This is a genomic window from Pseudomonas sp. PS01299 (assembly GCF_029960145.1).
In the GTDB taxonomy this organism is placed as follows: Bacteria; Pseudomonadota; Gammaproteobacteria; order Pseudomonadales; family Pseudomonadaceae; genus Aquipseudomonas; species Aquipseudomonas putida_A.
Map to the genome: position 1 here is coordinate 1 of NZ_JASCPO010000013.1, position 54,846 is coordinate 54,846.

Genomic DNA, 54,846 nt, shown 5'->3' on the forward strand with positions numbered 1-54,846 from the left:
ACCGAGGTGGCCCCTTCGCGGGCAAGCCCGCTCCCACAGGATTTTGGTTGTACAAAGAATCTGTGAATGACCGAGATCACTGTGGGAGCGGGCTTGCCCGCGAAAGCGTCCGATCAAGCACCGCATGACCCGCAGGCACGCCTATGCACACCGCAATCATCATCTTCTTCGGCCTGGTCCTGCTCGCCCTGATGCTCTACATCGGCGAGCGCATTGGCTTCAGCCGGCAGACCCTGGCCTACAGCTTCGCCGCGCTGTGGCTGGCGTTGACGGTGATCAATGGTGCGGTGGGGGTGGTGCATGCCGGGCAGCCGCTGGGTTCGGAGATCGCGGTGGGCAGTGCGGTGTTCGGGGTGCCGATGGCGGCGATGGTGTTGTTCATGGTGCTGAGCGCCGAGTCGTGAAACGTCCCGGCGCTCAGTTGCCGATCAACGCACCAGATGCAGGAACTGCATGTGGCGTTCGTACTGGTCGAGGATGTCGTTGATGATCTGCTCTTTGGTGTAGCCGACCAGATCGTAGTCCTGACTGCCCTCGCTCAAGTGCACTTCAGCGCGGTAATAGCGACGGTTGTTGAGTTGCTTGGACCCCATGCCACCCCGAGCAAACGACGGCGTGAAATAGCCGCGCATCTGCACCTGATAGATGAACGGATGCTGCTCACCGTGGCCGATTTCCAGGCTGATGTTGTCGTGCGCCGGATCCGGCTGAGTGACCACGTTCAAGCCCTTCTCGACGAATACCGCCGTCACTTCTTCAATCGCCGGGCGCACCGTGGTGTCCATGAAGCGGTACACCTCGTCACGCGACGGGAAGTGCACCGCCTGACTCAGACGCTGGCGCCAGCCGCCCGTGCCACGCCGCGAACCGGAGACCGGTGCCAGCGAATGCAGTTGCGCGATCTGCTTCTGCGATTCCAGATAGAACGCCTTGTGCAGGCCCCACATCATCAGCAGCAAAATCATCGAGAACGGCAACGAGGTCAGCACCACCGCCGATTTCAGCGCATCGATACTGCCGGAGAACAGCAGCGCACTGGTCACCAGCGCGGTCATCGCGCCCCAGAACACTCGCAGCCATTTCGGCCCGTCTTCGTCCGGGTTGCCGCCCTTGGCCGACAGGGTCGAAAGCACCACTGTGCCGGAGTCGGCGGAAGTGACGAAAAACACGAAGCTGATGAACACCGTCACCGCGATGACAGTCTTGCTCCACGGGTAGGTTTCCAGCAGCAGGTAAAGGCTCATCGACGGATTGTCGAGGGCCGACATGCCCAGCGCCGACATGCCGTGGTTGAGCACCTGATCGATGGCGCTGTTGCCGAAAATCGACATCCACGCCAGGGTGAAACCGAGCGGAATCAGCAGCACGCCGAAGACGAATTCGCGGATGGTCCGGCCACGGGAAATCCGCGCGATGAACAGTCCCACGAACGGCGACCATGCAATCCACCAGGCCCAGTAGAACACCGTCCAGCCGCCGAGCCAGTCGCTCGGTTTGTCGTAGGCATAGAGGTCGAAACTCTTCATCGGCAACGCGCCGAGGTAATCGCCGAGGTTCTGGATCAGCGTGTTGAGCAGGTGCTGGGTAGGCCCTGCGAACAACACGAACAGCAGCAGCGCACAGGCCAGCAGCATGTTGATGTCGGACATCACCCGCACACCCTTGTCCACACCCGACACGGCGACGATGATCGCCGCACCCATCATCAGCGTGATCAGGCCGACCTGAATCCACTGGGTGTGTGCGATGCCGAACAGGTAGTCGAGACCGGAGTTGAGGTGCAATACGCCGAAGCCCATGTCGGCGCCCAGACCGAACACCGTGGCGATGATGCCGAAGCCGTCCACCGCGTAGCCGATGGGGCCGTTGATGCGCTTGCCGATCAGCGGGTACAGCGCCGAACGCAAGGCCAGCGGCAGGTTATGCCGGTAGGCGAAATAGGCCAGCGCCATGCCGACGAAGGCGAACACGCCCCAGCCGTGCAGGCCCCAGTGCAGAAACAGAATCTGCATCGCCTGGCGCGCTGCATCGGCGGTGCCGGCCTCGCCTTGCGGCGGTTGGGCCAGGTGCGTCAGCGGCTCCGACACGCAAAAGAAAAACAGCGTGATACTGATCCCGGCGGCGAACAGCATGCCGGCCCAGGACAGGTAACTGAACTCGGGTTCGTCGTGGTCGGCACCGAGTTTTATCTTGCCGTAGCCCGATAACGCGGTGACCACCACGAAGACCAGATACAGGGTCATCGCGAGCATGTAGTACCAACCGACCGTGTTGGCCGCCCAGTTTTGCGCAGTCAGCAACCAGGCGCCGGCCTGCTCCGGCATGGCGATGACAACCAGACCAAACAGCAGAATCACCGTCGCGGCGAAGTAGAACACCGGCGGATTCATGCGCACCAGACCGCTGGCGGGGGTAGACGATGCACTCATGAAACGTGCACCTCGAGGGGTTGAAACGTGGCTGAAATGATCGGACTCAGCAAAGGCAAGCCTCCTGTTGTGAGCGGGCAGCGAACCACCGGTTTAACTTGAATGAACGTTCAAGTTAAACATGGATAGGGTGGTAAGGACTAATCGCAGGGCCAGGCGGTAGTTTTCCTACAATAGCCCAAGGAGGGGTATGACGCGGGTTTGAGGGGATTCGTTCAGTGGAAAAATCAAAGTCAAAAGCGCCCTCACCCTAACCCTCTCCCGGGGGGAGAGGGGACTGATTGGGGGATGCTTGAGAATTTCGCTGACCTGATCTTGCTGTACCGAATCCATAATCGACTGTTTTTTTCAGGTCGATGTATAGCGCCAGACACCTCCGTCGGCTCCCTCTCCCCCGGGGAGAGGGCTGGGGTGAGGGTGGCTTTTGATGTTTTACTTCTGCGTCCCGTCATCATGCTGCAGATTGGCCTGAGTCAGGTTACTCCCTGCCGGCACGCTGCGCGTCAGCCACACATTACCGCCGATGGTCGAACCCTGGCCGATGGTGATCCGTCCCAGAATTGTCGCGCCGGCATAAATCACCACGTCGTCCTCGACAATCGGATGGCGTGGATGGCCCTTCTGCAACTGCCCGTCTTCATCCGCCGGGAAGCGCTTGGCGCCCAAAGTCACGGCCTGATAGATCCGCACCCGCTCGCCAATGATCGCGGTCTCGCCGATCACCACACCGGTACCGTGATCAATGAAAAAGCTGCGGCCGATCTGCGCGCCTGGATGGATATCGATGCCGGTGGCCGAATGCGCAATCTCCGCGCTGATTCGCGCGAGTAACGGCAACCCGGCGCGGTACAAATGGTGCGCCAGACGATGGTGAATCACCGCCAGAATTCCCGGATAGCACAGCAACACTTCATCGACGCTGCGCGCCGCCGGATCGCCGTGATAGGCGGCCAGCACGTCGGTATCGAGCAGGCTGCGCAGGCCCGGCAAGGCCAGGGCGAAATCCTGAATGATACGGATCGCCTGAGCTTCGACATCAGCATCGCCTTGAGCGCTGTGCCGCGCGACATAACGCAACTCCAGCCGCGCCTGCGCCAGCAACGCATTCAGGGCTGCATCGAGGGTATGCCCGACATAGAAGTCCTCACTCTCCTCACGCAGATCCACCGGCCCCAGCCGCATTGGGAACAACGCACCACACAGCGCCTCGAGAATCTCGGCCATCGCCGCGCGGGACGGTAACTCGCGACCACCCTGCTCGCCGCTGGCCCGGCCATTCTGGGTACGCCACTGATCCCGCGCGGTACGCAGTTGGCTGACGATGGTCTGCAATTGCCAATGGCTGGAACGCTCGCTCACGGTAAAGACTCCTCACGGGCGGCCGGACGGTCTGGCCGCGTCAACGGCGACTACTTTACGGCATGCCCGTGAGGGCGAATTAAGAACCGATAGTGCTGGACTAAGCACATTTGGCTATAAGCAATTCACGGTTGCCCCGCTAAAACGGCGTGCCTATAGTCCTGTCATCTTTCTCCGCCAGTACGGACTCATGATCAAACAACAGCTGGATCGCTTTAACCGTCTCGACCTGCTCGGCCAACCCACGCCGCTGGAAAAACTTGAACGTCTATCCGCCTGGCTGGGTCGCGATGTGTACATCAAACGCGATGACCTGACGCCGCTGGCCATGGGCGGCAACAAGCTGCGCAAACTCGAATACCTCGCCGCCGATGCCCTCGCTCAGGGCGCCGACACGCTGATCACCGCCGGTGCCCTGCAATCGAACCACGTGCGCCAGACCGCCGCGCTGGCGGCCAAACTCGGCCTGGGGTGCGTGGCGCTGCTGGAGAATCCGCTGGGCACCGACGACAGCAACTACACCGGCAACGGCAACCGCCTGCTGCTGGATCTGTTCGACACCAAGGTCGAGCTGGTGGACAACCTCGACAACGCCGACGAACAACTCGCCGCACTCGCTGTGCGCCTGCGCAGCAATGGCAAAAAACCGTATCTGGTGCCGATCGGTGGCTCGAATGCCCTGGGTGCATTGGGCTACGTACGTGCCGGTCTGGAACTGGCGGAACAGATCAAGGACACCGGCCTGAATTTCGCCGCCGTGGTGCTGGCCTCGGGCAGCGCCGGGACCCACAGCGGTCTGGCGCTGGCCTTGAGCGAAGCGCTGCCGCAGTTGCCGGTGATCGGCGTGACCGTCTCGCGCAGCGAAGAAGATCAGCGCCCGAAAGTGCAGGGTCTGGCCGAACGCACGGCGGAGCTGCTGGGTGTGAAATTACCAGTGAACTTCAAGGTCGAGTTGTGGGACGAATACTTCGGCCCGCGTTACGGCGAACCGAATGCCGGGACACTGGCGGCGGTGAAACTGTTGGCCAGTCAGGACGCGGTGCTGCTCGACCCGGTATACACCGGCAAGGCCATGGCCGGGTTGCTCGACGGGATCGGCCGCCAGCGTTTCGACGAGGGCCCGATCATCTTCCTGCATACCGGTGGGGCGCCGGCGTTGTTTGCCTATAAGGATTCGCTGACAAGCTGATCCTCCCTGCTGCAAGAATTTCTGTGGTAAGGGGATTTATCCCCGTTGGACTGCGCAGCAGTCCCCTGCTCTTCAAGTCAGAAGAGAGGGCCGCTTCGCGCCCCATCGGGGATAAATCCCCTCGCCACAATTGATCATCTATATTCGAAATTGGAATAACAGAAAGATCATTAAGTATTTTCAAGTCTAAAGCAGACATCTTATAGTCTCGCCGCAGGCGAATTTCGGGCAAGACGCATAAGCTGCTTTAGGGCACGATAACGCAGTCGTTCAATTCCCGGATTCGCCAACCTTCCTTAAGCGTCTTCCATAAGAAAACACAGGGGCTTGTCATGAATTTTTCCGCACTACGTCGCAATCTGCTGGTAGGTTCGCTGGGCCTTGCACTGAGCGCCGGCCTGATCGGCCAGGCTACCGCCGGTGAGCAACTGAAACAGATCAAGGACAAAGGCGTTATCAACGTCGGCCTGGAAGGCACTTATCCACCGTTCAGCTTCGTTGACGAGAACGGCAAACTGTCCGGTTTCGAAGTCGAACTCTCCGAAGCACTGGCGCAGAAACTCGGCGTCAAAGCCAAGATTCAGCCAACCAAGTGGGACGGTATCCTCGCTGCGCTGGAATCCAAACGTCTCGACGTCGTGGTCAACCAGGTGACCATCTCCGACGAACGCAAGAAGAAGTATGACTTCTCCGAGCCGTACACCGTTTCCGGGATTCAGGCGCTGGTGCTGAAGGACAAGGAAGCCAAGTTGAACATCAAGACTGCCGCCGATCTGTCCGGCAAGAAAGTCGGTGTCGGCCTGGGCACCAACTACGAACAATGGGTCCGCGCCAACGTGCCGGGCGCTGACGTGCGTACCTACGACGATGATCCGACCAAGTTCGCCGACCTGAACAACGGCCGCACCGACGCCATCCTGATCGACCGTCTGGCTGCACTTGAATACGCCAAGAAAGCCCCGAAAACCGTGGCTGCCGGTGAAGCGTTCTCCCGTCAGGAATCCGGTATCGCCCTGCGCAAAGGCGAGCCTGAGCTGCTGGCTGCGGTGAACAAGGCTCTCGACGAACTGCGTGCCGACGGTACCCTTGAGAAGCTGTCGAAGAAATACTTCAACGCTGACGTCACCAAATAATGGAAGAAGCTTTCCAACTCGCACTGGACTCCGCGCCCTTTCTGCTCAAGGGCGCGTATTACACGGTCATCCTCAGTCTGGGCGGCATGTTCTTCGGCTTGCTGCTGGGCTTCGGCCTGGCGTTGATGCGCCTGTCGCGCTTCAAACTGGTGATCTGGATTGCCCGCATCTACGTGTCGTTCTTTCGCGGCACGCCGTTGCTGGTGCAACTGTTCGTGATCTATTACGGCTTGCCGCAATTGGGTCTGGAACTGGATCCACTGCCAGCGGCGCTGATCGGCTTCTCGCTGAACATGGCTGCCTACGCCTGTGAAATCCTACGTGCGGCAATCGGTTCGATCGAGCGCGGCCAGTGGGAAGCCGCCGCAAGCATCGGCATGACCCGCGCGCAAACCTTGCGCCGGGCCATTCTGCCGCAGGCCATGCGCACGGCACTGCCGCCGCTGGGTAACAGCTTCATTTCGCTGGTCAAGGACACGGCACTGGCCGCCACCATTCAGGTGCCGGAACTGTTCCGCCAGGCGCAACTGATTACCGCCCGGACTTTCGAAGTCTTCACCATGTATCTTGCCGCCGCGCTGATCTACTGGATTCTGGCCACGGTGCTGTCGCACCTGCAGAACAAGTTGGAAGAGCGGGCCAATCGGCACGACCAGGAGTCCTGACCCCATGATTGTCGTGGAAAAACTGACAAAGCAGTTCAAGGGTCAAGAGGTGCTCAAGGGCATCGATCTTGAGGTGAAGGAAGGCGAGGTCGTGGCCATCATCGGCCCCAGCGGTTCGGGCAAGACCACGTTCCTGCGCTGCCTGAATTTCCTTGAGGAGCCCACCAGCGGCCGGATCAAGGTCGGCGATATCGAGATCGATACCAGCCGCCCGCTGAGCCAGCAGCAGAGTCTGGTGCGCAACCTGCGCCAGCACGTGGGTTTCGTGTTCCAGAACTTCAACCTGTTCCCCCACCGCACCGCACTGGAAAACGTCATCGAAGGGCCGATCGTGGTCAAGAAGATGCCGCGCGAGCAAGCCGTTGCCCTGGGCATGAAGCTGCTGGCCAAGGTCGGTCTGGCCGGCAAGGAAGATGCGTATCCGCGTCGTCTGTCCGGCGGTCAGCAACAGCGCGTGGCGATTGCCCGGGCGCTGGCGATGGAGCCGGAAGTGATCCTGTTCGACGAGCCGACCTCGGCCCTCGACCCGGAACTGGTGGGCGAAGTACTGGCGACCATTCGCGGTCTCGCTGAAGAAAAACGCACCATGGTCATCGTCACCCACGAAATGGGTTTCGCCCGCGACGTGGCCAACCGTGTGGTGTTTTTCGACAAGGGCGTGATCGTCGAGCAAGGCGAAGCCAAGGCGTTGTTTGCCAACCCGAAAGAAGAACGCACCAGACAGTTCCTCAGCAAGTTCCTGAATCACGCCTGAGATACTTATTGTCTTGAGTCATTAACTTCCATGGACGGAAGTTTTACTTACCGCGCCTGAAAACTTCCAAATCCCTCCAGCTTAAACCTGTCAAAACAATACATATATGTTCTGCAACAGATACAAGTAATCTGCGGCGCGCTTTCGTGCCTGTGAAATGATCTAAATCGACCGGCACAAAAATCGCAAAACTCGCGAAAAACCGTAGTTCCATTCGCCATCACCGCTAGGCAGGATGCCTCGTCAGCGTAGGACGCTTCTGATTAATCGGTAATTCACAGATTAACTAAGGCACTCTATTGACACTCTTTCCGGCACGCTCTTATCTAGTCGCCAACCGGCACCCATTAGTTGAATCAACGCTTACTCAGCCCGAACAAAGTTCACGGTTGTATTACCGATTCATCACGCCTTTTGTTGTTTCAAGAAATGGAATTCGCTGCAAGACTTCAAGGAGAGAACCCGATGACCCGCACTTCGCACGCCCCCGAACTGGCAGCGCCGAATCTGGCGTCCGCATCCAAAAACGCCATCAATCTGGCCGCTGCCGCGCATTTGCTGATCGATGTCCTGCCCTACTCCGGCATGGACGCCGGTGATCTGATCGAACTGTTCTGGAACAACTGTTACGTCGCCTCGCGAGTCTTGACCAGCGAAGACGTCGGCGCCTCGATCAGCCTGCGGGTGCCGGAAAGCTTTATCGCCAGTGGCACCGCACGGATTCACTATCGAGTGATGCAAGTCGGTCAGGGGCCGGCGCTGTCGGCGGCAACGCGGGTTCAGGTCAAGCTCGACTGCCCTGGCGGCCAGCCTTCGCCGCTCTGCGGTGACGAGAATCAGCAACTGGCGCCCGTCACGCTGCCCGACACCATCCGCCGCCAGGGCGTGAACCCCAATCAGATCAAACGCGGCGTGCCGCTGACCATCGAACCCTACCTGAACATGGCCGAGGACGACGCCATCACCTTGCGCTGGGGCGACGTGCGTATGGACCTGGCCCGGATCACCGCTGCCGATGTTGGCCTGCCGATTCAGGTCTGGGTGCCACCGGCAGTGATCGTCGAGGGCGGTGAGGATCTGCGCCTGGACGTGACCTACTGCGTCATCGACTGGGTGGGCAACAACTCACGCTGGGCGCCGCCCCGGACGCTGAAGATCGGTTGCGTGAATCCTTATCTGAAGGTGCCGCTGCGCCAAGCGCTGAAGGCTGCTGAATCGACCAAGGATTGATGCCGCATTCCTGTGCTCATGGGGCTTTGTAGTGAGGTGATTTAGCGAAACGTCGCACCGCCCCGATGGACTGCGAAGCAATCCCGTTTTTTATGACTCAGAAAAGGCCGCTGCGCGGCCTGTCGGGGATGAATCCCCTCACCACAGGTTGTATTGCCACGGCTGAGAGCCTGTTAACCAACCCGACCACCGCCCCTTCTATACATATTCCTAAAAGTTAGTTTATTTAATATTTATACACGCTTAGGGTATATGGACCGGACCACCGGACATTCTTTCGTTCGCCGCACTTTTGCGGCGTTTTTCATGAGATGTGAGGTAGGTAGTATGGTCCGGAACACAATCACCCCAGTGCAAATCGCCAGGGCATTGCGTGCAGCCAAGGAGCGGCACTGATGTCCAGTCTGGCCGATGCAAACGTCCAGTCGGATCTGGACATCGCCCCGTTGTTGTTGCCCGCGCAGGTTTTGCGCAACGACGCCCAAGCCATCAAGGCTGCCCACGAACTGGCGCAAGTCGCCCGCGCGCAGGCCGCCAAGCGCGACCGCCAGCGCAAGCTGCCATGGTCGGAAATCGAACAGTTCACCCGCAGCGGCCTCGGCAGCATTGCCATCCCGCGTGAGTACGGCGGCCCACAGGTTTCATTCGTCACATTGGCCGAAGTGTTCGCGATCATTTCCGCGGCCGATCCGGCGCTGGGACAGATCCCGCAGAACCAGTTCGGCATTATCAATCTGGTACTCGGCAGCGCCACCGAAGCGCAGAAAAAACAGCTGTTCCAGAGTGTTCTGGAAGGTTGGCGCATCGGCAATGCGGGTCCTGAGCGCGGCACCAAAAACACCCTGGAATTGAAAGCGCGCATCACCGCCGACGGCGACGATTACGTGATCAACGGCCAGAAGTTCTACTCCACCGGCGCGCTGTTCGCGCACTGGGTGGCGGTCAAGGCGCTCAATGACGACGGCAAACAAGTGCTGGCCTTCGTCCGCCGTGGCACCCCGGGCCTGCGCATCGTTGATGACTGGTCGGGCTTCGGTCAGCGCACCACTGCCAGCGGCACGATTCTGCTGAACAACGTGCGCGTCGAGTCGAGCCTGGTCGTCGATAACTGGAAGATCAACGAGAAGCCCAACACTCAAGGCGCGGTGTCGCAGCTGATTCAGGCAGCCATCGACGCCGGCATCGCCCGTGGCGCCATCGACGATGCCATCGAGTTCGTCAAAACTCGCGCGCGGCCCTGGATCGACGCCAAGGTTGAGCGCGCCAGCGATGACCTCTACGTGATCGCCGACATCGGCAAACTGAAAATCGAACTGCACGCGGCTGAAGCACTGTTGCGCAAGGCCGGCAAAGTGCTCGACCAAGTCCATGCCGCGCCGCTGACCGCCGAGTCCGCCGCCCGCGCTTCGATTGCGGTGGCCGAGGCCAAAGTGCTGACCACCGAGATCTCGCTGCAGGCCAGCGAAAAACTCTTCGAACTGGCCGGCAGCCGCGCGACCCTCGCCGAATTCAACCTTGATCGCCACTGGCGCAACGCCCGGGTGCACACCCTGCACGACCCGGTGCGCTGGAAGTATCACGCGGTCGGCGCCTATCGCCTCAACGGCACTTTGCCGGCTCGCCATTCCTGGATTTAACGACCAGACATCTGGAGAAGCATATGACTTATTCTCACCCCGTCGCGGTCATCACCAGCGATGAGCAAGCCCTGATTGTCGCCAGCGACCTGGCCGAAGATTTCAAACGCGACAGTGCCGTGCGCGACCGTGAACGCCGCCTGCCACTGCCGGAGCTCGACGTATTTTCCCGCTCTGGCCTGTGGGGCATCAGCGTCCCCAAGGAGTATGGCGGCGCCGGTGTGTCCAACGTGACCCTGGCCAAAGTCATTGCCCTGATCGCTCAGGCTGACGGCTCCCTCGGGCAGATTCCACAAAACCACTTTTACGCCCTTGAAGTGCTGCGCGTTAACGGCAGCCACGAGCAGAAACAGCGGCAGTACGCCGAGGTGCTGGCCGGCCAGCGCTTCGGCAACGCCTTGGCGGAACTCGGTACCAAAACCGCCCACGACCGCGTCACCAGCCTCAAGCGTGACGGCGACGGCTATCGCATCAACGGACGCAAGTTTTACGCGACCGGCGCGATCTACGCGCAGCGTATCCCGACTTCCGTCGTCGATGAAAACGGCGTGCAGCAACTGGCCTTCGTCCCGCGTGACAGCCAAGGCCTGACAGTGATCGACGACTGGAGCGGCTTCGGCCAGCGCACCACCGGCAGCGGTTCGGTGGTGTTCGAAGACGTCTATGTCGCTGCCGAGGACGTGATCCCGTTCCAGAGCGCTTTCGAGCGTCCGACCACGGTCGGCCCGCTGGCGCAGATCCTTCACGCCGCCATCGACACTGGCATCGCTCGCGCCGCTTACGAAGATGCCCTGCACTTCGTGCGCAGCAAGACCCGTCCGTGGATCGACTCCGGTAACGACAAGGCCACCGAAGACCCGCTGACCCTGAAGAGCTTCGGCCACTTGAGTATTCGCCTGCACGCCACCGAAGCGCTGCTTGAGCGCTCTGGCGAATTCCTCGACAAGGCCCAGGCCGAGACCAATGCCGAAACCGTCGCTGCCGCGTCGATTGCCGTCGCCGAAGCACGGGCGATCAGCACTGAAATCTCGCTCGCCGCCGGCAGCACCCTGTTCGAACTGGCCGGCAGTCAGGCGACCCTGATCGAACACGGCCTCGACCGCCACTGGCGCAACGCCCGGGTGCACACCCTGCACGACCCGGTGCGCTGGAAGTATCACGCGGTGGGCAATTACTACCTCAACGATGAAAAGCCTCCGCTGCGAGGGACCATCTGATGAGCGCCGCGAAAAAGAAGATCCTGCTCAACGCGTTCAACATGAACTGCATCGGCCACATCAACCATGGCCTGTGGACGCATCCACGCGACACGTCGACGCGCTACAACACCATTGAATACTGGACCGAGCTGGCGCAGTTGCTGGAGCGCGGGCTGTTTGACGGGCTGTTCATCGCCGACATCGTCGGCGTGTACGACGTCTACCAGAACTCGGTGGACGTCACGCTCAAAGAGTCGATCCAGTTGCCGGTCAACGACCCGCTGCTGCTGGTGTCAGCGATGGCCGCCGTGACGAAAAACCTCGGCTTCGGCCTCACCGCCAACCTCACTTACGAGCCGCCCTATCTGTTCGCCCGGCGCATGTCGTCGCTCGATCATCTGAGCAGGGGTCGGGTCGGCTGGAACATCGTCACCGGTTACCTCGACAGCGCCGCCAAGGCCATGGGCCTGCGCGAACAGGTCGAGCATGACCGGCGCTACGATCAGGCCGACGAGTACCTCGAAGTGCTCTACAAACTCTGGGAAGGCAGTTGGGAAAACGGCGCGGTGCTCAATGACCGTGAGCAGCGCATCTATGCGCAGCCGGAGAAGGTGCACAAGGTCGAGCACCACGGCGAGTTCTATCAGGTCGAGGGTTATCACCTCTGCGAGCCGTCGCCGCAGCGCACGCCGGTGCTGTTCCAGGCTGGCAGTTCGGACCGCGGTTTGCTGTTCGCCGGGCGTCACGCCGAGTGCGTGTTCATCAGCGGCCAGAACAAACCGTCGACCAAAGTGCAGGTGGACAAGGTCCGCGCCAGCGCCGTCGAAGCCGGACGCAATCCCGAGGACATCAAGGTGTTCATGGGCCTCAACGTGATCGTCGGCGCGACCGAAGAAGCCGCGTGGGCCAAGCACGCCGAGTACCTGAGTTATGCCAGCGCCGAGGCCGGCGTCGCGCATTTCTCAGCCTCCACCGGCATCGACTTTTCCCAGTACGAAATCGACGAACCGATCCAGTACGTCAAGAGCAATGCCATCCAGTCCGCGACCAAGAACCTGCAGAACAACGACTGGACCCGACGCAAATTGCTCGATCAGCACGCCCTCGGTGGCCGCTACATCACCGTGGTCGGCTCGCCTGAGCAGGTGGCGGATGAACTGGAAGCGTGGATCGCCGAAACCGGGCTGGACGGCTTCAACCTGACGCGCATCGTTACCCCGGAAAGCTATGTCGATTTCATTGAGCTGGTGATTCCGGAGCTGCAACGGCGTGGGTCGTACAAAACTGCGTATGAGAGTGGCAGTTTGCGCGAGAAGCTGTTTCACGGGGCGGCGCAACTCCCAGAGCAACACATCGGGTCTTCATTTCGCCACTAAAAGCTTCGCGAGCAAGCCCGCTCCCACAGGGGGAACGCATTCCAAAATGTGGGAGCGGGCTTGCTCGCGAAGAGGCCCGATCAGACACCACAATTTTTTGCACTGACTGGAAACCACACCATGACCAAGAAACTTCTGTCCCACCCAGTCAAAGCACTGGCCCTGGCCTTCGGCCTTTTCAGCTCGGCGGTGTTCGCCGCCGATGCACCCCTTAAAATCGGCACCACCGCCGCCTTCGCGATTCCCCTGGAAGCCGCCGTCGAAGAGGCCTCCAAACAAGGCCTGAAAGTCGAGCTGGTGGAGTTCACCGACTGGATCGCACCGAACGTCAGCCTCGCCGCCGGCGACATCGATGTGAATTACTTCCAGCACATCCCGTTCCTCGAAAACGCCAAGGCCGCCTCCGGTTTTGACCTGGTGCCGTTCGCCCCGGGGATCATCAACAACGTCGGCCTCTATTCGAAAAAATACAAAAGCTTCGACGAGTTGCCTGAAGGCGCCAGCGTCGCCATCGCCAACGACCCGATCAACAGCGGTCGCGGTCTGCAACTGCTGGCCAAGGCTGGTCTGATCACCCTGAAACCGGGGGTCGGCTACAAGGCCACCGAAGACGACATCGTCGCCAACCCGAAGAAGATCAAGATCCTGCAAGTCGAAGCCGTGCAACTGGTGCGCGCCTACGATGACGCCGATCTGGTCCAGGGCTACCCGGCCTACATCCGTCTGGCGAAAACCTTCGATGCCGGCTCGGCGCTGCTGTTCGACGGTCTCGACCACAAGGAATACGTGATCCAGTTCGTCATCCAGCCCAAGAGCAAAGACGACCCGCGCCTGATCAAATTCGTCGACATCTACCAGCACTCGCCGGCCGTTCGCGCCGCGCTGGATAAGGCTCACGGCAAGCTGTATCAGGCCGGTTGGGAAAGCTGAACATGACGGCCGCGATCCAACGGCGACTGGAGATTCCAGAGCCAAAAAATGCTGAAAAAACCGAACTGCATCCCGAGCTGAATCGCGCCCATGTGCGCTTCATCGGCCTGGGTAAAACTTACGAGGGGCGGCAAGGCCCGGTCGCGGCCCTGCAAGGCATCGATCTGGCGATCCAGCGCGGCGAGGTGTTCGGCATCATCGGTCGCAGCGGCGCCGGCAAGTCGTCGCTGATCCGCACGATCAATCGTCTGGAGCAACCGACTTCGGGGCGGGTGCTGATCGATCAGGTCGACATCGGCGAGTTCGACGAAGACCGTCTGGTCGCCCTGCGCCGGCGCATCGGCATGATCTTCCAGCACTTCAACCTGATGTCGGCCAAGACCGTGTGGCAGAACGTCGAACTGCCGCTGAAAGTCGCGGGCGTGCCGAAGGAACAGCGGGAAAAAAAGGTCCGTGAACTGCTCGAACTGGTCGGCCTGCAAGCCAAGCACAAGGCTTATCCGGCGCAGCTTTCCGGTGGACAGAAACAGCGAGTCGGCATCGCCCGCGCATTGGTGCATGATCCGGACATTCTGCTCTGCGACGAGGCCACTTCGGCGCTCGATCCCGAGACCACGCAGTCGATCCTCGGCCTGCTGCGCGAGATCAACCGACGCCTGGGCCTGACCATCGTGTTGATCACCCATGAAATGGCGGTGATCCGCGAAATCTGCGACCGCGTGGTGGTACTGGAACACGGGCGGATTGTCGAGCAGGGCCCGGTCTGGGAAGTGTTCGGCAATCCGCAGCACGAGGTCAGCCAGACCTTGCTCGCGCCGCTGCAACACGCCTTGCCGGCAGAACTGCAAAGCCGTCTGCATGCCCAGCCGCCCTCCTCCGAGGCGGCGGTGGTGCTGCGTTTACAGTTCACCGGCAGTGCCAGCGACGAGCCGGATCTGGCAGCGCTGTTCGCCGCCCTCGGCGGACGCGTGAAGTTGCTGCAGGGCGGCGTCGAGCGGATTCAGGGCCATGCGCTGGGACAACTGTTACTGGCGGTCAGCGGCTCGGCCCTGAGCGCCGAACAATTGCGTGAGCGCGCCGGGCAGTGGGCGCAACGAGTGGAGGTATCGGGTTATGTGGTTTGATCGTTTGCTCCAGGGATTCATCGACACCTTCCTGATGGTCGGCGTGTCGTCGCTGATCGCGTTGCTGGTGGGGATCCCGATGGCGGTGATTCTGGTCACCAGCGACAAGGGCGGGATCTACCAGGCGCCGCTGCTCAACCGGGCGCTGGGCGCGTTCGTGAATCTGTTCCGCTCGATCCCGTTTCTGATTCTGATGGTCGCGCTGATTCCATTTACCCGACTGATTGTCGGCACCACGTACGGTGTGTGGGCGGCGGTGGTGCCGCTGACCATCGCCGCGACGCCGTTCTTTGCGCGGATTGCCGAAGTGAGTCTGCGTGAGGTCGATCACGGCTTGATCGAGGCGGCGCAGGCCATGGGCTGCCGGCGCTGGCACATCGTCTGGCACGTGCTGTTGCCTGAAGCGCTGCCGGGGATTGTTGGCGGGTTCACGATTACGCTGGTGACAATGATCAACTCGTCAGCCATGGCCGGGGCGATTGGTGCCGGTGGTTTGGGCGATATCGCTTACCGCTACGGTTATCAGCGTTTTGACAGCCAGATCATGCTGACGGTGATTGTGTTGCTGGTGGCGTTGGTGGCGGTGATTCAGTTGGGTGGAGATCGTCTGGCACGGGGCCTGAACAAGCGCTAAGTCATGCCGCACCTCTGAAACCGCTATCGCGAGCAGGCTCACTCCTACAGGGGACGCATTTCAAATGTAGGAGTGAGCCTGCTCGCGATGGGCTGCGCAGCGGCCCCGCTGGTTGGCGTATATTCGGCGAATCCCAACTGCCGCGCAGCCCTCGACCATGAAGCAAACCCCCACCGATCTGGAACAGATCACCGCCACCACCCTCGGCCACTACAACTCGGTGGCCGAAGACTTCCGCGAAGGCACCCGCGACCACGATGTCAGCCAGAACATCGACGCGCTGCTACGGCATATCCACGGCACTGCGCCGTTCACGATTCTCGATTTCGGTTGCGGCCCGGGGCGCGACTTGCATGCGTTCACCCGCCTGGGCCATGTCGCGGTCGGTCTCGATGGCGCGGAAAAATTTGCGCAGATGGCCCGCGAAGACAGTGGCTGTGAAGTGTGGTGTCAGGACTTTCTGAAACTTGATCTGCCGGCCGAGCGCTTCGACGGAATCTTCGCCAATGCGGTGCTGTTTCATGTGCCGTTGCAGGAGTTGCCGCGAGTGCTCAAGCAGTTGCATGGCACGTTGAAACCGGGCGGGGTGTTGTTCAGTTCCAATCCGCGCGGGGATAACCGTGAGGGCTGGAATGGGCCGCGCTATGGTTCGTACCACGATCTGGAAGCGTGGCGCGGGTTGCTCACGGCAGCGGGGTTTGTCGAGCTTGAGCATTACTACCGGCCGGCGGGATTGCCGCGCGAGCAACAGCCTTGGCTGGCCAGCGTCTGGCGTAAATCTGCGTAGTCAGTTCTGACGCCTTCGCGAGCAAGCCCGCTCCCACAGTTGGAATGCATACCCCCTGTGGGAGCGGGCTTGCTCGCGAATAGAGTGCGCAGCACTCGCTTTTAGCGGGTCTCTTTCTGCGGCTCGCGAATCTTGTACCAGGCCACATACAGCGCCGGCAGAAACAGCAGGGTCAGCAACGTCGCCACCACGATCCCGCCAATCATCGCGTAGGCCATCGGCCCCCAGAACACTTCCCGGGCAATCGGAATCATGCCCATGCTCGCCGCCGCCGCGGTCAGCAGGATTGGTCGGCGGCGGTGCTCGGTCGCTTCCACCACCGCATCCCATGGCGCAGAGCCGTTGCGCTCGAATTCATCGATCTGCGTCACGAGGATCACCGAGTTGCGGATGATGATGCCGATCAGCGCCAGAATCCCGAGGATCGCCACGAAGCCCATCGGCGTCCCGGTCGGCACCAGCGCCAGCACCACGCCGATCAGCCCCAGCGGCGCGACACTCGCCACCAGGAACATCTTCTGCACGCTGTGCAGCTGGATCATCAGGAAGGTCGCCATCAGGAACAGCATCAACGGCAAGACCTTGGCGATCGGCCCTTGGGCCTTGCCGCTTTCCTCGACCGTACCCCCGGTGGCGACCTTGTAGCCGACCGGCAGTTTTTCAGCGAAGGCATCGATCGACGGCTTGAGCAGTTTCACCAGATCGGTCGGCTGGATCTCATCACGCACCGAAGCCTTGATGGTGATGGTCGGCAAGCGGTCGCGACGCCACACCAGCGGCTGCTCCAGCTCATAACGCACAGTGGCGAACGCCAGCAGCGGAATCGACGTGCCGTTGGGTGTGACGATCTGCAGGTTCTGCAGGGTTTCCGGCGTGCCGCGTTCCGAGTTCACCGCCCGGCCGACCACGTTGATCAGGTAAATGTCGTCGTTGACCTGGGTCAACGGCGAGCCGCTGACGATGCTGTTCATCAACTTCGCCACATCTTCCGAGGACAGCCCGAGCTGACGCGCCTTGTCCTGGGCGATGTCGATGCGCAGGACTTTGCCCGGCTCGTTCCAGTCGTAAATGATCTCGCCGATGTGTTCGTTCTTGTCCAGTTCGGTCGCCAGATCAATGGCGTGCTTGCGCACCTGATCGATGTCCTTGCCGCTGACCCGATACTGAATCGGACGTCCCACCGGCGGGCCCATTTCCAGCGCCTGCACGTAACTGCCGATGCCGACGAAGTCTTTGTGCAAACGCTCGCGCAGGCGTTGGCTCAGCGCCTCACGGGCCTCGAAATCCTTGCTGACGATCACCAGTTGCGCGTAGTACGGGTTCTGCAATTGCTGGTCGAGCGGCAGGTAGAAACGGATCGCACCCTGACCGATGTAGGTGCTCCAGCGCACGATGTCCGGATCGCCCTTGAGCGTGGCTTCGAGCTTGTCCACGGCCTTGCGGGTTTCGTCGATCGAGGCGTTTTGCGGCAGGTTCAGGTCGACGAGAATTTCCGGGCGATCCGACGACGGGAAGAACTGGTTCTGCACAAAGCGCATGCAGAACACCGCCAGTACAAACAGCAGCACGGTGATGCCGATCGCCCACCAACGATTGCGCATGCACCACAGCAAACCACCGTTGAACGCCCGACCGATGCGGCCCGGCTCGGCTTCATGGGGTTTCACGTTGGTGCTGAGGATGTGCACACCGATCACCGGCGCAAAGAACACCGCCACCACCCACGACACCAGCATCGCCACCGCGATCACCGCAAACAGGGTGAAGGTGTACTCGCCGGCGGAGCTGGCGTTGAGGCCGATGGGCACGAAACCGGCGACGGTCACCAGCGTACCGGTGAGCATCGGGAATGCCGTCGAGGTGTAGGCGAATGTCGCCGCCTGCTCCTTGGTCTCACCCATTTCCAGGCGCGTGACCATCATCTCCACGGTGATCATCGCGTCGTCCACCAGCAGGCCAAGGGCGATGATCAGCGCCCCGAGGGAAATCCGCTGCATGGTGATGCCGCTGTATTCCATGAACACGAAGACCATCGCCAGCACCAGCGGAATCGAGCACGCCACCACCAGCCCGGCGCGCACGCCGAGGCTGATGAAGCTAACCACCAGCACGATCACCACCGCTTCGAACAGCGCACTGGTGAAACCGCCGACCGCCTCTTCCACCACCACGGCCTGATCGGACACCGTATGGACGCCGACGCCAACCGGCAAATCAGCGGTGATCTGGTCGATCCGCTGGTGCAGCGCCTTGCCGAATTCCTGGACGTTACCGCCCTTCTGCATGGCAATCGCCAGACCGATTGCCGGCTTGCCGTCGAAACGGAATTCCGGCGTGGCCGGGTCGACGTAACCGCGACTGATGTCGGCGACATCGGCCAGACGATAGAAGCGGTCATTGAGCTTGAGATTGACCTCGGCCAGATCCTTCTCCGAAGCGAACTGCCCCGAGGTGCGCACCGAAATGCGCTCCGGGCCGGCCTCGATCACCCCCGCCGGGGTCACGGCGTTCTGCGATTGCAGGCTCTGCACCACCTGACGCTGGTCGATGCCCAACGCGGCGAGTTTGCGGGTGGAGAAGTTCAGGTAAATCACTTCGTCCTGCTGGCCGATCATTTCGATTTTGCCCAGCCCCGGGACGTTGCGAATCTCGGCGCGGGCCTGCTCCACATAGTCGCGCAACTGGCGCATGGTCAGGCCGTCGGCGGTAAACGCGTAGACCGAGCCGTACACATCGCCAAACTCGTCGTTGAACCCGGGGCCTTGAATGCCCTGGGGAAACTGGCCGCGAATGTCATCGATCTTCTTGCGCACCTGGTACCAGATCTCCGGGATGTCCTTGGCGCTGGTGGTGTCGCGCAGGTACACGTAGACCGTAGATTCACCGGGGCGTGTGTAGCTTTTCACGTAGTCGAGGGAGTCGAGCTCCTCGAGCTTTTTCTCGATGCGATCGGTAACCTGCTTGAGGGTTTCCTCCTGGGTCGCGCCCGGCCATTTGGTCTGGATGACCATGGTCTTAATGGTAAACGAGGGGTCTTCTTCACGGCCCAGATTGAAGTACGAAAACACCCCCATCAGCAGCGCGACGAACATCAGATACCAGACGAACGACTGATGCTTGAGGGCCCATTCGGAGAGATTGAAAGAGCCTTTCATTGACTGTCCTCGTCGAGTTTCACGGCTTGTCCGGGTTTGAGACTGTTAACGCCTGCGGTGACCACCTGCTCGCCGGACTTGACCCCGCCGGCCAGCACCACCGTGCCGTCGGTGCGGCTGATCACGCTGACGTCACGGGGCGCGACGGTTTTGCTTTGGGTGTCGATCACCCAGATGCGGGTCTTGCCGTCGGCTTCCTGCAGGGCGGTGGCAGGCAATTCGATGCGCGGCTTGATCGCCGAACTGAGGGTCACGCTGATCGCCGTGCCGAGGCGGAAACCGTCCGGCGTGTTGGCCAGGGTCAGCCGCGCGCGGCGGGTGCGCGTGGCGCTTTGGGCCTGCGGTTCGATTTCGCGAATGGTTGCGGTGGTGTTGATGCTCGGGTCGAGTTGCCCGGCCACCAGAAACACCACGTCGGAAGGAATTTCATCGACCAGCGTGTCCGGCAGATCGATCACCGCTTCCTTGATGTCCGGTTGCGCCAGGGTCACCACTTGCTGACCTGCTGTCACCACTTGCCCGGCCTCGGCATTCCACGCGGTGACCACGGCTTTGTGGTCGGCGCGCAGTTCGGTGTAAGCGAGTTGATCCTGGCTCTGGTTGACCGCCGCCCGCGCCTGATCGAGCGAGGCCTGGGTGGTTTTCAGGTCGGTGGTGGCGATGTCCAGTTGCGCCTGCGCGCCAACCCCGCGATCGAACAGCGCTTGCTGCCGACGGGCATTGGCCTGGGCGTTGATCAGTTGCGCCTGAACCTTGGCCAGGTCGCCTTGGGCCGAACGCAACTGGTTCTGCTGATCGGACGGGTCGAGGGTCGCCAGCAGCGTACCCTTTTGCACCTCGGCGCCGACATCAACGTTGCGACTGGCAATGCGCCCGCCGACACGGAACCCGGTGTTGCTCTCGTAACGCGCCTGAATGCTGCCGGCGAAACGCCCGAGGGTTTCCTCGTTCAGCGCCTGTACCTTGATCGACAGCACCGGCCGCACCGGCTCCGGCGGTGGCTCGCTTTTCGAGCAGGCAGCCAGCAGCACGCCGATGGACAACAGCCCCAGACGCTTCATGGCTGTGCTCCCGGTTGCAGACCTTCGTAGGTGTTTTCGGCGATTTCGACTTTCATCCCCGGGTGCAGCAGTTGCCCACCCGCGACAATCACTTTCTCACCGCCCTTGAGGCCGTCGCTGATGATGACCTTGCCGATCAGGTAGCGGCTGACGGTGACGTTGTGCAGCTGCGCTTCGCCCTTGTCGTCAACCATCCACACCGCCGGATCGCTGATGTTTTTGGTCAGCGCCGACCACGGCAATTCCACCGCCGACTTGCCGCTGCCCTTGGCCGTGGCGCTGACCACCGAGCCGAGCTGCATGCCCTGTGGCAGGCTGTCGAGGGTGACCTTGACTTGCACCGTGCCGGACTGCGCCGACACCGCCGGGGTGATTTCGCGCACCGTGCCGGTGGTCTTGATGTTGGGGTTGTCGAGCAGGCTGACGACAATCGAACGCTCCGCCGGGCGCTCAGCCAGCAACGACTCATAAACGTTGAACACCGCGTCACGATCGCCATCGCGGGCCAGTTTGAAAATCGGCGCGGTGGCCTGGACCACCTGGCCGACTTCGGCTTGGCGCTCGGTAATGATGCCGGGGGCGTCAGCGACCAGCGAGGTGTAACTGAGTTGATCCTTGGCATTGGCCAGTTGCGCCTGCGCCGCGCTCAGGGCGCTCTGGCTGCTGCGCAAGGCGGCTTGTGCGGAATCGAATTCGCTCTGGCTGGTGTAGCCCTTGGGCAGCAGCTTCTGCTGACGCACGAACGCCGCCGCACTCTGCTTGACCCGCGCCTGTTCGGCGATGACCTGGGCTTGCGCGGAATCGACGTTGGTCTGCAAATCCTTGGGATCGAGCTTGGCCAGTACCTGTTTGGCGCTGACCCGGTCGCCGACATCCACCATGCGCTGGATGATCTTGCCACCGACCCGGAACGACAGTTCGGTCTGCACCCGGGCCTGCACGTCACCGGTGAGAGTCACGGCAGCGGCATAGTCCGCCGGTTTGACCTCTTGCACAAAGACCCGTGGCAGGTACTCCGCCGGGGCTTCTTTCTTGCCGCAAGCGGTCAGCAACGTGAGCAGGCTCAGCACGACAACTGTTTTCAATCCGGGACTCGCCATGCAGACTCCTTCCTGTGTACGAACGTGCAAGTGACGATACGACTGTGAGCTTAGAACAGGGTTCAACGTTCGCCTGCGTGATCTCTATATTTCCCCTGTAGGAGCTGCCGCAGGCTGCGATCTTTTGACTTTACAAAAGCAAGATCAAAAGATCGCAGCCTTCGGCAGCTCCTACAATGGTCGCCTCAAGAGAAGGATTTTCATGCTCAAGACCCTCGCGGTGGCCAATTACCGCTCGATCAACAAACTGGTGATTCCGCTGGGCCGGCTGAACCTGATCACCGGCCCCAACGGCAGCGGCAAGTCCAATCTCTATCGGGCCTTGCGCCTGCTGGCGGAGACCGCTCAGGGCGGCGTGGTCAATGCACTGGCCCGCGAGGGCGGGCTGGATTCGACCTTCTGGGCCGGGCCGGAAACCATCAGTCGGCGCATGCGCAACGGCGAAGTGGCGGTCGAGCCGACGGTGCGTCAGGGCGTCAAACGTCTGCGCTTGGGGTTTGCCGGCGAGGATTTCAGCTATTCGATTAGCCTCGGATTGCCCGACTCCAACGGACATTTCATGCTGCCGGGGGACACTCATCCCAGCCCCTCGCGCTTCAGTCTCGATCCGCAGATCAAGCGGGAATGCATCTGGGCCGGACCGCTCTATCGTCCGGCCAGCCTGCTGGTAGATCGCAATGGCCCGATGATTCGCGCCCGCGAAGGCCGCAGTTGGGACGTGCTGGCGCAGCACACACCGAATTTCGACAGCCTGTTCGATCAGATCGGCAGCCTGCGCAGTTCGCCGGAGGTGTTCCAGATGCGCGAGTTCATCCGCCGCTGGCGCTTCTACGATCACTTTCGCAGCGACGCCGACGCCCCGGTGCGCCAACCGCAACTGGGTACGCGCACGCCGGTGCTGCACCACGACGGTCGCGACCTCGCCGCAGCCCTGCAGACCATCAATGAAATCGGCGACCCCGAGGCGTTGCAGGCGGCGATCAGCGACGCGTTTCCCGGCGCACGGCTGAACATCGCACCGCTGGCCGGCGGACGTTTTGCCATCGAGTTTTATCAGGAGGGGTTGCTGCGGCCATTGTCGGCGGCAGAGTTGTCGGACGGCACGCTGCGCTATCTGCTGCTGATCGCCGCGCTGCTGACGCCACGCCCGCCGTCATTGATGGTGCTGAACGAACCGGAAACCAGTCTGCATCCGGATCTGTTGCCGGCGCTGGCGCGCTTGATCATTCGCGCTTCGCAGGCTTGTCAGGTGTGGGTGGTGTCGCATGCGCGACGCTTGATTTCGGCGTTGCAGGAAGATCCCGAGTGCAACTGCATAGTGCTGGAGAAGACGCTGGGGCAGACCGGGATTGTCGGCCAACGGGTGCTGGATGAGCCGGCGTGGAACTGGCCGGATTGAGCGGCGCCTGAACCACCGCTTTCGCGAGCAAGCCCGCTCCCACAGGGGCATGCATTCCAACTGTGGGAGCGGGCTTGCTCGCGAAGAGGGCCTTCAGGTCAGCGCAGATTTAACGGCCAATCACCCCTGCCACTTGCCACCCTCGACAATCACACTCTCAGGCTGGGTGTCATCGCTCAGTTCTTTACGCACATATTGGTCATACAGCTTGAGCAGGTATTTCTCTTCACCCAACTTGGCCAGTTCGGTATTCACCCAGTCACGCAGCTCGACGTTGCCCTTCTTCACTGCCGGGGCAATCGGTGCTTCGGCGCCGAGTTTTTCCTCCAGCACGCGGTAGCCCGGGTTCTGCTTGGCCCAGCTGAACAGCACCAGATTGTCCTGCGCGTAGGCATCACCACGACCGTTGGCCAGTGCTTGCAGCGACTCGGAGTTTTTCTCGAACTTCAGCAGTTTCCAGTCCGGGTGATTCTTGGTCAGCCAGATATCGGCCGTGGTGCCGGTGGTGACGATAGTGGTGCGGGTCGCCAGGTCATCCAGATTTTTTACCGCGCTGCTTTGCGGCACCAGCGCCTGCACCGCGACCTTGAGGTTCGGGTTGGTGAATTCCACCGCTTCCTTGCGCTCCGGGGTCACGGTCATGTTGGCGAGGATCAGGTCGACCTTGTCGCTCTGCAGGAACGGAATGCGGCTCGCCGGCTCCACGGCCACGAACTCGACCTTGTTCTCGTCGCCCAGCAGATCCTTGGCGAAGCGCCGACCGATGTCGGTGTCGAAGCCGACGTAGCGCCCGGCCTCATCGACGAAACCGAACGGTGGCTTGTCGGTGAACACGCCGACGATCAGTTTGTCGCGGGCCTTGATCTTGTCCAGGTAACCGGCTGGCGCGGTGCTTTCGCTGGCGACTTTCGGCTTGGCCGGTTCTTCGGATTTGTTGCAGCCGGCGAGCAGCGCGAGCCCCAGCAGCGGCAGTAAAAACAGAGATGACTTGGCAGTTTTCATAGCGGTTCCAGTTCCTTTGTCGGATTCGTTTCAGGCAGTGTTGCAACGAAGGAGAACTTCTCCAGAAACTGCTGCGCGCGTGCGGTTTGCGGGTTCGTAAAGAAAATCTCGGGCGGGTTCTGTTCAAGGATGCGTCCGGCATCCATGAACACGATGCGGTCGGCCACCGCGCGGGCGAAGGCCATTTCGTGGGTGACGATCAGCAGGGTCATGCCCTCGCGGGCCAGGCCCTGAATCACTTGCAGCACTTCCTTGACCATCTCCGGATCGAGGGCGGCGGTGACTTCATCGAAGAGCATGACCCGTGGGTTCATGCACAACGAACGGACGATGGCGATGCGTTGCTGCTGGCCGCCGGAGAGCTGGCGCGGGAACGCATCGCGCTTGTCCGCCAGGCCCACCCGTTCGAGCAAGGCTTCGGCTTGCTGCTGCGCTTCACGGCGCTGGCGCTTTTGCACCTTGAGCGGGCCGAGCAGCAAATTGTCGAGCACGCTCATGTGCGGGAACAGGTGATAACTCTGGAACACCATACCGATCTGCTGACGCACTTCGCGCCAGTCGGTGACCTTGTCCAGCAGCTCGCGGCCGGCAAATTTCAGGCTGCCGCTGTGTGCGCTTTCCAGGCCGTTGAGGCAGCGCAGCAACGTGCTTTTGCCGCAACCGCTGGGGCCGAGGATGACGATCACTTCGCCGCTGCGCACTTGCAGGTCGATGCCCTTGAGCACCTGCTGCTCGCCGTAGAATTTGTTGAAACCCTGAAACTCGATCAATGCGCTCATGCTTGCGTCCAGCGCCGCTCCAGCACGCGCGAGGCGGCCGACAGCGGGTAGCAGATGAAAAAGAAAAACAGAAACAGCGCGCCGTAGATCAGCACCGATTCGTAGGTGCGCTCGATGATCTGCTGGCCGACCTTGATCACATCGACCACGCCAATCAGCACCGCCAGCGAGCTGGTCTTGATGATTCGCGTGTAGACATTGATGGTCGGCGGCGTCATGCGTTTCAGCGCCTGCGGCAGCAGCACGTAGCCGCACAGTTGCGCCGCGTTCAGGCCGATCGACAGCCCTGCTTCACGCTGCCCGCGCGGCAACGAATGCAGCGCACCGCGCGCCACTTCGCCGACCTCACTGGCGCCCCACAGCGACAGCACCAGCACCGCGCACCAGAAGCTAGGCAGGCTCAGACCGAAGAAAATCGGCAGGCCGAAAAACAGCAGGTAAAGCCAGACCAGCACCGGAATCGCCCGGAACAGTTCCAGATAGACTCGCAGGATCGCGTTCAGCCACGCCACGTTGAGCGTGCGCAATACGCCGTAGAGCACCCCGCCAATGGTGCTGATGGCGATGCTCAGAAACGAGATCGACAGGGTTTGTCCGGCGCCTTTTGCCAATTGCGGCAACGACACCCAGAGCAGTTCAAGACCCGAACTGGCCATGCTGGAGCCTCCTTTCCAGGCGGCTGAGCAGCAGCGACAGCGGCAAGAACAACAGCACGCAGATCAGCGTCAGCACGGCGAGCATTTCGTAGGTTTTGTAATAGAGCGCGATGTAGCTCTTGGTGGTGTAGAGGATTTCCGGCACGGCCACCGCCGAAACCACGGTGGTTTCCTTGAGCAGGAAAATGAAATTGGCGAACAGCGACGGCAAGCTGAGAATCCCCGCTTGCGGCAGGATTACGTAGCGCAGCAACTGGCCGTGGGACAGGCCGATGGAACGCCCCGATTCGAGTTGCGCCTGCGGCACCGCATCGACGCCGGCGCGCAGTACTTCGGTGAGGTAGGCACCGCCAAGGAAAGTCATGGTGATGATTGCCGCGGTGAATCCGGAAACCTGGATGCCGATGGCCGGCAAGGCGAAGTAGACGAAGAACAGTTGAATCAGCAGCGGCGTGTTGCGCGCCAGTTCCACATAAAGGCCCACCAGTTTTTGCAGGTACGGCGTGCGGAACACCAGGATCGTTGCATTGAGCAGCGCCACCAGCAGCGACGTGCCGATGGCGATGAACCCGACTTGCAGCGTCACGCCCACAGCCTTGAGAAAGGCCGGCAGGGTACTGAGGATAAAGGCGTAATCGAAAGTCATGAAGCATCCTGGACGTCGCTCGGTAAGCGACGGTCATGCAGTCCATGGACAGCGGGTAACTGTCCGGCAGGCGCTGACTTTATAGGTATAAAAACAAGAATTTAAATACCGTTAAAGCATATTGATATCACGCAAAAAACTATCCTGTGGGTTTGCCGGGAAGGAATAAGAAGGCTATTTTCCCTTGCGCTGTAGGAAGGATCTTTTTTGCACGAAAGCCCTCCAAGGACGAACAGCTTTTGGCCAGACTCCCCCGGCCAAACCATTACAAGGAAGACAACATGGACGTAAAAGTGCCGCAGCGACTGGATCCGCAGGACATCGTGAAATTGCTCGTGGCGTTGCGCCGGGCGTTGAAGGCTCAGGTAACCTGAGGTCAGGATCAACAGCACCCTCACCCCAGCCCTCTCCCCGAGGGAGAGGGGGCCGACCGCAGTGTCGGGCGATTAACATCGACCTGAAAGATCGAGTCGATTATGGATTCGGCAGAAAACTTTCACGTCGGTGTACTTCTACAGCATCCCCCAATCAGTCCCCTCTCCCTTTGGGAGAGGGCTAGGGTGAGGGGCTTTTCAACGCACGCACAAAAACGCCGATGACCATCACTGGCCATCGGCGTTTTCATACCTTGAAGGGGTGGTTCACGCGTCGGATCAGAACGCCGGCAATACCGCGCCGTTGTACTTCTTCTCGATGAACGCTTTGACTTCAGGGCTGGTCAGGGCAGCGGCGAGTTTCTTGATGGCGTCGCTGTTCTTGTTGTCCTCACGGGCCACCAGGAAGTTCACGTAAGGCGAGTCAGCGCCTTCGATCACCAGCGCATCCTTGGTCGGGTTCAGCTTGGCTTCCAGCGCGTAGTTGGTGTTGATCATGTCCAGATCAACTTCCTTCAGCACGCGTGGCAGCAGGGCCGACTCCAGTTCCTTGAACTTGAAGTTGTGCGGGTTCTTGGCGATGTCCTTAGGGGTCGCCAGAGCGTTTTTCGGATCTTTCAGCTCGATCAGACCCGCCTTCTGCAGCAGGATCAGCGCACGGCCGCTGTTGCTGCCTTCGTTGGGGATGGCGATGGTCGCGCCGTCTGGCAGATCAGCCAGTTTCTTGTACTTGCTCGAGTAGCCACCGAACGGTTCAACGTGGACGCCTTGCACGGTCACCAGGTACTTGGACTTGTCGTCCTTGTATTTGCCGGCGTTGAAGCTGTCCAGGTAAGGCTTGGTCTGGAAGTAGTTGGCATCCAGACGCTTCTCGCCAACCTGCACGTTCGGCTGCACGTAGTCGGTGAAGACTTTGATTTCCAGATCCACGCCTTCTTTGGCCAGGGTCGGTTTGATCAGCTCGAGAATTTCCGCGTGCGGCACCGGAGTCGCCGCCACCACCAGTTTCTCGCCAGCCTGGGCCAGGGAAGCAGTCAGAGCAGCCGCCAATGCGGTAAACAACAGAACCTTTTTCATGCAGTGTCCTTATCGAGAATCACGGTCGCGAATGGCGACGGCTATTAATACGAGTGCCAGTGAAGTGCTATCTCTGGCGTGAAGCGGACAATACCGGGATTTTTTATTCCCGCACAATAACGTTTATTCACTTTGATATTCCATTTCGTTCATACAGAACCGAACGGCTACAACTGCTGGCTCAAACCAATCAGCAGATCTTTCAAAGCCTTACGTTCGTCGACGCTACCACCGATATTGATTTGAGCTACCAGTCGTTCGATCTGAAGCTGCGGCCCAGACACTTCGGGCAGGTTCAGGTGCTCTGGCAGGATTTCATCGCCGGTGCTGACCAGCAGCGCAAAGTGAATGACGTTTTCCAGCTCGCGGGTATTGCCCGGCCAGCTGTGTCGCTCCAGCAGGTGCTGCGCCGCTTCGCTGATCAATGGCACCGGCAGATCCAGGCGCTGGCTGTAGATGCCGAGGAAATACTCCGCCAGCGACAGGATGTCGCCAATCCGCTCGCGCAGCGCCGGCAATTCCAGCTGACCTTCGCTGAGGTAGTGGTAGAGCCGTTCGTGGAATTTTCCGGCGTCCACCGCTTGTGCCAGATCGATGCTGGTGGCTGCGACCAACCGCACATCCACCGGGCTTGGCTGATGCGCGCCGACGCGGATGACTTCGTGGTTTTCCAGGGCGGCGAGCAGTTTGATCTGGATCGGCAACGGCAGATCGCCGATTTCGTCCAGATACAAGGTGCCGCCATTGGCCGAACCGAACCAGCCGGCCCGACTGCTCGCCGAACCTGTATAGCTGCCGGCGGCATAGCCGAATAGCTCGGCATCGGCGTAGGTCGGGCTGATCGCACCGCAGTTGACCGAGACGAACAGACCGCTGCGATCACTGGCTCGGTGAATGTGACGGGCGAGCAACTCTTTACCGGTACCGGTCTCGCCACGGATCAATACCGAGATGGCACGCGGCGCCAGGTGCTCCAGCTCCTCACGCAACTTGCGGGAACGGGGATCGACGAACACCAGCGCCTTGGCGCGAATGCTCAGGGGACTTTTTTCCGCATCGGGAAAGGTCAGCAACGGCTGACCGAACGTTTCGAAACTCATGGCAGACTCCCGCCCAGAACCGCCGGCAGACGGGGGCGTTCAGAAAAGAAAAAGGTTCAAGCGCGACGCCGGGCGTGGTGTTCCATACGGTTCTGCAGGCGATACAGATAAGCGAAACCCTGCTCCCAACGCTGATGCCCGGACTTGACGTTGATGTGCCCGGCCCCGGCAAGAATTCCCGCCTCGGCGCCCCAGTTGCGCGCCAGCTCCAGGGCACGCGGGGCGCTGACGGCGGCGTCGTTGTCGGAACTGACCACCTGGCTGGGGAACGGCAACAGATCGGTCGGGATCGGCGCGAAATTGCGCAACGCAGGCGCGCAGGCCGGACGCTCGACATCGGCAGGTGCGACCAGCAACGCGCCGCGCACCTGACGCAGGTATTGCACGGGCGCGGTGGCAGCCCAATGCGCAACGGTGATGCAACCCAGGCTGTGAGCAATCAGGATCACCGGTGTGCTGTCGGCGGCAATCGCTTCGGCCAGCGCCGCAACCCAGTCTTCACGGCGCGGGGTCAGCCAGTCGGCCTGCTCCACGCGTGCGCTGTTGGGCAGACTGTTCTGCCAGTGGGTTTGCCAATGATCTTCTGGCGATCCTTGCCAGCCCGGCACAATCAGGTAGCGGATTGATTCGTTGCGCATGGGGAGCTCTCCTGCGTCGTGTCTGTTCCTGATCGAGTATAGGGACGGGATTTATATTCGTTAAGGAATAAGAAGCTATTTATTAAGACCTAAATTGAATATATGATTTGTGTACGACTTTAAATCCTTTACCCCTCACCCCAGCCCTCTCCCGAGGGAGAGGGAGCTAATTTTTGAGCTTTTCAAATCCTGAGTTCGACTAGATATCCCACGTCAGCGTACGTCTACCAAACACCTAGATCAGTCCCCTCTCCCTCTGGGAGAGGGCTAGGGTGAGGGCTTTGTTTTCTATGCCAGAAATAAAAAAAGGGCCGCACCCTGCCAAGGAGACGGCCCCGGAAAAACGTAAATCCTGTTACCGCGCGGTGATCACCGACAATTTGGTAATCCCTGCCCGCTCGATCGAAGCCATGGCCCGCGCCACTTCGCCGTAGTTCACCCCGTCGTCGGCCTGCAATTGCACGCGCACTTCCGGGTCCTTGGCCTTGGCCGACTTGAGGTTGAATTCCAGCAAGTCCGGCTGGATTTCATCCTTGTTGATAAACAGTTTGCCGGCGCCGTCGATGCTCACCACCAGCGGATCTTTCTGCTCGACCGGTGCTACCGCTTCGGTCTTTGGCAGGTTGATCGGGATCGCGTTGGTCAGCAGCGGCGCGGTGACGATAAACACCACCAGCAGCACCAGCATCACGTCCACCAGCGGTGTCACGTTGATCTCGCTCAGCACCTCGTCGCTGTCTTGTGTGGAGAAGGCCATGTCAGGACGCCTCCTTCACTTTTGGTGCGTTGCCCGGTGCCGCTACCTTGTTTGCAGTCGGGTGGATCAGCACACGGAACGCACTCTTCTGCGCCAGGCTGTAGAAGTCGTGGGCGAAGTCATCCAGATCCGCCGCCGTCAGTTTCAGACGCCGCAAAAAGTAGTTGTAAACCAGCACCGCCGGTACCGCGACGGCGATCCCCACACCGGTGGCAACCAGTGCCGCACCGATTGGACCGGCGACCGTTTCCAGGCTCGCCGAGCCTGCCGCGCTGATGCCTTTCAACGCCTCCATGATTCCCCACACCGTGCCGAACAGACCAATGAACGGCGAGGTGCTGCCAATACTTGCGACCACTGCCAGACCGGTTTCCAGCGAACGGCGTTCACGGACGATCTGCTGACGCAGGGCACGCTCCAACCGATCCTGATGGTTGATCGCCTGGCTCAGGTCATTGGCCTGCGGCGCCTCACCCACCTGAATCGCCGCGTAACCGGCCTGAGCGACTCGTGCCGCAGCACCAGGCTGGGTTTCGCTCAACTCAGCGGCGGAATCCAGACTCGACGCCGCCCAGAAACGTTTATGAAACTTGCGATCCTGCGCCTTCAGACGACCGAACTGCACAGCCTTGAGCAGCGCCAGTCCCCAGGTGGCAACGGAAAAAACCACCAGCAGCCAGATCACCGCGCTTTCGATGGATTCCAGTGGAGAGGCCAGTAACGTCATGATGTATTCCCTCGTGTAAACATTTAGCGCGAATAGGTTTCGGTTTAATGAATCTTGAAATCGATGGGCACGCTGACCCAGCCGTCCTGGGCGACATCACCCTGCTTGGCCGGCACGAAGCTCCACTGTTTGACGGCATTGAGTGCCGCATCGTCGAGCTGTTGCCGACCACTGCTTTTCTGAATCTGAATTTCACCCGGCTTGCCATTGGCCAACACGTGCACCCTTAACAACACCGTGCCTTCCCAGCCGCGACGCTGGGCCAGCGACGGATATTCCGGCGCCGGGTTCTTCAAATACGCGGCGTTGGCCGAGGCCGGTGTCACTGGCGCGGGAGCCGGTGGGGCGGGCGGTGCCGGGGCGGCAACCGGAGCGGCCGGTTGCGGCGGCGCGGGCGGTTGTTCAACAGCTTTGGGCGCCGGTTTCGGCACCGGTTTGGCCACCGGTTTCGGCTTGGGTTTGGGAATCGGTTTGGGTGGCGGAGGCTTCACCGCCAACTCGTCTTCAACCGGCGGCGGTGGCTCAACGACCGGTGCCGGTGGCGGCGGTTCGACCACTGGTGGCGCGGGTGGCGCCGGCCGCGAAAACTCGATGGTCATCGGCGGAATTTCCGGCGGCACGATCGGCAACGCCGGCGTCGGATGCTGGTTGATCCAGTAGATCACCGCACCGTGCACCAGCAGCGCCAGCACGCCGAGCAGAATGGTTTCACGGCGGCTCAGAATGCCCTTGGGCGCACGCTGCAAACGCAACTGCCCCAGCGGCACACGATGCGGCCGGCCGAGATCGACCAATTCGCCACTCGGCGTCTGACGCCACAGCAATTCCTGTGCGCTGGCGGCGGTCTGGACATTGCCCATTGATTCACTCCCTGCGGTCTCTTTGCGAAGTACCCGACCGGTCGCCGCAAACATCCCCCGGGCGACCGGTCGTTGGGTGAATCATTGGAGCAATCGCTTATCTCCGAAAGTAACTTTTATCGATGTGTTTAGATTTTTTACGAATATCAGTTTTCGCAGATTGTCGCGAAGCCACGGCCTGCAAGGCCTGGGGCCGAGGGCTGAATTTACAATGCTTTTCAAGCATGAAAAATATTCGGCGAAGGCATGCGAAACCCGCTCATTTCGCGCTTCTTCAGCGGTTTTGCCGGATGAATTCCAGGCCATTCAACCCGGTGTTGCCCATCATGTCCGCCGCGCTGCCCATTGCCCGCAAGCGTGTGTAGGCCTGATCGGGCGAGAACATCACCCAGGCTTGCGCCGTGCCATCGGCCGTCAGCGTATTGAAAGAGATAGCGACCGGGCCTGTTGAAAAGCCATGCCTGAAATGAAAATTGCCAAATGTGATCGGGTAATCGGTGCCGGACACGGACAATGTACCGGTGAAACTGCCGGTGCGGTCATCGCCCTCGGTCAGGGTCAAGGTTGTATCTGAAGGTTCATGACGATAAACGCCATTGATCGTGGACATGTGCAGCATCCTTGCTTGTGTTTGAGAAGAAATCTGGCGCTGGCTGCGCCTCATGCGTGGCGAACGAAGTCGCCCGGCAGGCTGCTGACCACGCCGTCATAAGTAACGCGCACGCAGTGCCCCTGCAATTCATGAGTGCCGCGACTTGGCGAGAACAGGGTCAGGGCGAAATAACCGTGATCCTGGTTATTGGCAATCAGCGTGACCACGGTTGGCGGCTGGTAGCCGTTGAGGCTGGCATAACGGCCATTGACGATGCCGTAGTTGATGCCTTGGTAATGCAACGTGCCGGCGAAGACCCCGGTGCGGTCATCGGAATCGACAATGGTCAGAGAGGGCCCATCGAGGGTGTTGGAATAAAGCGCGTTTTGCATGTAAGCGTCCTGCTCGAATGATTGAGTTCACCGCGAGCTTAGAATCAGACGCCAGCAAACGCTGTCATCCACAGGAAGCACAACCAACATGAAAATGACTTATTTCATGTAAGAAAAAAGCCGCCAGGCTAAATAGCATGACGGCTTTTTTGTGACACAAAATTACTGCTTAACAAACTCTCCAGCCAGATTAACAACATCACCATCAAAGTTGGTGCGCGAACCCGCAGCACGAACTTTCGAATAGTTGTGATCCGGCGAGAACAGCGCCCAGGATTGATAACCTGTGCCGTCATTCAGAGCCGCGAAGGTGATGATCGTAGGCTGCCCGGTGCTGTTCTGGAAATGGTAATGCCCGTAGGTGATGTCGTAGTTCACGCCGTTCTGGTTCAACTTGCCGCTGAAGGTGCCGTTGGAGTCGTTGCCATCGGTAATCGTCAGTTTGGCGCCAGCGTTAGCGTTTACATAAGTTCCATTAATGCTCGACATAACGTGATTTCCTTTATCGTTGGATAAGTGTCTTCCGATGAGAGCAAGTTCCCTCCTGGAAACTCACGACACTCAGGATGGTTGGCCATTCACTTATTGTCCACGCGACTTTTCAACGAAATTGCAATAAGCAGTATTCAAACCGCACATAACTTATCGCCATTCATTCGAGCATTAATTCCTTTTCAACTAACGACTGGCACTGGTCTGCTGCACTGCCGATGTCGGGGCAATCACGGCGGTCTCGGAGCGCGGCGTACCCTTCGGCACCCAGTCGTAACTCACGGGCAACGCCCGATAGACCCAGTTGCTGATCGCGTCGCTGCCCGGTGCTTTACCCAGATAAGGACTGACGTATTCCCAGACGTTTTCGCCGCCGGCCGTGACCTGGAAAAAGCGCCCGTTCATGCCTTCGTCGATCAGCGTATTGCCGTTGGGCAAACGTCGCGCGCTGCTGATGAACGAGCTATAGAACGCCCACCCCGGCTGCTTCGAATTCGCCGCGCTGTACTGCCAGACGATTTCATTTTTCTGCGGGTCGATTTCCAGCACTCGCGAGCCGGAAATCAGCCCGAGGGTGACGTTCGGATACCCCGCCGAACCCTGGTTGTCGAACACCAGCAGGTTGCCCGCACCGGGCAGCCCGACAGGGATGATGTGCGCGTCGTGCTGGCCGACAAATTGATCCACCGGACGCGGCAGTTTCTGCGCGGTTTTCGGGTTGATCAGCGGCAGGTTCGGGCCGAGGCGCCAGACCACTTTGCCGCTGTGTTTGTCGATGATTGCGATGAAGTTGGCGTTGCGCGAATCGAGCAACAGGTTGTCTGGATTGAAGCGCTTGTCCCCGGCATCGAACCACTTGTTCGGCCCGACCACGCTGAGGTTGTTGATGTGCAGGTAATCCGGGTTGTCGCTGGCGCGCACCAGCTTCAGTTGCTCCTGGGTGAAGCCGAATTCGTTCAGGTGTTCCGAGGCCAGCCACTGCCATTTCACCTGCCCGTCGGGGCTGACTTCATAGATCGCATCGTCGATCACCTCTGGGACTTTGAAGCCTTTGACCTTATGCACCTTGTTCGCCAGCACCACGGTGTTGCCGTTGCTCAGGCGCCGCTGATCATGGTGTTGCTGCGCTGCGCCGCCGGGCGCCTTGTCGCCCCACTGCCACACCACTTTGCCGTTCCAGTCCAGCTCGCCGACGCTCTGATTGCCCAGGCCGTTACCGGCGGAGCCGAGCTTGCCCGGATCCTTGTCGCTCAGTTGCAACAGCACATGCCCGCGCTCGCCGCCGACCAGTTGCGGGTCGATGATCGCCGACGGAAACCCCGCCTGCGGCCAGGTTTTCACCTCGTTGCCGTTCATGTCGATCAGGTGCGTCTGCTTGTCGGCACCACTGAAAATCACGTATTGGTTGAACGCCTTGTTCGGGTCGTAGCGGGTGACGCCGGTCGGGTACACGCTGGGTGCGGCGAACACCGAGGTACTCAACGCTGCGCCGGATAACAACAGCGCTAAAGCGGTTTTGCCTGGCAACATGATGCAGCTCCTTGAATGACAGATCAGAAGTCGTAGCGACCGGTAACGCCGAGGGTGCGCGGCGTACCGAGCAGGCCTTCATAACCGCCGTTGCCGCCGGTCCACAGGGTCGTGTAGTAGGTCTTGTCGAAGGCGTTTTTCAGCCACAGCGAAACGTCCCACTGGCCCTGATTGAAATCGCCGCGCAGACCGGTGGACAGGTTGACCACCGCGTAGCTCGGGATCTGCCCGTAGTCGGAATCCTCGACCGTGCCCACCGCTTTCGAACGGAACGCGTAGCTGGCGGTGACGTAGGGTTCGAAGCCGTTGGCCAGATTCCATTTGTATTCGCCATTGGCATTGCCGATCCATTTCGACGCGCCGACCACTTGATGGCCGCTGAGGTCGCAGGACGCCGGTGCGCCCGGTGCCTGGCTGACTTCCGGCGGGCATGGCGCATCTTTGTACGAGAGGTAGCTGACGTCGTTGTACGAGCCGTTGAAGTTCAGCGTCAGGCCGCGCAACGGGATCACGGTGCTTTCGAATTCGACGCCGCGCGAGCGCACCGAGCCGGCGTTGGTCAGGTATTGCACGCGGTTGACGTCGTCGTAGGCGTTGGTCTGATAGGCGTTGACCTGAGTCCAGAAAACGTTGGCGTTGAGTTGCAGACGCCGATCCCACAGGGTGCTTTTAAAACCGAGTTCGGCGTTGTTGGCGCGCTCGGTGCCGATCAGCAGCGAGTCGGCGCCGGCGGTTGGCGCCGAACCCACCGCAAGGTTCACCCCACCGGATTTTTCCCCGTGGGACAGCGTGGCGTAACCGAGCAGATCATCGGTGATGCGATAGCTGAGGTTAAGCAACCCGGAGGGGCTTGAGCTGTACTGATTGAGATCGCCGGAATCGTAGGCGCCAGTGCGTCCGCGGCGTGCCGTGGCCGCTGCGCCGGTGACAATGGCGCCACCGACCGGAGCATTGCGAGTGACCCAGGCGTTCTTCTCTTCATAGGTGCCACGCACCCCGGCGGTGAAGTCCAGGCGCTCGGTGAGGTGCCAGGTGCCTTGGGCGAACAGGGCGAAACTGTCGGTCTTGATGTGGCCGTTGCCGACGCTGCCGACGTTGGCCAGGGCACCGCGTGGCGTGCCGTTCCAGATGTCGGCCTGCGGGCCGTAATAGGCGAAAGATTTGTTGTCCAGATCCGAGCCGAAGTAGTACGCGCCCACCACGTAATCGAAGAACTCGCCCTTGGGCGAGGCCAGGCGGAATTCCTGCGAGTACTGTTTGTCTTCGACCGAAACCCCGGCGTTGTAAGTCGCCGCAACGTTGAGACCGTCGTCGTTGGCCGGGGTGAAATTCCAGAAGCGATAGGAGCTGATCGAGGTCAGGGTGAAATCGCTCGGCAGCGTCCAGTTGGCCTCCACCGACGTGCCACCCTGATGCACGGTGACGTGCTGGTCGTTGTCCAGATTGACCTTGCGGTGCGAGCCGTTGACCAGCGTCGCACCGGCCGCATTGGCCCGCGATTGATAGAGGTTGACGCCATTGATGGTCGGCCCGGTGTTGTACAGCACGCGGGTGCCGGCGCTGGAGTCCTCTTCGTTGTAATCGCCGATCCAGCGCAGATTGAAATCTTCGTTGGGCTTGAACAGCAACTGCGCGCGGAAGCCATCGCGCGAGCCTCCGTTCAGGTCATGGCCGTTGTATTCGTTCTTTATATCGCCGTCGCTGCGGGTGCGATAGGCCGAAAAGCGCCCGGCCAGTTCATCGTTGATCGGCCCGGAAATCGTGCCCTTGGTCTGGAAGTAGCCGTCCTCGCCGAACGAGGTTTCGATGCTGCGTTCAGGAGTGAACGTCGGTGCGCGGGTGCTGATGTTGATCACCCCGGCGGTGGTGTTCTTGCCGAACAGCGTGCCCTGCGGCCCGCGCAGGACTTCAAGCTGTTCGATGTCCATCAGGTCAAACACCGCCATCCCCGGACGGCCCAGATACACGTTGTCGATGTACAGACCGACGCTGCCTTCCAGGCCGTCGCTGGCCGGGTTGTTGCCCAGGCCACGAATCGACACGCTGGACTGGCGCGCGTGCATGTAGGCGACGTTGACGCTCGGCACCAGTTGCTGCAAATCCTGAATCCGGTAGACCCGCTGGGTTTCCAGGGTCTGGCCGCTGACCACGCTCATCGGCGTCGGCACATCTTGCGAACTTTCCTCGCGACGGCGGGTGGTAACGGTCACGGTTTCCAGCTGCGAGCTGTTGGCCGCGGGTTTACCGGCGGGAGCTGGCGGCGGGGTCTCGGCGTCGGCGGCGTAGCTGTGAGTCCAGCTGGCACTCCCCGCCAGCAACAGGGCCAGAGGCAGGCGTTTGAGCCGTCGTGGCGTTAAGGGTGACGCAAGGTTCAACGGACTCATGGCGCGGCTCCTGGTCAAAAAACACACAGACATCTTCAGCGCTGCATATTCTTTTCAGTTATTTATTTATGGATTTACAAATATTTACTGCATAAGAGATTGCCTTTATAAGGAGTCGACCTAATGCATATCCAATGCATTTACCGGATATTTTTTATGTGAAAAATGCATATCGACTTGCGCCAACTTCGACACTTCATCGCCCTCGCCGAACAACGCAGCTTCGTCGCCGGCGCGCAGGCGGTGAACCTGTCGCAGTCGGCGTTCAGCCGCAGCATTCAGGCGCTGGAACACAGCGTCGGCTGTCAGCTGGTCGATCGCGGGCGCAAGGATCTGCCGCCGACCAAGCAGGGTCAGGTGCTGCTCGAACATGCACGGCGACTGGTCAGCGGCGCGCAGCAGATGGCCAACGAGATCAGTCAGTTCAATGGGCTGGAGGCGGGCGAGCTGCGCTTCGGTTGCGGCCCGGCACCGGCGGCCGGATTGATCCCGCGCGCGATCGGCGCATTCATCGGCCGCTATCCGAAAGCGCGGGTGCAATTTCAGGTCGATGACTGGCAGAGCCTGAGCAAACGCCTGCTCAGTGAGGAATTCGAATTCTTCGTCGCCGACACTCGACACTTCGAGGCCGATCCGGATTACCTGACGTACCGCTTGCGGCCGCGCAAATGGCATTTCTGTTGCCGTGCCGGGCATCCGCTGGCCGCTCTTGAACGGGTCACAGCCGAGCAATTGATGAGCTATCCACTGGCGGTGAGCATTCGTCCGCCGAACCTGCGCAAGGTCATCGTCGACCTCAGCGGCCGCCCGGACTTCACCCCCAATGTCGAATGCGAAAACAGCTCGAGCATGCTCAGCGTGGTGCTGCGTTCGGATGCGATCGGCATTGTCGGGGCGTATTCCGATTCGTTGCATCAGGCCAAGGGTGAGCTGGTGTGTTTGCGGATCGACGGCCTGGCGGATGATCTGGAGGAACTGTATACGCGCTACGGGATTGTCAGTCGTGCGGGGTATCGGTTGTCGCCGTTGGCCGAGGCGATGATTGAGCAGATCAAGGCGATTGATGCGGTGGATGATGAGGTGTGTTCGCTGGAGAATTTTGCCGTCTGAGCCACTGCCTTCGCGAGCAAGCCCGCTCCCACATTTGGAATGCGTACTCCTGTGGGAGCGGGCTTGCTCGCGAAGGCGTCGCCACTCACACCGATGCATCCACTGCATAAAACCCATTCCCCAAATGCACTTGCCGAACACCCCTGCCGAAAGCGACAACCCTCGCCTGTCCTTCTGACCGGTGAACCCCATGCCCAACCCGCAAAACCCTGTGCGCAACGTCCTGTACATCATGTGCGATCAGCTGCGCCGCGATTACCTGTCCTGTTACGGTCATCCGCATCTGCACACGCCGAACATCGATCGCCTGGCCGCCGCTGGCGTGCGCTTCAGCCGTGCCTACACCCAGGGCACGATCTGCGGCCCGTCGCGGATGTCGGCCTATACCGGACGCTACGTCAGCAGCCATCAGGTCGCATGGAACGCTGTGCCGTTGCCGCTGGAAGAACTGACGATCGGCGACTACCTGCGCCCCCACGGCATCCGCACCGCGCTGGTCGGCAAGACCCACGCCACGGCCAATGTCGACGCCTTGCAGCGTCTGGCGATCAACCCGGACAGCGCGCAGGCCGAAGTGCTCAACGAGGTCGGTTTCGAGCCGTACTTCCGCCACGACGGAATCTTCCCCAACGACCCGCTGTTCGACGACAAACGCGAATCCGCACCCTACACCCATTACCTGCGCGAGCAGGGCTTCGACGGGCGCAATCCCTGGCACGACTGGGCCAACGCCGCCGAAGGCGAGAACGGCGAAATCCTCAGCGGCTGGCACATGCGTCATGCGCATTTGCCAGCGCGAATTCCCGTGCAGTTCTCAGAGACTGTCTACACTACAAATCGAGCCATCGACTTCATCACCGAGCAAGGTGAGAAATCCTGGTGTTTACACCTCTCCTACATCAAACCGCATTGGCCCTACATCGTACCGGCGCCATACCACGCCTTGTACAGTACGAAATCGATTCTCGAAGCGGTCCGCGCGACGCCCTCCGAAGCCAGCAAACACCCCGTATACACGGCGTTTCGCCAGCATGAGGAAAGCCTCAACTTCTCCCGGGACTCAGTACGATTGAATGTAATCCCCACTTACATGGGCCTGATCAAGCAGGTGGATGACCAACTCGGGCGGCTATTCGATTTTCTGCAGAGCAACGGTCGTTGGGATGACACCTTGATCGTGTTCACCAGCGATCACGGCGACTTTCTCGGCGACCACTGGCTGGGCGAGAAGGAGTTTTTGCTGGAACAGGCAGTGGGCGTGCCCCTGATCGTGCGCGACCCGCGCGCCGCGGCGGACATCACTCGGGGCACGGTGGATAAGCGGCTGGCAGAAACCATCGACGCATTGCCGACATTTCTGCAGGCACTGGGCTTGCCGAAAGCCGAGCATCGGCTGGAAGGACGCTCGCTGATCCCGCTTTTACACGGAGAAAATCCCGACTGGCGCCGCTACGCCATCAGCGAATACGACTACGCCTTTCAGGCCCCGGCACGCGAGCGACTTGGCCAGCCGATCGACCGCTGCCGCATGACCATGGTGCGCAGCGAGCGCTGGAAATACCTGGCGTACGACGGCTTCCGGCCGCAGTTGTTTGATCTGCTGAATGATCCGCAGGAGTTGCGCGATCTGGGTGATGATCCTGATTACGCTGCAGTGCGCGAGGAGCATGCGGGATATCTGTTCGAGTGGGTACGCGGCTTGAAGCGGCGGACCACGATCAGTCATCAGGAGATCGATCTGCGCGGGCAGCGGTTTCGCTATGGCGAGCCGGAGACCGAGAAAGTCGTGCAGATTGGAGTTTGGTGAAAGAGCTTCGCGAGCAAGCCCGCTCCCACAGGGTTCTGTGTCGTTCACATCCACTGTGTTCAACACATTTCCACTGTGGGAGCGGGCTTGCTCGCGAAGAGGCCCGATCAGACGCCGACGAGCTCGGCACCTTTGATGGTTTGACTACGCTGCCCCGAAGCCCCAACCGGCACTTCACCCTTGAGCGTCACCCGCCGCACGATACGATCCTGAGTGCCGTAATCATCAATCGCATAATGCTGAGTCGAACGGTTATCCCAGATCGCCACATCACCGGCCTTCCAGCGCCAGCGCACGGTGTTTTCCTGACGAATCACATGGCTCTGCAACAGGCCGAACAGGTGCGCCGAATCGGCTTGCGAATACCCCTTGATGCGTTTGACGAAGTGCCCCAGCAGCAAGCTTTTCTCGCCGCTGATCGGATGCACACGCACCACCGGATGCTCGGTCTCGTAGACGGTCGAGGTGAAGACCTTGCGGTAGCGCTCCAACTTCTCCGCCGACACGTCTGGCTTGGCCCCGGCGTAGTCGTATTCGTTGCTGTGTACGGCGACCAGTTTGTCCGCCAGCTCGCGCAGTTCGCTCGGCAGTTCGTTGTACGCGGTCGCGGTGTTGGCCCACAGGGTGTCGCCACCGAAGGCCGGCGCCACCACCGAGCGCAGGATCGAGGCTTTCGGGTAGGCGTCGACGAAGGTCACGTCGGTGTGCCAGGAGTTGGCGCGCTGGCCCTCGGCCCCGTCCAGTTCCAGCAGATAGCGTGTGCCCTCGCGCACCGGTACGGTCGGATGTGCCACCGGCTCGCCGAGCAGATGGGCGAAGGCTTCCTGGCGCTGATCGTCGAGCTGGGTCTGCTCGCGGAAGAACACCACCTTGTACTGGATCAGCGCCTGCTGAATGGCTTCGACGGTGGCGGCGTCCAGTTCTCCGGACAGGTGCACACCACGGATCTCGGCGCCGATACGGCCGGCCACCGGATGGATTTCCAGCGCGTGGACAGCAGGTTTTACAGCGAGTGCGGCATTGCTCATGGGTAGACCCTCATCGACTGCTTGCGGTTAGGCGGCAGCGAAACATCGCTCTATCTATATTCCATTTACATCTAATAGATATTCACATGCTTCGTTGACGGAATAAGAGCTTGCATTTAAAACCTCAAGCAACCCTCGTCGCAAATGCCTTCGAGCTATTTTTAGGATGCCGGAAAAGCATATGGATCTTCGCCAGTTGCGCTACTTCATCGCCCTCAACGAACACCGCAGTTTTGTCCGTGCGGCAGACGCGATGGGCATCACTCAACCGGCGTTCAGCCGCAGCATTCAAGGGCTGGAGCAAGAGTTCGGCTGCGTGCTGGTGGATCGCGGCAACAAGGATCTGCGCCCGACGCCCGAAGGCCAGGTGGTGCTGCAACACGCCCTGACCCTGGTGCAAGGCGCGGCGCTCCTCAGCGCGGAAGTGACGCAGATGACCAAGCTTGATGCCGGGGAACTGCACTTCGGCTGCGGCCCGGCCCCGGCGGTGAAACTGGTGCCGGATGCGGTGGCGCAATTCATCAACGCGCACCCGAAAGTGCGCACCTGTTTTCAGGTGGATAACTGGGAAAAACTCAGCCGCGCGCTGAGCCGTGAAGAGATCGAATTCTTCATCGCCGACATCCGCCACTTCGAAGCCGACCCGAACTTCCAGACCCAGGCCCTGACGCCCAAGCGCGGGGTGTTTTTCTGCCGTCCCGGGCACCCGCTGCTGACCAAGGAGAGCCTGTCGACCAACGACATGTTCGACTACCCGCTGGCGACCACATTGATCCCGCCGGGGATTCGCAAACTGCTGGCGAACCTCAGCGGCCGGATCGATTTTTCGCCGACCATCGAGACCGAGCACTTCCCGGCGCTGGTGAAAGTGGTGCTGCAATCAAATGCCATCGGCATCGGTACGGAAGAGGCGTTTTACGAGGACATTGCTCAGGGTTCACTGGCGCTGCTGCACTGGCGTAACCTGCCGCAGAATCTGGAGAGCATGAACGCGCGCTGCGGGATTGTCAGTCGTACCGGGTTTCGTTTGTCGCCGGCAGCAAGAGCGATGATCGAGACATTGGTGGCGGTGGATAAGCAGGAAGTCAGCGTCGCGGTTTGAGGACGGCTTCGCGAGCAAGCCCGCTCCCATAGGGGATTGTGGTGAACACAGTTTTGTATTCACGCCGATCCACTGTGGGAGCGGGCTTGCTCGCGAAAAGGCCCGTCCAGACACTGGAGATTCAGAGCTTGGCCGCCGCCAATTCAGGCGCTACCCAATCACTGACCTTGAACGGCTTGCGAATCAGCTTCTGCTGCGCCGCCAGGTCCACCGAATCCTGCAACTTGCCGAGGAACACCGGGTCCAGCGTCGACGGGAACACTTCGCTGAGTTTCTGATCCGCCAGATCCTGGGTCAGGATCACCGGTGGATAACTCGCCAGCCCCGACACCAGTTGCACATAAGCGTCCTTGTTGCTGTCCCGAGTCAGCCACTCAACCGCCTGCTGCTGCGCCTTGAGCAGTTTCGCCACGACCTCCGGGTGCCCGTCGACGAACTTGCCGGTGCCGACCAGCACTGACTGCACACTGCCGGCGCCACCCAGATCCTTGGTATTGAGCGGCAATTCAGCCAGCCCCTTGGCTTGCAGTGCCGTCAGCCCTGAGCTGCCCCACGACGCGTCGATCTGTTTCGCCGCCAAGGCCGCGACCGCGCCGCTGAAGTCGAGATTGATCACTTTCAGGTCCTTCTCGCTCAAGCCCTGACTGGCCAGCGCCGCATCAAACGACAGCTGCGTGGCGGTGCCACGGAAGATCGCCACGCGCTTGCCTTTCAGATCCTGCAGGGTCTTGATCCCCGACCCCGGCACCACGCCCAGATACTGTTTCACCCCGCGCGCACTGGCGCTGAGCAAACGTGTGTCGAGGCCATTGGATTTGCCGATGATCGCCGCGAGGTCGCCCAGATACGCCAGATCGACCTGACCATTGGCAAACGCCTCATTGATCACCGGCCCGGCGCCCTTGAAGAAGCTCCACTGAATCTTGATGCCCTGATCGGCGAAGGCTTTTTCGAAGATCTGCTGGTCACGCAGCACGTCCACCACACCGCCGCCGCTGTGCTGGGTGCCGGCGCTCAGGTCAGGCACGGCGATCCTGATTTCCTTGAGTTCGTCAGCCTGCGCGTTAAACGCCAGCAGGCCCGCCAGTGCCGTAATGGCAAACAGACTGAAGACTCGTTTGAAGGGAAGGTTCATGGGTACGGCTCCTAGATCACGACAGGCGTTGAGGAGCCGAAAGTAGGCCGAAGCAAGACCTTCGCTTAAATACTATAAATGCACATTTTTATAGCCTTTAGCGCTAAGCGTGAAATCACGCAGGCTGCAGCGGCGTATGCATTAACAGCATCGAAAATATTCTTCGAATGCATTGGATGCGCGTCGCGCTGCAAGCCTTAAATAGTCTGGCTTATCTCTCAATAGAATTGATTTGAATTTTTATAGATCGATTTTGCATACACCGCTAGCCAATTGTGGGAGCGGGCTTGCTCGCGAAGAGGCCGTGTCATTCACCATCATCGGTGCCTGACACTCCGTCTTCGTGAGCAAGCCCACTCCCACACAGGCACAGCGGTTCGCCATGCAACCCGACAACGGAGGTCACCCATGGCCCGTGATTCCCTGCTCAGCCTGCCGCTGCCCGCGCCACCTCTGAAAAGCCGGCGCGCGTGGCCGAGCCTCAACCAACGTCTGTTGCCATGGCTGTTGCCGATCAGCCTGTTCGCTCTGTGGTGGCTGGCCGCACGCAATCAATGGATGAGCGAGCAGATCCTGCCGGCGCCATCGCTGGTGTGGAACAGCGCCATCGAGCTGTCCCAGGGCGAGTTGTGGAGTCATTTGTGGATCAGCCTGCAACGTCTGCTCTGGGGCTTGCTGGCAGGGATCTCAGCTGGTGCGCTGCTGGGTGCCGCGCTGGGCTTCAGCCGGCGTCTCGAACGCCTGGTCTTCCCGACGTTCGCCGGTCTGGCACAGGTACCGACGCTGGCGTGGATTCCGCTGTTCATGGTGTTTTTCGGCATCGGCGAAGTGCTGAAACTGGTGGTGCTGATCAAGGCCATCGTGGTGCCGGTGACCCTGCACACCCTGGTCGGCGTTCGTGATGCGCAACCGAAACTGCGCGAAGCCGCCGCCGTACTGCGCCTGCCGTCGTACTTGCTGATCCGGCGTCTGGTGTTGCCTGCCGCGCTGCCGGCGTTCATGGCCGGCGTACGTCTGGCCCTGGCCGCCGGCTGGACTTCATTGCTGGCGGTGGAGCTGCTGGCGTCCAGCGAAGGCATCGGTTACCTGATGGTCTGGGCACGGCAACTGTTCATGCTCGACATCGTGTTCGTGTGCATCGTCGTCATCGGTGTGCTCGGTGTCGCGATGGATCGCGGCATCGGTTTTCTCGACCGCAAACTGGTGCACTGGCCGCACCCGGCGACTGCGGAAATCCGCCGAGGCCCACGTTATCAAGGCTGGCAACGGCTGCAACCGTGGCTGTTGCCGCTGAGCCTGATCGGCTTGTGGCAAGTGGCGAGCGATCAGCAGTGGGTCGATGTGAATATTCTGGTCAGCCCGCTGGCGGTATTGGAAACGACCAGGAACGGTCTGCTCGACGGCACGCTGATCAGCGGCATGGCCTTGAGCCTCGGTCGTACCCTTGGCGGGTTGCTGCTGGGCGGCGGACTCGGTTTCGCCCTCGGCCTGTTGCTGGGTCTGTCGCGCACCAGCGAACGGCTGCTCGGCCCGACTCTCGCCGCCATTCGCCAGATCGCGATTTTCGCCTGGGTGCCGCTGCTCACCGCGTGGTTCGGATTGGGTGAATTGGCGAAGTGGGTGTTCGTCGCCCTCGCCGCGTTTTTCCCGCTGTTCATCGCCACCCAACGCAGCGTCGCCAACCTCTCGCCACAACTCAACGAAGCCGCGCAGGTGCTGCGCCTGAGCCTCGGCCAGCGCCTGCGTCGTCTGGTGCTGCCGGGTGCGGCGCCGGGGATTTTCGCCGGGCTGCGCCTGAGTCTGATCTACGCCTGGCTCGGCACCATCGGCGCCGAATATTTCATGCCGTCCAACGGCGGCATCGGCAGCCAGATGATCGGCGCCCAACAACTGCTGCGCATGGACCTGATCATGGCCGCGATGCTTTTGGTCGGCCTCACCGGCGCCCTGCTCAACCTCATCGGCCAACGCCTGGAAATTCGCGCTACTCGCTGGAGACACGCATGAACGCACCGATTGTCAGCTTCACCCACGTAGGCAAATCCTTCGACGTCGACGGTTTCGAACTGGAGGCGATTCGCGAATTCAACCTCGACATCGCCGAGGGCGAATTTGTCGCCATCGTCGGGTCCAGCGGTTGCGGCAAATCCACCTTGCTGCGTTTGCTGGTGGGTCTGGATACGCAGTTTCGCGGGCAGATCAGCGTCGATGGCAAAGCGGTCAGCGGCATCGGCGGCGAGCGCGGCATCGTGTTTCAGGAGCATCGGCTGTTCCCGTGGCTGACGGTGGCCGACAACATCGGTCTGGGCCTGGTCAACGAGCCGCTGAGCACCGCCGAAAAGCAGCAGCGCATCAACGATTTCATCGATCTGGTCGGCCTGCACGATTTCACCCGCGCCTATCCGCACCAGCTCTCCGGCGGCATGGCCCAGCGCGTGGCGATTGCTCGCGGACTGGTCGCCAGCCCACGGATCCTGCTGCTCGACGAACCGTTCGGCGCCCTTGATGCGTTGACCCGTCAGCAGATGCAGGACGAACTACTGGCGATCCGCGACCGGGCAAAAATCACCACGATCCTCGTCACCCACGACGTCGAAGAAGCGATCTTTCTGGCCGACCGCGTGGTGGTGATGGAGCCGCGTCCGGGACGGATCAAGCAAGTGGTCGACATCGCCTTGCCGCACCCGCGTCAGCGCAGCAGTTTCGACTTCCATCAGTTGCCCGAAGAGCTGCTGCACGAACTGACCAGTGACGACCATTACCAACCGAGCCTGCCGGTCCAGATCCGCGATCTGCCGCTGTCGTTCATTGCCTGCTGAGAGGAGCTTTTCGATGCCGCAACGCCCCAACTTTCTGGTGATTCTGGCCGACGATCTCGGCTTTTCCGACATCGGCGCGTTCGGTGGCGAAATCGCCACGCCGAACCTCGATGCTCTGGCCAACAATGGCCTGCGCCTGACAGATTTCCACACCGCTCCGACCTGCTCGCCAACGCGTTCGATGCTGCTGACCGGCACCGACCACCACATCGCCGGCATCGGCACCATGGCCGAAGCGCTGACCCCGGAGCTGATCGGCAAACCGGGTTACGAAGGCTATCTCAACGACCGCGTTGTGGCCCTGCCCGAGCTGCTGCGCGAGGCCGGTTATCAAACCTTGATGAGCGGCAAATGGCACCTCGGCCTGACTGCTGAACTGGCGCCGCAGGCCCGTGGTTTCGAGCGTTCGTTTTCGTTGCTGCCGGGCGCGGCCAACCACTATGGTTTCGAGCCGACCTACGATGAACACACCCCTGGCCTGCTGAAGTCGACTCCGGCGCTGTACATCGAAGACGACACCTTTATCGATGAACTGCCCAAGGATTTCTACTCGTCGGACGCCTTCGGCGACAAGCTGCTGCAGTATCTCAAGGAGCGCGATCAGAGCCGGCCATTCTTCGCTTATCTGCCCTTCTCCGCACCGCACTGGCCGTTGCAGGCACCGGCCGAGGTGGTCGAAAAATACCGTGGCCGCTACGACGCCGGTCCCGAAGTCTTGCGTCTGGAGCGCCTGGAAAAACTCAAGGCGCTGGGCCTGATCGAGCCGGATGTCGAGCCGCATCCACTGATTCAACTGAATGCGCAATGGGCTGCGCTGAGCGCTGAGCAACGACAGATTTCCGCGCGGGCCATGGAGGTCTACGCGGCGATGGTCGAGCGCATGGACTGGAACATCGGCCGGGTGGTCGATTACCTGCGCCAGCAGGGCCAACTCGATAACACCTTCATCCTGTTCATGTCCGACAACGGAGCCGAGGGCGCACTGCTGGAGGCGTTTCCCAAGTTCGGCCCGGAACTGCTGACTTACCTCAATCAGCATTACGACAACAGCCTCGACAACATCGGCCGCGCCAATTCCTACGTCTGGTACGGGCCGAGCTGGGCGCAGGTGGCGACCGCACCGTCACGGCTGTTCAAGGCGTTCACCACCGAAGGCGGGATTCGCGTACCGGCGCTGCTGCACTATCCGCAACTGCCGATCAAAGGGCAGATCAGCCACGGCTTTGGCACGGTGATGGACATTACCCCGACCATTCTCGATCTGGCCGGCGTGCGCCATCCGGGCAAGCAATGGCACGGCAAACCGGTGGCGCCGCTGCGCGGTAAATCATGGCTGGGCTTTTTGTCTGGCGAAACGGCGCAGGTGCATGACGAGCACACCGTGACTGGCTGGGAGTTGTTTGGGCGGCGGGCAATTCGTCAGGGCTCGTGGAAAGCCGTGTGGATCCCCGGGCCGGTGGGGCCGGCGACCTGGCAGCTTTACGACCTGAGCAGCGATCCGGGTGAGATTCATGATCTGGCGTCGAGTCAGCCGGACAAGCTCAACAGCTTGATCGGGCACTGGCAGCAGTATGTGGAGGAGACCGGGGTGATTCTCAGTGCTTCGCCATTTCAGCCGGATTGAGGTTGCCTGATCCGGTGCCTTCGCGAGCAAGCCCGCTCCCACAGTTGAAATGCGTTCCCCTGTGGGAGCGGGCTTGCTCGCGAAGAGGCCCGCAAATTCACCATCAAGCCTGAGCCGTACGCGCCTCCTCCGCTACCACTTCATCCCGACGAACAAACCGGTTCGCCCGCCCAAACGTACCGAAATCATTGAAGCGCACGCCCATCTCACGCATCACCTTATGCGCCACCGGCACGGTCAGCTGCCGGATGTAAAACGGTTCTTTCACTACAAAATGATGAATCCCGTGGCTGCTGCCGAAGTTGAAGCAGAACGCCTGCAGCGGCCACAGCCACCAAGGGTTCAACACCTGACACTGCTGCAGCACATTGCCCGCCTCGATGTCGCCGTAGTAATGCATGTTCGAGCTGATGAAGTGCAGGCAAAAGGTGCGCAGCACGTTCGGGCCGATGATCACCACCGCCGCGATGTCGATCATCTGCATCACCGACAGCGTGGTCGCCGACCATTCAATCGGCGAACCCATGAGGTAGGCAATGCCATTCGCCGCATGAAAGCCGAGGAACACGTACCACGCCCCCCAATGCACCAGCGCCAGTGGCGCATAGACCTTCAGCGTGCGTTTGATGATGTTGATTTTGTGCGCCCAGGTCTTGGCCCGCAGCATGCGGATGAACGCCGACATCACGTTGTCGCCGACCATCAGCAGCCGCGCAAAACCCCACGGTTCGCCGTTGGTGATCGCGCGTTCTTCCATATCGGTTTCGGTGCCGGAGACCTTGTGGTGATTGAGGTGCAGATGGCGGCGGATCCACGGGTTGATCGTGCTCGGCCGCGCCAGCCACACCAGGCCCATCATCAGGTTGTGCGGCACGCGCTGCTTGCGGAAATACATGCTGTGGATCAGGTCGTGTTCCAGCTCATGGGTCAGGGAGGCGAAAAACGCGTTGAGCAACAGGCATACCCACCACGCCATGTGGCCAGTGATGTACAGCGTCGCCGAACCGATCATCCCGGCCAGAGCAAAGGCCAGAATCCCCGCGCCGAGGGCGTCCTGGTGCTGCAAAATCGGGTAGCGCTGACGCAACTCGACGCCCTTGGCCAGCACCACTTCGCGAATATGCGCTGATCGCTGGGCAGCATTGTGTCGCGGGGGACTTGCAGAAGTACGGTCCATGCTTCCATCCTCTGGTTATTGATGTTCGCATCCTGCCTTGCGAAAGCTTTATTGATGGTAGCCGTGAACGCCAACCTGTTGACCGGAAGCGCCAATCAGCATGAAGGAACCGACCTCTCTCGCCAGCTGGACCCGTGCCTTGCGCAAGCAGCTCGATGCGCTGGGGCTGGACAGTCTCGGCCTGTGCCAACAGGCCGGGCTCGATCCGCAGTTGATGGACGACCCGAACGCGCGTTATCCGTTGTCCGGCACCACGCGTCTGTGGCAACTGGCAGTACAGTTCAGCGGCGATCCGGCGATCGGCCTGCGAGTGTCGCGGTTCGTCAGCCCGACCACGTTCCATGCGCTGGGTTACGCGCTGGTGGCCAGCGGCAGCCTGCGTGAGGTATTCGAGCGCATCGTGCGTTATCACCCGGTGGTCAGCGATGCACTGGAACTGGAGCTGAGCCGCAGCGATGACCGCTATCTGTTTCGTCTGAAAATTCCGTCAGGCAATCCGGCGCCGGCCTTCGAAGCCATCGATGCCTTTGCCGCGATCTACGTGCGTACCTGCCGCAATCGCCTGGGTCGCGATTACGCGCCGCTGGCGGTGTACCTGCGCCGCCCGGAACCGTCCGATGCGCATCAGTGGCACAAAGTGTTCCGCGCTCCGGTGCATTTCTCCTGCGCCGAAGATCGCCTGGAGTTTGCCCTCGCCGACTTCGACAGCCACCTCGACGACGCCAACCCGGAACTGGCCGAACACAACGAAGCGGTGCTCAAGCGCACGATGGCCCAACTCCAGCCGCTGACCTGGGAGCGCAAGGTGCGCGATGCCATCGAGGAGCAACTGCCGGAAGGCGAACCCAGCGCCGAACGCATCGCCCAGGCCTTGCACCTGAGCCTGCGCAGCCTGCAACGGCACTTAGCGGATGAGGGCTGTCGCTTCGATACGCTGCTCAACGAGAGCCGCGAAAACCTCGCGCTGCTGCACCTGCGCGATCCGCAGTGTTCGTTGAGTGAAGTCAGTTACCTGCTGGGGTTTGCCGACACCAGCAGCTTCAGCCGCGCGTTCAAGCGCTGGACGGGAATGACGCCGGGGCAGTTTCGCGATCAGTTGCGCTGACCATCAGCCCTTGACCAAGCTGCGTTGCAGGCCGGATGTCCACTGTTCGATCATCGCCTCGCCTACTTCGGCAAACTCGGGGTACTTGCGGCTGTGTCTGGCCATTTCCTCGATCGCCATCTGCATGCCGTGAGCCACTTGTTGCAGTAATTCGTTGCAACGCGCCTCGGTCAGGTTGCATGCCGTACGACCGAACCGCACCAGCATCTTGTACTTGGGCCAGGCTTTTGAACCGCCCAGCAGCAGCGCCATGCTGTCGCTCTTGATATAAACCGACGTTGTGATGATGTCGTATGCCGGCGCGAGCCTGACGGATGACTGCTCTGCACAATTTTCATAAAGCACGCCGAAATTCTTCAGATGCGCATCACCGTTTTTCAGCCCCGCAGACAACGCGACAATCTTGAAAAACGCTTCCAGCGCAGAGCCCAGCAACTGCGGCGAAACGAATGCCTTGATCTGCCGTGCAGCACCTTCATAGGAACCGTCGTATTTGGCCTTCGACGGCCACCCGTTCAGTACACAGAAATCTTCGAAACCGAGGTACCCCGAATCGCTCAGGTCAAAACGCTCGATCACCAGAAATTTGCCGCGCTCGCTGAGCTCGAATTTTGGTACTTCGAGACCGCAGTGCTGCGCCGCCCGCATACAGAAATACTCATTGGTTGCCAGCTGCGGATACTCTTCGGCGCGAAAGGCCTTGACCAGATGAGTCGCGCCCCGATGGGTCAGGCGATCAATCGCGGCGGCGCTGTCACGCACCAGCACTTTGGGCTGCACGCCTGACACTCCGGAATACTGACCATAGGTCTGTAACAGGTCTTCGAACAGCCCCTGAGCACCATCGTGCACCAGCAGATCGCTGAGGGATGTTGCCGGAGGCTGATCAGTCGCCGGTGCGCTGGCAATTGCCAGACGGCCGAGCTGATGGGGGCCGACGATAGCCAACAAAGCAAAATCATCGAAGCCACGCACGGCTTTACTGAAGCGCCGCATCAACTCCTCACGTAGCGCGCCTTCGGGCAAGTTCATCTCGAAGACAGGGTGGATGCCATGTTCCCAGCCATAGCTGTCCAGGCGAGTGGGCATCGTCAGCGATACCGCATTGTCAGCGCTGGCGTCTTCGCGGTAACTGAACACGCTGTCGTCGCGAATCTGCCCGCGCCCCAGCGTCCCGACCACCTGCTCACCTACACGGATTTGCAACCTGTCCGGCGTTTCAGTCATGGAAATTCACTTTTTGCAGAGCGTCGAGGGTTGGGCGATTGGACTTCCGGGGAACGGCAACCAGCTCGTAACCGAAGCCGTTGAGTATCGCCTCAACCTTGCGCAGGCCGATTTCGGAGACCGTGTTGTTTTCGATCCCCGAGATGGTGGCGCGGCTCATGCCATATTGTTGAGCCAGTGCCTGCTGGGAGAGTTTGCGCGCCTTACGCAAACTTCTGATCACTTCGCCGATCTGTTCCATTGCGCAAACCTGCACTGTTTACGATGCATTTATAGATAAATCAATGAAATGCATCACATGTGATGCACTAGTCACCAAACTCTAGCTGAGTTTCAGAATACTTGCACGGCGCATCATTGGCTCAGGACAAAACCCAACTCAAACACTGTGCCACTCGCATCACTGCTCACCCTGACCTGCCCGCCATGCAACAGCATGATCGACTGCACGATCGCCAGCCCCAGCCCACCGGAATCCCCGGGCTGCGTCCGTGAAGGGTCGACGCGATAGAAGCGGTCGAACAGTTTGCCCAGATGTTCTGGCGCGATGACCGGGCCGTGGTTGTGGATCTGCAACCAGCATACGCCCGGCTCATCGCGGCGGCGCAGGCTGATCAGCGTGCTTTCATCGGCATGGCGCACCGCGTTGGCCAACAGATTACCGAGCGCGCGTTGCAGCAGTTGCTGGTCGGCCAGCAGTTCGCCGTGCAGCGCATTTTCCAGACGGATATTGCGGTCGTCCGCCAGCGCTTCGAAGTAATCGCACAATTCATTGCCGACCTCGTGCAATTCCAGCGTGCGCAAGTCGAGCGCACGCTCCGCCTGTTCGGCGCGGGCGAGGAACATCAGGTTCTCGGCCATGCGTTTGAGGCGTTCGAATTCTTCCATGTTCGACGCCAGCAATTCCTGATACTCCGCCGTGCTGCGCGGGTGATTCAGCGCCTGGCCGTTGCTGGCGAGCAAGGTGTGCAGCGGTGTGCGGATCTCGTGAGCCAGATCGGCAGAAAACTGCGACAGCCGCTGCACGCTGTCGTCCAGCCGCGCGAGCATGCCGTTGATCGCCTGCACCGGTTCGAGCAGTTCGGCGGGGGTGCCACTGGCGGGCAGACGCTGGTCGAGGCTGCGCAGATCAATGCCGCGCACCGCAGCGCTTAACTGGCGCAACGGTTGCAGACCACGGCGCAGCAAAACCAGGCCCAGCGCGAACGCCAGCAACGCGCCAAGCCCGACGGCCAGGTACAGGCGCAAGCGATAACTGGCGAGCATCTGTTCACGCTCAGTAAGCACCTTGCCGGCGATCACGGTGAGCGGTTCGCCGTTCGGCCCTTGGGCTTCACCGGACAACAGCGCCAGCTCGGCGCCGTCCGGCGCTTGCCAGGTCAGCACATCGCGACGCTGCGGCGTTTGCTCGCGTGCGATTGCGTTCAATGGCGGCAGCTCGCGCTGGCGCGGGTTGATCGCAATCACGTTCGAGCCATCGGCCCGCCGCACCAACAGCAGGCTGTCGAGGTTACCGAGCATGTTCTGATAGAGACGTGGCCGCGCCTGCAAGGCGCCGAGGCTGTCACTGTCGGCGAGCAAGGCGCGCACCTGCTCCAGACGGCCGAGCAACGCGAGGTCGTCGCGGTAGGCGATTTCCGAGTCGAGCGAGCGGTAGAGAAACACACCGATCGCACTCAACACCAACGCGCAAACCACAGCGAACGCCAGCGCCAGACGCCAGGCGATCGACCTAGACCGCATCGTCGGGCGCCTCCAGCTGATAGCCGACCCCGCGCACGGTATGGATCAGTTTCGGCATGTACGGGTCATCGACCTTGGCCCGCAAACGCCGCACTGCAACTTCGACCATGTTGGTGTCGCTGTCGAAATTCAGGTTCCACACCTGCGAGGCGATCAGCGTGCGCGACAGCACTTCGCCCTGACGGCTGGCGAGCAATTGCAGCAAGGCAAATTCCTTGTTGGTCAGGGCAATGCGCTGACCGCCGCGACTGACCCGACGCCGTAGCACGTCGATTTCCAGGTCGGCGATGCTGTAGGACTCGGCCTCGCGCAGCGGCCCGCGCCGCAGCAACGTGCGCACCCGCGCGAGCAATTCGGCGAAGGCGAAGGGTTTGAGCAGGTAATCATCGGCGCCCAGTTCGAGGCCGCGCACGCGGTCTTCGATGGCGTCCTTGGCGGTGAGGAACAGCACCGGCGTGGCGCCGCGCTGGCGGATCAGTTGCAGCAGCTGCCAGCCATTGAGGCCCGGCAGCATCACGTCGAGGATGATCAGGTCATATTCCTGCTGCTCGATGAAATAGCGCCCATCGAGACCATTGAGCGCCACGTCCACGGCAAAACCCGACTCGCCCAGGCCCTTGGCCAGGAAATTCGCGGTTTTGGCTTCATCTTCTACGACCAGCAAACGCATGGCACACCTCGATTGATCAGGCACACAGGCTAGGCGCCTTCGGCCCGATTGCCCATTACAAACTTGTAATCCGACTGACGGGGTTCTGACGAAGAGCGGCGGCTAAGGTGATGTCCTTCGCTTTCGGAGCCTGTTCATGACCGTCAAATACCTTGCAGCCAGCCTTGCCCTCGGCCTCAGCGTCAGTGTTTTCGCCGCCCCTGAACTGCCGCGCCACGCTGACCTCGATCTGAAAACCGCACGCCTGCTGGCCGACACCGCGCTGAGCAATTGCACCGCCACGGTATCGGTGCTCGACCGTGGCGGCAACTTGCTGGTAACCCTGCGCGGCGACGGCATCGGCCCGCACAACACCGCTGCCAGCCAGCGCAAAGCCTACACCGCGCTGTCGACGAAAACCCCGACCCGGCTGTTCGCCGAGCGCGCCCGCAGCAATCCGGAAACCGCCAACCTCAACACCCTCGATGAGCTGCTGTTGCTCGGCGGCGGGATCCCGTTGTTCGCCGCGGATGAACTGGTCGGCGCCATGGGCGTGGCCGGCTCCGGCGGCGGCGAGCAGGACGAAAACTGTGCCATCAAGGCCGCCGAAAAGGCCGGCCTGACCCTGACCCGTTCCCAATAAGGAGACTGACCATGACCACCCTGCGCATGACCTTCGCCGCACTCGGCCTGAGTGCCTTCTCCAGCCTGGCGCTGGCCGCCGGCAACCCGCTGAGCGTGCACGTGCTCAACCTGGAAAACGGCCTGCCCTCCCCGGGCGTCAACGTGACCCTGGAAAAACACGTCGGCCAGAACTGGCAGCCACTGGCTCAGGGCACCACCAACGAACAGGGGCGCATCGCCGAACTGTTCCCGGCCAAGCAGCCTTTCGAGGCGGGCGAATACCGGGTGGTGTTCAAGACCGGCGAGTATTTCGAGAAGAACAAGCGCGAGACGTTTTTCCCGGAGATTCCGGTGATTTTCCAAGTGAAGCAGACTGACCAGCACTACCACATCCCGCTGCTGCTCAGCCCTTACGGGTTCTCGACCTATCGCGGCTCGTAAAAACAACAGCGATCATATGTGGGAGCGGGCTTGCTCGCGAAAGCGATGTGTCAGTGCATGATGTGCTGGCTGACACGACGCCTTCGCG

Annotated in this window: 50 protein-coding genes; 23 read left to right on the forward strand and 27 right to left on the reverse strand. The window is 60.7% G+C overall.

Going from position 1 to position 54,846, the window contains the following annotated elements:
* Nucleotides 1-143 precede the first annotated feature (143 nt).
* Nucleotides 144-404, forward strand: a complete 261-nt coding sequence (locus QMX91_RS04820) for a hypothetical protein (RefSeq protein WP_025110994.1) — start codon at nt 144-146, stop codon at nt 402-404.
* A 24-nt stretch (nt 405-428) separates the two neighbouring features.
* On the opposite strand, the gene betT is transcribed toward QMX91_RS04820, so the two are convergent.
* Nucleotides 429-2,390 (reverse strand): choline transporter BetT, encoded by a 1,962-nt coding sequence (gene betT, locus QMX91_RS04825; RefSeq protein ID WP_282412352.1) that lies wholly within the window; start codon nt 2,388-2,390, stop codon nt 429-431.
* Nucleotides 2,391-2,861: 471 nt separating this feature from the next.
* Nucleotides 2,862-3,788, reverse strand: a complete 927-nt coding sequence (gene epsC, locus QMX91_RS04830) for a serine O-acetyltransferase EpsC (protein ID WP_103368657.1) — start codon at nt 3,786-3,788, stop codon at nt 2,862-2,864.
* Between the two features lie 190 nt (nt 3,789-3,978).
* Between epsC and QMX91_RS04835 the strand changes: the two genes are divergently transcribed.
* From QMX91_RS04835 to QMX91_RS04890, 12 genes are all read left to right on the forward strand, one after another.
* On the forward strand, nt 3,979-4,977 hold the full coding sequence (locus QMX91_RS04835; RefSeq protein ID WP_103368656.1) for a D-cysteine desulfhydrase: 999 nt from the start codon (nt 3,979-3,981) through the stop codon (nt 4,975-4,977).
* 332 nt (nt 4,978-5,309) lie between these two features.
* The gene (gene tcyJ, locus QMX91_RS04840) at nt 5,310-6,110 is read left to right on the forward strand and encodes a cystine ABC transporter substrate-binding protein (protein ID WP_139053612.1); all 801 of its coding nucleotides are present in this window, start codon (nt 5,310-5,312) and stop codon (nt 6,108-6,110) included.
* Nucleotides 6,110-6,775 (forward strand): cystine ABC transporter permease, encoded by a 666-nt coding sequence (gene tcyL, locus QMX91_RS04845; RefSeq protein ID WP_282412336.1) that lies wholly within the window; start codon nt 6,110-6,112, stop codon nt 6,773-6,775. Before tcyJ ends, tcyL begins: the two co-directional genes overlap by 1 nt.
* A gap of 4 nt (nt 6,776-6,779) precedes the next feature.
* Nucleotides 6,780-7,529, forward strand: coding sequence for an L-cystine ABC transporter ATP-binding protein TcyN (gene tcyN, locus QMX91_RS04850; RefSeq protein ID WP_098966659.1), 750 nt, complete (start codon nt 6,780-6,782; stop codon nt 7,527-7,529).
* A gap of 465 nt (nt 7,530-7,994) precedes the next feature.
* Entirely contained in the window at nt 7,995-8,759 is a 765-nt protein-coding gene (locus QMX91_RS04855; RefSeq protein WP_282412337.1) for a hypothetical protein, read from the forward strand.
* Nucleotides 8,760-9,154: 395 nt separating this feature from the next.
* Nucleotides 9,155-10,396 carry an SfnB family sulfur acquisition oxidoreductase gene (locus QMX91_RS04860; RefSeq protein ID WP_225137076.1) on the forward strand — a complete coding sequence of 414 codons (1,242 nt, stop codon included), beginning with the start codon at nt 9,155-9,157 and terminating at the stop codon, nt 10,394-10,396.
* A 23-nt stretch (nt 10,397-10,419) separates the two neighbouring features.
* Nucleotides 10,420-11,613, forward strand: coding sequence for an SfnB family sulfur acquisition oxidoreductase (locus QMX91_RS04865; protein ID WP_282412338.1), 1,194 nt, complete (start codon nt 10,420-10,422; stop codon nt 11,611-11,613).
* Nucleotides 11,613-12,971, forward strand: a complete 1,359-nt coding sequence (locus QMX91_RS04870) for an LLM class flavin-dependent oxidoreductase (protein ID WP_282412339.1) — start codon at nt 11,613-11,615, stop codon at nt 12,969-12,971. Before QMX91_RS04865 ends, QMX91_RS04870 begins: the two co-directional genes overlap by 1 nt.
* Nucleotides 12,972-13,091: 120 nt before the next feature.
* Nucleotides 13,092-13,901: a MetQ/NlpA family ABC transporter substrate-binding protein gene (locus tag QMX91_RS04875; RefSeq protein ID WP_098966650.1), complete on the forward strand. Its 810-nt coding sequence runs from the start codon at nt 13,092-13,094 to the stop codon at nt 13,899-13,901.
* A gap of 2 nt (nt 13,902-13,903) precedes the next feature.
* On the forward strand, nt 13,904-15,025 hold the full coding sequence (locus QMX91_RS04880; protein ID WP_282412340.1) for an ATP-binding cassette domain-containing protein: 1,122 nt from the start codon (nt 13,904-13,906) through the stop codon (nt 15,023-15,025).
* Nucleotides 15,015-15,659, forward strand: a complete 645-nt coding sequence (locus tag QMX91_RS04885) for a methionine ABC transporter permease (protein ID WP_027611182.1) — start codon at nt 15,015-15,017, stop codon at nt 15,657-15,659. The genes QMX91_RS04880 and QMX91_RS04885 overlap by 11 nt, the downstream gene beginning before the upstream one ends.
* Nucleotides 15,660-15,816: 157 nt before the next feature.
* Nucleotides 15,817-16,446 (forward strand): class I SAM-dependent methyltransferase, encoded by a 630-nt coding sequence (locus tag QMX91_RS04890; protein WP_282412341.1) that lies wholly within the window; start codon nt 15,817-15,819, stop codon nt 16,444-16,446.
* Between the two features lie 101 nt (nt 16,447-16,547).
* Here the strand turns inward: QMX91_RS04890 and QMX91_RS04895 are convergent, their stop codons facing one another.
* From QMX91_RS04895 to QMX91_RS04905, 3 genes are read right to left on the reverse strand one after another with little or no spacing between them, the layout of a single operon-like run.
* Complete coding sequence (locus tag QMX91_RS04895) at nt 16,548-19,601, reverse strand: efflux RND transporter permease subunit (protein WP_027611180.1); 3,054 nt, start codon at nt 19,599-19,601, stop codon at nt 16,548-16,550.
* Nucleotides 19,598-20,662, reverse strand: coding sequence for an efflux RND transporter periplasmic adaptor subunit (locus tag QMX91_RS04900; RefSeq protein WP_098966644.1), 1,065 nt, complete (start codon nt 20,660-20,662; stop codon nt 19,598-19,600). Before QMX91_RS04900 ends, QMX91_RS04895 begins: the two co-directional genes overlap by 4 nt.
* Nucleotides 20,659-21,762 carry an efflux RND transporter periplasmic adaptor subunit gene (locus tag QMX91_RS04905; protein ID WP_096797448.1) on the reverse strand — a complete coding sequence of 368 codons (1,104 nt, stop codon included), beginning with the start codon at nt 21,760-21,762 and terminating at the stop codon, nt 20,659-20,661. Before QMX91_RS04905 ends, QMX91_RS04900 begins: the two co-directional genes overlap by 4 nt.
* Before the next feature lie 202 nt (nt 21,763-21,964).
* Between QMX91_RS04905 and QMX91_RS04910 the strand changes: the two genes are divergently transcribed.
* Nucleotides 21,965-23,161 carry an AAA family ATPase gene (locus QMX91_RS04910; protein WP_135294732.1) on the forward strand — a complete coding sequence of 399 codons (1,197 nt, stop codon included), beginning with the start codon at nt 21,965-21,967 and terminating at the stop codon, nt 23,159-23,161.
* A gap of 120 nt (nt 23,162-23,281) precedes the next feature.
* Here QMX91_RS04910 and QMX91_RS04915 read toward each other — a convergent pair whose 3' ends face one another.
* The 15 genes from QMX91_RS04915 to QMX91_RS04985 form a co-directional block, all read right to left on the reverse strand.
* Nucleotides 23,282-24,163 carry a transporter substrate-binding domain-containing protein gene (locus QMX91_RS04915; RefSeq protein WP_134785173.1) on the reverse strand — a complete coding sequence of 294 codons (882 nt, stop codon included), beginning with the start codon at nt 24,161-24,163 and terminating at the stop codon, nt 23,282-23,284.
* Nucleotides 24,160-24,942, reverse strand: coding sequence for an amino acid ABC transporter ATP-binding protein (locus QMX91_RS04920; protein WP_098966639.1), 783 nt, complete (start codon nt 24,940-24,942; stop codon nt 24,160-24,162). The genes QMX91_RS04915 and QMX91_RS04920 overlap by 4 nt, the downstream gene beginning before the upstream one ends.
* Nucleotides 24,939-25,598 carry an amino acid ABC transporter permease gene (locus QMX91_RS04925; protein ID WP_098966637.1) on the reverse strand — a complete coding sequence of 220 codons (660 nt, stop codon included), beginning with the start codon at nt 25,596-25,598 and terminating at the stop codon, nt 24,939-24,941. Before QMX91_RS04925 ends, QMX91_RS04920 begins: the two co-directional genes overlap by 4 nt.
* Nucleotides 25,579-26,244 (reverse strand): amino acid ABC transporter permease, encoded by a 666-nt coding sequence (locus QMX91_RS04930; RefSeq protein ID WP_027611173.1) that lies wholly within the window; start codon nt 26,242-26,244, stop codon nt 25,579-25,581. Before QMX91_RS04930 ends, QMX91_RS04925 begins: the two co-directional genes overlap by 20 nt.
* 653 nt (nt 26,245-26,897) lie before the next feature.
* Entirely contained in the window at nt 26,898-27,695 is a 798-nt protein-coding gene (locus QMX91_RS04935; RefSeq protein WP_027611172.1) for a MetQ/NlpA family ABC transporter substrate-binding protein, read from the reverse strand.
* Nucleotides 27,696-27,862: 167 nt separating this feature from the next.
* The gene (locus QMX91_RS04940; protein WP_282412342.1) at nt 27,863-28,795 is read right to left on the reverse strand and encodes a sigma 54-interacting transcriptional regulator; all 933 of its coding nucleotides are present in this window, start codon (nt 28,793-28,795) and stop codon (nt 27,863-27,865) included.
* Nucleotides 28,796-28,851: 56 nt separating this feature from the next.
* A complete protein-coding gene (locus QMX91_RS04945; RefSeq protein WP_003220572.1) occupies nt 28,852-29,433 on the reverse strand; it encodes an alpha/beta hydrolase in 582 nt (193 codons plus the stop codon).
* 355 nt (nt 29,434-29,788) lie between these two features.
* On the reverse strand, nt 29,789-30,190 hold the full coding sequence (locus QMX91_RS04950; protein WP_003220570.1) for a biopolymer transporter ExbD: 402 nt from the start codon (nt 30,188-30,190) through the stop codon (nt 29,789-29,791).
* A gap of 1 nt (nt 30,191) precedes the next feature.
* Complete coding sequence (locus QMX91_RS04955; protein ID WP_098966635.1) at nt 30,192-30,917, reverse strand: MotA/TolQ/ExbB proton channel family protein; 726 nt, start codon at nt 30,915-30,917, stop codon at nt 30,192-30,194.
* A 44-nt stretch (nt 30,918-30,961) separates the two neighbouring features.
* Entirely contained in the window at nt 30,962-31,777 is an 816-nt protein-coding gene (locus QMX91_RS04960) for an energy transducer TonB (RefSeq protein ID WP_097086849.1), read from the reverse strand.
* 274 nt (nt 31,778-32,051) lie between these two features.
* Nucleotides 32,052-32,387: a hypothetical protein gene (locus QMX91_RS04965; RefSeq protein WP_098966633.1), complete on the reverse strand. Its 336-nt coding sequence runs from the start codon at nt 32,385-32,387 to the stop codon at nt 32,052-32,054.
* Between the two features lie 50 nt (nt 32,388-32,437).
* On the reverse strand, nt 32,438-32,761 hold the full coding sequence (locus tag QMX91_RS04970) for a hypothetical protein (RefSeq protein WP_098966632.1): 324 nt from the start codon (nt 32,759-32,761) through the stop codon (nt 32,438-32,440).
* A gap of 162 nt (nt 32,762-32,923) precedes the next feature.
* Nucleotides 32,924-33,250 (reverse strand): hypothetical protein, encoded by a 327-nt coding sequence (locus tag QMX91_RS04975; protein WP_098966630.1) that lies wholly within the window; start codon nt 33,248-33,250, stop codon nt 32,924-32,926.
* A 189-nt stretch (nt 33,251-33,439) separates the two neighbouring features.
* A complete protein-coding gene (locus QMX91_RS04980; RefSeq protein WP_225137057.1) occupies nt 33,440-34,783 on the reverse strand; it encodes an aryl-sulfate sulfotransferase in 1,344 nt (447 codons plus the stop codon).
* Nucleotides 34,784-34,806: 23 nt separating this feature from the next.
* Entirely contained in the window at nt 34,807-37,167 is a 2,361-nt protein-coding gene (locus tag QMX91_RS04985) for a TonB-dependent receptor (RefSeq protein WP_282412343.1), read from the reverse strand.
* Between the two features lie 165 nt (nt 37,168-37,332).
* On the opposite strand from QMX91_RS04985, the gene QMX91_RS04990 reads away from it, so the two are divergent.
* Both QMX91_RS04990 and QMX91_RS04995 read left to right on the forward strand, forming a co-directional pair.
* Nucleotides 37,333-38,277: a LysR family transcriptional regulator gene (locus QMX91_RS04990; protein WP_282412344.1), complete on the forward strand. Its 945-nt coding sequence runs from the start codon at nt 37,333-37,335 to the stop codon at nt 38,275-38,277.
* Nucleotides 38,278-38,467: 190 nt separating this feature from the next.
* Nucleotides 38,468-40,084 (forward strand): alkaline phosphatase family protein, encoded by a 1,617-nt coding sequence (locus QMX91_RS04995; RefSeq protein ID WP_282412345.1) that lies wholly within the window; start codon nt 38,468-38,470, stop codon nt 40,082-40,084.
* A 107-nt stretch (nt 40,085-40,191) separates the two neighbouring features.
* On the opposite strand, the gene QMX91_RS05000 is transcribed toward QMX91_RS04995, so the two are convergent.
* Nucleotides 40,192-41,112 (reverse strand): TauD/TfdA family dioxygenase, encoded by a 921-nt coding sequence (locus QMX91_RS05000; RefSeq protein ID WP_134785166.1) that lies wholly within the window; start codon nt 41,110-41,112, stop codon nt 40,192-40,194.
* Between the two features lie 181 nt (nt 41,113-41,293).
* On the opposite strand from QMX91_RS05000, the gene QMX91_RS05005 reads away from it, so the two are divergent.
* A complete protein-coding gene (locus tag QMX91_RS05005) occupies nt 41,294-42,214 on the forward strand; it encodes a LysR family transcriptional regulator (protein ID WP_282412346.1) in 921 nt (306 codons plus the stop codon).
* A gap of 121 nt (nt 42,215-42,335) precedes the next feature.
* Here QMX91_RS05005 and QMX91_RS05010 read toward each other — a convergent pair whose 3' ends face one another.
* On the reverse strand, nt 42,336-43,349 hold the full coding sequence (locus QMX91_RS05010) for an ABC transporter substrate-binding protein (protein WP_282412347.1): 1,014 nt from the start codon (nt 43,347-43,349) through the stop codon (nt 42,336-42,338).
* Between the two features lie 408 nt (nt 43,350-43,757).
* Here QMX91_RS05010 and QMX91_RS05015 point away from each other — a divergent pair, with 408 nt between their 5' ends.
* Genes QMX91_RS05015 through QMX91_RS05025 form a run of 3 tightly spaced genes read left to right on the forward strand, consistent with a single transcriptional unit; the run spans nt 43,758 to nt 47,792 of the window.
* The gene (locus tag QMX91_RS05015) at nt 43,758-45,356 is read left to right on the forward strand and encodes an ABC transporter permease (protein ID WP_282412348.1); all 1,599 of its coding nucleotides are present in this window, start codon (nt 43,758-43,760) and stop codon (nt 45,354-45,356) included.
* A complete protein-coding gene (locus tag QMX91_RS05020; RefSeq protein ID WP_282412349.1) occupies nt 45,353-46,168 on the forward strand; it encodes an ABC transporter ATP-binding protein in 816 nt (271 codons plus the stop codon). The genes QMX91_RS05015 and QMX91_RS05020 overlap by 4 nt, the downstream gene beginning before the upstream one ends.
* Before the next feature lie 13 nt (nt 46,169-46,181).
* Nucleotides 46,182-47,792: an arylsulfatase gene (locus tag QMX91_RS05025; protein WP_282412350.1), complete on the forward strand. Its 1,611-nt coding sequence runs from the start codon at nt 46,182-46,184 to the stop codon at nt 47,790-47,792.
* Between the two features lie 103 nt (nt 47,793-47,895).
* Here the strand turns inward: QMX91_RS05025 and QMX91_RS05030 are convergent, their stop codons facing one another.
* Nucleotides 47,896-48,969 (reverse strand): fatty acid desaturase, encoded by a 1,074-nt coding sequence (locus QMX91_RS05030; protein WP_098966615.1) that lies wholly within the window; start codon nt 48,967-48,969, stop codon nt 47,896-47,898.
* Nucleotides 48,970-49,069: 100 nt separating this feature from the next.
* Between QMX91_RS05030 and QMX91_RS05035 the strand changes: the two genes are divergently transcribed.
* Entirely contained in the window at nt 49,070-50,074 is a 1,005-nt protein-coding gene (locus QMX91_RS05035) for an AraC family transcriptional regulator (protein WP_007963478.1), read from the forward strand.
* A gap of 3 nt (nt 50,075-50,077) precedes the next feature.
* Here the strand turns inward: QMX91_RS05035 and QMX91_RS05040 are convergent, their stop codons facing one another.
* The 4 genes from QMX91_RS05040 to QMX91_RS05055 form a co-directional block, all read right to left on the reverse strand.
* Nucleotides 50,078-51,301, reverse strand: coding sequence for a type II toxin-antitoxin system HipA family toxin (locus QMX91_RS05040; RefSeq protein ID WP_282412351.1), 1,224 nt, complete (start codon nt 51,299-51,301; stop codon nt 50,078-50,080).
* Nucleotides 51,294-51,542, reverse strand: a complete 249-nt coding sequence (locus tag QMX91_RS05045; protein ID WP_103368632.1) for a helix-turn-helix transcriptional regulator — start codon at nt 51,540-51,542, stop codon at nt 51,294-51,296. Before QMX91_RS05045 ends, QMX91_RS05040 begins: the two co-directional genes overlap by 8 nt.
* A 113-nt stretch (nt 51,543-51,655) precedes the next feature.
* On the reverse strand, nt 51,656-53,044 hold the full coding sequence (locus QMX91_RS05050) for a heavy metal sensor histidine kinase (RefSeq protein WP_139053632.1): 1,389 nt from the start codon (nt 53,042-53,044) through the stop codon (nt 51,656-51,658).
* On the reverse strand, nt 53,034-53,714 hold the full coding sequence (locus QMX91_RS05055) for a heavy metal response regulator transcription factor (RefSeq protein WP_027611153.1): 681 nt from the start codon (nt 53,712-53,714) through the stop codon (nt 53,034-53,036). Before QMX91_RS05055 ends, QMX91_RS05050 begins: the two co-directional genes overlap by 11 nt.
* Nucleotides 53,715-53,850: 136 nt before the next feature.
* Between QMX91_RS05055 and QMX91_RS05060 the strand changes: the two genes are divergently transcribed.
* Both QMX91_RS05060 and uraH read left to right on the forward strand, forming a co-directional pair.
* Nucleotides 53,851-54,336, forward strand: coding sequence for a heme-binding protein (locus QMX91_RS05060; protein ID WP_134785157.1), 486 nt, complete (start codon nt 53,851-53,853; stop codon nt 54,334-54,336).
* A gap of 11 nt (nt 54,337-54,347) precedes the next feature.
* Nucleotides 54,348-54,758, forward strand: coding sequence for a hydroxyisourate hydrolase (uraH, locus tag QMX91_RS05065; RefSeq protein ID WP_097086822.1), 411 nt, complete (start codon nt 54,348-54,350; stop codon nt 54,756-54,758).
* The last annotated feature ends 88 nt before the right edge of the window (nt 54,759-54,846 follow it).

Excerpts from the sequence above, each read along its gene's own strand:
- QMX91_RS04820 (WP_025110994.1), top strand. The coding sequence starts at position 144 with ATGCACACCGCAATCATCATCTTCTTCGGCCTGGTCCTGCTCGCCCTG.
- betT (WP_282412352.1), bottom strand. The coding sequence starts at position 2,390 with ATGAATCCGCCGGTGTTCTACTTCGCCGCGACGGTGATTCTGCTGTTT.
- QMX91_RS04835 (WP_103368656.1), top strand. The coding sequence starts at position 3,979 with ATGATCAAACAACAGCTGGATCGCTTTAACCGTCTCGACCTGCTCGGC.
- tcyJ (WP_139053612.1), top strand. The coding sequence starts at position 5,310 with ATGAATTTTTCCGCACTACGTCGCAATCTGCTGGTAGGTTCGCTGGGC.
- tcyL (WP_282412336.1), top strand. The coding sequence starts at position 6,110 with ATGGAAGAAGCTTTCCAACTCGCACTGGACTCCGCGCCCTTTCTGCTC.
- tcyN (WP_098966659.1), top strand. The coding sequence starts at position 6,780 with ATGATTGTCGTGGAAAAACTGACAAAGCAGTTCAAGGGTCAAGAGGTG.
- QMX91_RS04855 (WP_282412337.1), top strand. The coding sequence starts at position 7,995 with ATGACCCGCACTTCGCACGCCCCCGAACTGGCAGCGCCGAATCTGGCG.
- QMX91_RS04860 (WP_225137076.1), top strand. The coding sequence starts at position 9,155 with ATGTCCAGTCTGGCCGATGCAAACGTCCAGTCGGATCTGGACATCGCC.
- QMX91_RS04865 (WP_282412338.1), top strand. The coding sequence starts at position 10,420 with ATGACTTATTCTCACCCCGTCGCGGTCATCACCAGCGATGAGCAAGCC.
- QMX91_RS04870 (WP_282412339.1), top strand. The coding sequence starts at position 11,613 with ATGAGCGCCGCGAAAAAGAAGATCCTGCTCAACGCGTTCAACATGAAC.
- QMX91_RS04875 (WP_098966650.1), top strand. The coding sequence starts at position 13,092 with ATGACCAAGAAACTTCTGTCCCACCCAGTCAAAGCACTGGCCCTGGCC.
- QMX91_RS04880 (WP_282412340.1), top strand. The coding sequence starts at position 13,904 with ATGACGGCCGCGATCCAACGGCGACTGGAGATTCCAGAGCCAAAAAAT.
- QMX91_RS04885 (WP_027611182.1), top strand. The coding sequence starts at position 15,015 with ATGTGGTTTGATCGTTTGCTCCAGGGATTCATCGACACCTTCCTGATG.
- QMX91_RS04890 (WP_282412341.1), top strand. The coding sequence starts at position 15,817 with ATGAAGCAAACCCCCACCGATCTGGAACAGATCACCGCCACCACCCTC.
- QMX91_RS04895 (WP_027611180.1), bottom strand. The coding sequence starts at position 19,601 with ATGAAAGGCTCTTTCAATCTCTCCGAATGGGCCCTCAAGCATCAGTCG.
- QMX91_RS04900 (WP_098966644.1), bottom strand. The coding sequence starts at position 20,662 with ATGAAGCGTCTGGGGCTGTTGTCCATCGGCGTGCTGCTGGCTGCCTGC.
- QMX91_RS04905 (WP_096797448.1), bottom strand. The coding sequence starts at position 21,762 with ATGGCGAGTCCCGGATTGAAAACAGTTGTCGTGCTGAGCCTGCTCACG.
- QMX91_RS04910 (WP_135294732.1), top strand. The coding sequence starts at position 21,965 with ATGCTCAAGACCCTCGCGGTGGCCAATTACCGCTCGATCAACAAACTG.
- QMX91_RS04915 (WP_134785173.1), bottom strand. The coding sequence starts at position 24,163 with ATGAAAACTGCCAAGTCATCTCTGTTTTTACTGCCGCTGCTGGGGCTC.
- QMX91_RS04920 (WP_098966639.1), bottom strand. The coding sequence starts at position 24,942 with ATGAGCGCATTGATCGAGTTTCAGGGTTTCAACAAATTCTACGGCGAG.
- QMX91_RS04925 (WP_098966637.1), bottom strand. The coding sequence starts at position 25,598 with ATGGCCAGTTCGGGTCTTGAACTGCTCTGGGTGTCGTTGCCGCAATTG.
- QMX91_RS04930 (WP_027611173.1), bottom strand. The coding sequence starts at position 26,244 with ATGACTTTCGATTACGCCTTTATCCTCAGTACCCTGCCGGCCTTTCTC.
- QMX91_RS04935 (WP_027611172.1), bottom strand. The coding sequence starts at position 27,695 with ATGAAAAAGGTTCTGTTGTTTACCGCATTGGCGGCTGCTCTGACTGCT.
- QMX91_RS04940 (WP_282412342.1), bottom strand. The coding sequence starts at position 28,795 with ATGAGTTTCGAAACGTTCGGTCAGCCGTTGCTGACCTTTCCCGATGCG.
- QMX91_RS04945 (WP_003220572.1), bottom strand. The coding sequence starts at position 29,433 with ATGCGCAACGAATCAATCCGCTACCTGATTGTGCCGGGCTGGCAAGGA.
- QMX91_RS04950 (WP_003220570.1), bottom strand. The coding sequence starts at position 30,190 with ATGGCCTTCTCCACACAAGACAGCGACGAGGTGCTGAGCGAGATCAAC.
- QMX91_RS04955 (WP_098966635.1), bottom strand. The coding sequence starts at position 30,917 with ATGACGTTACTGGCCTCTCCACTGGAATCCATCGAAAGCGCGGTGATC.
- QMX91_RS04960 (WP_097086849.1), bottom strand. The coding sequence starts at position 31,777 with ATGGGCAATGTCCAGACCGCCGCCAGCGCACAGGAATTGCTGTGGCGT.
- QMX91_RS04965 (WP_098966633.1), bottom strand. The coding sequence starts at position 32,387 with ATGTCCACGATCAATGGCGTTTATCGTCATGAACCTTCAGATACAACC.
- QMX91_RS04970 (WP_098966632.1), bottom strand. The coding sequence starts at position 32,761 with ATGCAAAACGCGCTTTATTCCAACACCCTCGATGGGCCCTCTCTGACC.
- QMX91_RS04975 (WP_098966630.1), bottom strand. The coding sequence starts at position 33,250 with ATGTCGAGCATTAATGGAACTTATGTAAACGCTAACGCTGGCGCCAAA.
- QMX91_RS04980 (WP_225137057.1), bottom strand. The coding sequence starts at position 34,783 with ATGTTGCCAGGCAAAACCGCTTTAGCGCTGTTGTTATCCGGCGCAGCG.
- QMX91_RS04985 (WP_282412343.1), bottom strand. The coding sequence starts at position 37,167 with ATGAGTCCGTTGAACCTTGCGTCACCCTTAACGCCACGACGGCTCAAA.
- QMX91_RS04990 (WP_282412344.1), top strand. The coding sequence starts at position 37,333 with ATGCATATCGACTTGCGCCAACTTCGACACTTCATCGCCCTCGCCGAA.
- QMX91_RS04995 (WP_282412345.1), top strand. The coding sequence starts at position 38,468 with ATGCCCAACCCGCAAAACCCTGTGCGCAACGTCCTGTACATCATGTGC.
- QMX91_RS05000 (WP_134785166.1), bottom strand. The coding sequence starts at position 41,112 with ATGAGCAATGCCGCACTCGCTGTAAAACCTGCTGTCCACGCGCTGGAA.
- QMX91_RS05005 (WP_282412346.1), top strand. The coding sequence starts at position 41,294 with ATGGATCTTCGCCAGTTGCGCTACTTCATCGCCCTCAACGAACACCGC.
- QMX91_RS05010 (WP_282412347.1), bottom strand. The coding sequence starts at position 43,349 with ATGAACCTTCCCTTCAAACGAGTCTTCAGTCTGTTTGCCATTACGGCA.
- QMX91_RS05015 (WP_282412348.1), top strand. The coding sequence starts at position 43,758 with ATGGCCCGTGATTCCCTGCTCAGCCTGCCGCTGCCCGCGCCACCTCTG.
- QMX91_RS05020 (WP_282412349.1), top strand. The coding sequence starts at position 45,353 with ATGAACGCACCGATTGTCAGCTTCACCCACGTAGGCAAATCCTTCGAC.
- QMX91_RS05025 (WP_282412350.1), top strand. The coding sequence starts at position 46,182 with ATGCCGCAACGCCCCAACTTTCTGGTGATTCTGGCCGACGATCTCGGC.
- QMX91_RS05030 (WP_098966615.1), bottom strand. The coding sequence starts at position 48,969 with ATGGACCGTACTTCTGCAAGTCCCCCGCGACACAATGCTGCCCAGCGA.
- QMX91_RS05035 (WP_007963478.1), top strand. The coding sequence starts at position 49,070 with ATGAAGGAACCGACCTCTCTCGCCAGCTGGACCCGTGCCTTGCGCAAG.
- QMX91_RS05040 (WP_282412351.1), bottom strand. The coding sequence starts at position 51,301 with ATGACTGAAACGCCGGACAGGTTGCAAATCCGTGTAGGTGAGCAGGTG.
- QMX91_RS05045 (WP_103368632.1), bottom strand. The coding sequence starts at position 51,542 with ATGGAACAGATCGGCGAAGTGATCAGAAGTTTGCGTAAGGCGCGCAAA.
- QMX91_RS05050 (WP_139053632.1), bottom strand. The coding sequence starts at position 53,044 with ATGCGGTCTAGGTCGATCGCCTGGCGTCTGGCGCTGGCGTTCGCTGTG.
- QMX91_RS05055 (WP_027611153.1), bottom strand. The coding sequence starts at position 53,714 with ATGCGTTTGCTGGTCGTAGAAGATGAAGCCAAAACCGCGAATTTCCTG.
- QMX91_RS05060 (WP_134785157.1), top strand. The coding sequence starts at position 53,851 with ATGACCGTCAAATACCTTGCAGCCAGCCTTGCCCTCGGCCTCAGCGTC.
- uraH (WP_097086822.1), top strand. The coding sequence starts at position 54,348 with ATGACCACCCTGCGCATGACCTTCGCCGCACTCGGCCTGAGTGCCTTC.